Consider the following 57,183-nt stretch of genomic DNA (forward strand, 5'->3'; position numbering starts at 1 on the left):
CAGGTACGGGTCACTACCTCGCTCGTGTCGGGCGCGCCGTCTTCAGCCACAGAGAGATTGCTGATAGCCACGCCGGGCCGTCCGGCAGCGTCGTACAAGGCGAGGGTAATGCCGGCGTCGGCGCTGATAGTGCTTAGCACTTTGCCAACGAGGTCAGTCTGGTAGATGAAGTTCGCCAACCCCTTCTCATGAAGGCGCGGGTCAGCGCTGCGGACCAGGAAGCCTTGTGCGTTGAACACATGGCGGCTGATACGCTCGCTGGTGTCATTCGGGGAGTCCGGGTGACGGTGGTACGTGATGTCGCGCACCCTTAGGCCGCGACTGTCGAGCCCTGTGACCGTCGGGGTGTTCCTGAACAAAGACGTATTCATCTGTTATCCGCCGTCATGGCCATTCCCTGCACAGGTTTCAGTATTGTTGAGGAAGGTGCTTCATGCCATTACCGGCACGTGGGGAAACAGCCCGGAAACAGGTCGCGGACACCCTCACAGAAGCGAACGAATGCCCTGAAAAAATAACGAAAACTAATTTTAAGGTTACGGTAAATACCAAACTCACATAATTAGCTTAGAACCAAAAAGCCTTTCCCTCGCGCCGAACGCAGGCATATCGTTCTACCAGACCCGACCCCACTCCTGGCGGAGGCCGTCCCCAACGACCTCTGCAGGAGCCTGCGCATCCATGATTCCCCTGTTTCACAACGCCCCCGCCCCACTCCACCTGCGCGCCGATGTGCTGGTGATCGGTGGCGGCCTGGCCGGCACCTGGGCGGCGGTGGCCGCGGCGCGTAAAGGCGCGAAGGTGGTCCTTGCCGACAAGGGTTACTGCGGCACCAGCGGCGTGACCGCGACCGCCGGCCCCGGCCATTGGTGGGTGCCGCCGGAACAACGCGAAGCGGTGATCGAGAAACGCACCCTCAGCGCCGAAGCGCTGGGCGATCCGCGCTGGATGGCGCGGATTCTCGACACCACCTGGCAATCGCTGCCGCAACTGGACCGCCTGTACGGTTTCCCTCGCGACGAGCGTGGCAACAAGCAGTACCGCGCCCTGCGCGGGCCGGAATACATGCGGGCCATGCGCCAACTGACGCTGGAACACGGCGTCACCCTACTGGATCAGAGCCCGGCGCTGGAACTGCTGAAGAACGATTCCGGCGAACTGGCCGGCGCGCGTGGCTGGCAGCGCCAGGCCAAGCGCGAATGGCAGGTCAGCGCGTCGGCCGTGGTGCTGGCCACCGGTGGCTGCGGCTTTCTTTCCCGACTGCTGGGCAGCCACACCAACACCGGCGACGGTTACCTGATGGGCGTCGAGGCCGGGGCTGAGCTGTCGGGGATGGAGTTTTCCAACTACTACTGCATCGCCCCGGCCGGCAGCACCATGACCCGCTCGATGGTCTACACCTTCGGCCGCTACTTCGATGGCGCCGGCCGCGAGCTGGAGATCACCCAGGGCCCGGGCTTCAATGACGCCCTCGCCCGCGCGCTGTTACAAGGTCCGGTGTTCTGCCGGCTGGACCGCATTCCCGAGGACATCCGCGCGCGCCTGCCGTATGTGCAGCCGAACTTGATGCTGCCGTTCGACCGCCAGGGCATCGATCCGTACCGCGACAAATTCCCGGTCACGCTGCACGGCGAAGGCACCATCCGCGGTGTCGGCGGCCTGCGAATCGTCGATGACGACTGCCAGACCGGCGTGCCCGGCCTGTTCACCGCAGGCGACGCGGCCAGTCGCGAGGCGGTGACCGGGGCGATCTCCGGCGGTGGCGCAGTGAATTCGTCCTGGGCGTTGTCCAGCGGCCAGTGGGCCGGCGCCGGCGCGGCGCGGCATGCCCTGGCGCAGCCGGCGAAAGATACCGTAGTACGTAGCGTGGCACAGGTCGGACTATTGAAAAATGGCAATGCGGGTGACGATCACCGCAAGACCATCCGCGCCATCCAGGACGAACTGCACCCCTACGACAAAAACCTGTTCCGCCATGGCGCGCAGTTGCAGCGCTCCCTCGGCGTGCTGGAAAACCATTGGGACCGCCTGCGCGAACAGCGCAGCGTCGACAGTCCCGAGGCGCTGTTGCACTGGCGGCAAACCGCGGCGCTGCTGGCCAGCGCCCGCTGGTGCTACCAGAGCGCCCTGGCACGCAAGGAAAGCCGCGGCATGCACCAGCGCAGCGACGCACCTGCCCGCCTCGCCAGTTTTGATAGCCATCTGCGCAGCGCCGGGCTGGACACGCCCTGGGTGCGCCGCGATGCCCTGCCGACCCTTCACGCCAGCGAGGTGCCGGCATGATCGAGTTGATCTTCAGTGACCGCTGCAACGGCTGCAGCCAGTGCGTAACGGCCTGCCCCAGCAACGTGCTGGCCGTGGGCAGCGACGGCAAGCCACGGATTGCCGATCAGTCGGCCTGCCAGACCTGCTTCATGTGCGAACTGTACTGCCACAGCGACGCGCTCTACGTGCACCCCGATTGCGAGCAGTCGGTCAGCCTCGACCCGGCGCAGGTGCTCGCCAGCGGCCTGGTCGGCCAGTACCGACGGGACTCCGGCTGGGACGAGTTCGCCAGCGACCCGCGCTACGAAAACCAGCACTGGCGCATGGAGGGCATCTTCGTCCTGGCCCGTGAACTGGCCACCCACTGAACCCGTTTCCCCTGAGCAGGAGTCACCCATGAGTCTTTTCAGCACCGCACCGCTGGGCAACCTGACCCTGGCCAACCGCGTGGTCATGGCCCCGCTGGGCCGCGCCCGCTCCGACGAACAGACGCGCCAGCCGCTGCCGCGGGTCGCGACCTATTACCGCCAGCGCGCCAGTGCCGGGCTGATCATTTCCGAGGCCACCCATGTCTCCAGCGAAAGCGTCAGCCGGCCCGGTGGCTCGGCGATCCACGATGACGCCCAGGTCGAGGCCTGGAAACCGGTGACCGCCGCCGTGCACGCCGAAGGCGGGCGGATCTTCCAGCAACTGTTCCACCTCGGGCGCAAGGCCCATCCGCACCGCCTGCCGGGCAACCTGCTGCCGGTGGCGCCCTCGGCCATCGCCGCCATCGGTGAGATTTCGACGCCGAGCGGCCAGCAGCCCTTCCCGGTGCCGCGCGCCCTTGAAACCGAGGAAATCGCCCAGCGCGTCGAAGACTTCCGCATCGCCGCGCGCAATGCCGGGCGCGCCGGGTTCGACGGTGTGGAAATCCATGCCGCCAACGGCTATCTGATCGACCAGTTCCTGCGTGACGGCGCCAATCAGCGTGACGACCGCTACGGCGGCAGTGTGGAAAACCGTGCGCGCTTGCTGCTGGAAATCGTCGACGCCGCCATCGCCGAGCTGGGCGCCGAGCGGGTGGGCGTGCGCATTTCGCCGAACGTGGAATACGACGGCATCCGCGACAGCGACCCGCTGGCGTTGTACAGCCATGTCGGCCGCGAACTGCAACAGCGCGGTATCGCCTACCTGCACCTGATCGAACCGGACACCACGCCGCCAGAACGCCGCCTGGCGCCGACCCTGCGCGAGCTGTTCACAGGGCCGTTGATTCTCGCCGGCGACTTCGACCGCGACAGCGCGCGCCAGGCCGTCGAGCAGGGCCGCGCCGATTTCGTCGCCTTTGGCCGGCTGTTTATCGCCAACCCCGACCTGGTGGAACGCTTTCGCCGGGAGGCGCCGCTCAATGCCCCGGACGAAGCCAGCTTCTATGTCGGCGGCGACCAGGGCTACATCGATTACCCCTTTCTCGAACCCCGCCGCGAAGCTGTTGCCGGCTGAGCGAAACAGGAGCCTTTCATGAGCGAATCCGTCAATCACCTGCTGGCTGAGCTGCATGCCGAACGCCAGCGCACCTGGGCCCCGGAGGCCCTCAAGGTCAACGTCGACCAACGCCAGCGCCTGGTGGATGAGGCTGATCCCGAGCGCTTCGTCAGCGCCGGCGACATCATCGCGCCGTTCGAGCTGCTCAAGGTCGAAGGCGGTAGCCTCAGCCTGGAGCAACTGGTGAGCAAGGGCCCGGCGGTACTGGTGTTCTTCCGCTTCGCCGGCTGCCCGGCGTGCAACATCGCCATCCCCTATTACGAACGCAACCTGCAACCGGCGCTGAAACGCCGAGGCGTGCCACTGGTGGCGATCAGCCCCCAGGTGCCGGAGCGCCTGAAAGAAATCAAGGACAAGCACCACCTCACTCTGCAAGTCGCCAGCGACAAGGACAACGCCCTCGGCCAGCGCCTCGGCATTCTCTACAGCTTCGACGATGCCTCGCGCCAGGCGGCGCTGGCGAAAGGCCCGGGCATCGGCGCCATCACCGGCACCGGCACCTGGGAGTTGCCGCAGCCGACCGTGGTGGTGATCGGCCGCGACCAGCGTGTGCACTTCGCCCAGGTCAGCCCGGACTGGCTGGTGCGCAGCGAAGCACAACCGATCATCGACGCGGTGGACGCCGCGCTGGATGCCGACAGCCTGCTGGTACGGCACGCCTGGGCCTGAGCCCATCCCCTTCAACCCCCGACAGGACCTGAACCATGAGCACACGGCAGTTGCACCTCGGCGCCATCCTTACCGGCGTCGGCACCGACCCACAGGAATGGCTGGACCCACAGATCCCCGGCACCGCCAGCATCGACATCGACTGGTACAAACAACAGGCCCGCGCCGCCGAAGCGGCGAAGTTCGACCTGGTGTTCATTGTCGACAGCCCCTACATCACCCCGGACTCGGCGCCGCACTTCCTCAACCGCCTGGAGCCGCTGACCCTGCTCTCGGCGCTGGCCGGCGCCACCGACAAGATCGGCCTGGTGGCGACCCTGACCACCTCCTACACCGAGCCCTTCAACGTCGCCCGCCAGTTCGCCTCGCTGGACCAGATCAGTCATGGCCGCGCTGGCTGGAACGTGGTCACCACCGGCCTTGAAGGTGCCGCCGGCAACTTCGGCCGCGAGCACCATATCGACCACGGTGAGCGCTACCGCCGCGCCCACGAACATGTCGCGGTGGTCCAGGGACTGTGGGACTCCTACGAGGACGACGCCTTCCCCCGCGACCGCGCCAACAAGCGCTTCCTCGACCCGGCCAAGCAACACCGCCTCGACCACCGAGGCGAATTCTTCTCGGTTACCGGGCCGCTGAACATCTCCCGTTCCGCGCAGGGGCAGCCGGTGATTTTCCAGGCTGGCGTGTCCGAGTCCGGGCGCGGCCTGGCGGCACGGATCGCCGAAGGGATTTTTGCTGGTGTCGACAACTTCGAAGACGCCCGCGAGTACTACGCCGACATCAAGCGCCGCGCCGCCGAGGCCGGGCGTGATCCAAACCAGGTGCTGGTATTCCCCGGCATCTCGCCGATCATTGCCGACACCGACGAAGAGGCCCAGGCGCTGCTGCTGCAACGCACTGGCGAGCTGGACCTGAAAAAGGCCCTGGTGCAACTGGGCCGGCCGTTCAACTACCACGACTTCAGCCAGTACGACCTCGACGCCCCCTTCCCGGACCTCGGCGAACTGGGCAGCAACGGTTATCGCGGGCATGCCGAGAAGATCAAGCGCGTGGCGCGGGAACAGGGCCTGACCCTGCGTCAAACGGCGCTGCGCTTTGCCCGGCCATTTACCGGCTTTGCCGGTTCAGCACAGACGGTGGCGAACGAGATCGAGCGCTGGTTCACGGAAGGCGCGGTGGACGGCTTCAACGTGCACGTCGGCGCACCGGCGGCGTTTGCCCGGTTTACCGATGAGGTGGTGCCGATCCTGCGTGAACGCGGGTTGTTCCGCAGTGAATACCAGGGACGCACGCTGCGCGATCACCTGGCGCTGGATGTGCCGGTGAATCGGCACAGCGTGAAGGCTGCCGAGGTGGCTTGATTTCAGGCCAGCTTCGCTACACATCCCAAGCCACGCGCCGCAAGGCGCGCAGCTCTATCCCCCATCAGAAATGCGTCGTCACCGACATTCCATAGGTGCGCCGATCACCCCGCGCATCCCAGGCAATATCGAACGGCAGCGGCACACTGTCGGTCTTGTAGCGCTTGTCGGTGAGGTTGTTGACGTAGGCGCTGACGTCCAGGTCATTACGACCGCCGAAGTGGTACGTCAGGCTGGCGTTGCCCAGGGTGTAGCCGCCCTGCGAAACACTGTGGTCTTCCTGCGCAGTCGGCAGGAAAAAGATCCGGCTCTGGTAGCGCCAGCTATTGTCGAGGGTCAGTGCATCACCGCCTGATAGCGGAATGCGGTAGCTCGCCCCCACCGACAGGGTGCGCGACGGCGAACGGGCGATACGGTTACCGGAGTAATCCGGGCCGCCTTCCGAAGCGAAGTCCTTCAGTTCGGTGTGCAGCAGGCCCAGGGAGCCGCGCACTTGCAGGTTCTGGATCGGCAACGCCTGCAGCTCGAACTCGGCACCGCGGATCACCCCGCTACCGCTGTTGGTCAGCAACGACACCACTTCGCCGTTGCTCACCGTGACGTTGTTCACCTGGATATCGGCGTAGTCGTAGTAGAAGACGTTGGCGTTGGCGATCAGGCGCTCGTCGAACCACTCGCTCTTGATCCCCAGTTCGTAGGCATCGACGTTCTCCGGCGCCACCACCGAGGTTTCCGCCTGCACCGTCGCCCCGCCGTTGAAGCCACCAGAGCGGAAGCCCTTGGCGTAGCGGAAGTAGACGCGGGCGTTGTCGTTCAACTGGTATTCGGGGGTGAAGTCGTACGTCAGCTTGCTCCAGGTGCGTTTCTCGTCCTGCACAGCCACGGTGGCCAGGTCGCCGCTGTAGTTTTTCCACCAATGATCGCTGCTGCCGAAAGCAACAGAACCGGCGCCCGGCGCGGAGACGCGGTGCAGGTCGATGTCCTTGGTCTCGCGGGTCCAGCGCAGGCCCAGGGTCAGGCTCAGGTCGTCGGTGGCCTGCCAGGTGCTGCTGCCGAACAGCGCGTAGCTGGTGGTGGTCTGGTCGAGGTCGGTACGACCATAGCTGGCCACCCCGAACGGCGCGTTGTAGGCGGTCGGCAGGATGGCACTGCTGCTGGCGCTGTCGAGGCTCTCGTGGAACAGGTGGGTACCGACGATCCAGCTCACCGGCTGGTTCTTCGGCGAGGACAGGCGCAGTTCCTGCGACACCTGGCGCCAATGGTCGTCGGCGTAGGATCGGCCGAATTCGTAGATGCCCATGTTCGGGCCCTGGGCCTTTTCGTGGACGTCGTCCAGGGCGGTGATCGAGTCCAGCGTCAGTTCGCCCAGTTCCCATTGCAAATTCAATTGCACGCCGTTGTGCTCGACGCGGTCCTCGGCCTTGCCGGTGTATGCCGCTTCATCGTCCTTCAACGCCGGCGCCGGACCGAACAGCGTGGTGCCGCCCGGGCCTGCGCCCCAGGCGCGAGTCGGAATGCCCTGGCCTTTGTAATCACGGGCACGCACCTGCAGGGTGGCCTGCAAGGTGTCGCTCAAGCGCGCGAGGATCTGCGCACGCACCGCCTGGTCGTGGACATCGCCGTAGGTGTGGTCGTCCACCAGATTCTTCAGTTGGCCGTCCTTGCTCTGATCGACGAAGGCCACCCGCGCGGCCAGGCGGTCCTCCACCAGGGTGCCGCCGTAGGCGCCCTCGTAGAGCCGCGAATCGTAGTTGCCGGCGTCTACCTTGAAGTAGCCATTGCCCTCTTCGAAAGCCGGCTTGCGCGAAACGAAGTTGATCGCCCCGCCGGTGGTGTTCTTGCCCCACAGCGTGCCTTGCGGACCGCGCAGGATCTCCACCCGTTCCAGGTCATAGAGCGGACCGCCGGTGGCGATATGCGGGCTGATATAGGTGTCATCGACATAGATGCCCACCGGGTAGACCGTGGTCGACGCCATGTCGCCCGAGCCCATGCCGCGGATGTACCAGCGCGGCCGCTGGTTGCCGGCGAACTCCGGGGCGATGGCGTTGGGCACATCCTGCAGCGCCTTGCCGGCAGTGAAGCCGCCGCCGGTATTGCGGATGCTGTCGCCGGAGACCGCGGACACTGCGGAGGCCACATCCTGCAGCGACTCCTCGCGCTTCTGCGCGGTCACCGTGACCGTGGGCAACGCGTCCTGGTTCTTCACCGAAGCGTCTTCGCTTTCAGCGGCCAGCAACCCCTGGACAGGCAGCACAGCGGCAGCGATCAACAACGCCAGGCTATGGCGGCGGAACGGAACATTCATGTGGGCAGGTCTCTTTTTTCAAGTTTCTGCCCGTATGGCAAGGCCCGTGCCAAGCGCTGCAGGCCTGACGGGCCGCGGGTTTCGGCGAGGTCGATAAAGTTGACTGCTGCGTCAGAGACAACGCGCCAGCAGGATGGTGTTGCCTGGGGTGCAGGTTGCCATCATTCTCTTGAGTCCACACACGGCACGCCGTTAACCTGCGCGTTGCGCCTCGCGGCGAGAAAGCCCCCTCCACTCAGCAAGGACGTGCAAATGGGTCAGCTCAAAGAAGTACTTAACTCGTTTAACGGTGATGCATTTTCAGAGGAACGGGAGCAGGTAGAGACACTGTTTGAACTGGGCGCCGCGCGTGCCGCGCTGATGGAACTTGAACTGAACCAGCACCTGAACGCCCTGCTGGCGAACGATGGCGACAACCAGAGCATTCCTGTGTCGAGCATCATTGGCGCGTACTCGCACGTTCACGCAATGACCTACTACACAGACCCGAATCATATCGTCGCCACCTTCAGAAACGCCCTGGCCAAGGCCGTGACGGTTGGGCGCTTCAGGGCCATCGACAGCATCAGCGCCCTGCTTGCCGAGAGCCTGAAGTCGGCCTTGCAAGACCCCAACACCCACACCGAGGGCAAAGCGCTTTACGTGGTGCTGGCGGATGGGCAGTCGCTGGTGAGGCTGGACATCAAGATGTGGTGCGCCGATGTACCGTCCCACACCCTGCACAAGGCCGCGGAGAAAATCGTGGTCGTCTCCGCAGTCAAATCGACAATCGACGTTACCCGGCTGACGCTGAATACCTTTCTCCACGTCTATCAGCGCCAGTTGAGGGCCGGCTCCGTGGGAGGGAGTGATCTCATGAGAGAAATCGAAGACATTGCCGCGTTGTTCAGGGCATTGAAGCGGATCCATGAAGCGTAGTGGGTGATGCTGTCGCGCATCAGCGCCAACGCCATCATGTGCATCTGGCGCAGGACATCGATACCGCACTTGCGGTAGGCCAGCGCTATGGCAAACCGGTGCTGCTGAAGGTGGATGCGCTGCGGATGCATGAGCAAGGTTGTGTGTTTTTCCAGGCGGACAATGGTGTCTGGCTGATCGAGCAGGTGCCGATTGATTACCTGGAACTGCTGAAAAACTGAAGCTTCGCGATAGGGTTCACTGGCCCCATCGCGACGGTTCGGCGCCCCGACAAGCTCGCTCCCTGTATGTTCTGAGCCAAGCCTTGGCATTGCGGTCGGCTCAAGACTTGTGGGAGCTGGTCTTGCCAGCGATGAGGCCGGAACAGACCAGTGTCGACTGCAATGACCCCATCGCTGCATGGGTATCTACACATCTCGCAGGCAGCCCAAGAGGTCAGGTCACCTCGTACTGTGGGAGCGGATTCATCCCACAGGATCGCAGTTGGCTGGCGGTCTGCGATTGCCTGGGAGATGTGTAGATACCCATGCCCATCGCCGGCAAGCCGGCTCCCACAGGGAGGAGGCGTGCGTGCAGCCAATGGGCAATGTCGTCCCACAGTCGCTCCACCCGCTCTACCCCGAACGCCCGCAACCCGGAATGCACCAGCCCTTCCACCACGCGCACCTCGGCTTGCCCGCCCGCCTCCCGCAACGCCTCGCCATAGGCGACCCCGTGATCCCGCAGCGGGTCGATCCCGGCCACGCCGATAAAGGCCGGGGCCAGGGCGCTGAAGTCGCTGGCTTCGAGCGGCATGGCGCAGGGGTCGAGGCGCTGGTGGGCATCCGGAAGGTAGCCTGCCAGCGATTTGTTCAAGCCCACGGCGTTGAGCATCGGTGCCTGGGCGTGTTGGTGCATCGACGGCAGGTGGGCCCGCGCGGTCAGCACCGGATAGGCCAGCATCTGGCCCAGCGGCTGGGGCTGGGCATCGCGACGCAGTGCCAGGCACACGCTCGCCGCGAGGCTGCCGCCAGCACTGTCGCCGCCGACGACCAGACGCTCGCGACTCAATTCGGCATCGATCCGTCCGTGACGCAGCCCGTGCCACGCGGCCAGGCAATCGTCCAGCGGCGCCGGGTAGCAATGCTCCGGCGCCAGTCGGTAATCCACGGCGACGATGGCGATCTTCACTCGAGTTGCCAGGGCATAGGCGAACCAATCGTGGGTGTCGAGGCTACCCAGGTCCCAGCCGCCGCCATGCAGGTACAGCAGCGTCGGCCAGCCACCGTCGGGCGTCTCGCCCTGCGGTTTGTAGACCCGCAGGCGCAGGCCATCGAGCGAGTGATCGGCCACCCGCAACCCCGCCGGTTTTACCGGGGTGCAGGCCAGGCAGGCGCGCAGGAAAGCTTCGCGGCGGGCGTTGATGTCGTCGCTGACAGGAGCAAAGCGCTGCGCGGCTTCGACGTAAGCACGGATATCAGGATCAAGCGTTTTCATTGGGACTCCGGAGAAGCAGTTGCAAGCAGCAAGCGACAAGCCGCAAGTAAAAGCAGGCCGTGTCGCCGTCTTGCCGCTTGAAGCTTGCAACTTGAAGCTCGCCGCTAGAACAGCGGCAAGGTGTACGCCAGGATCACCCGGTTTTCATCGCGCCGGCCCGTGGCGTCGCCTTGCAACTGGACGTTGCGCCAGCGCAGGGCAAGGTTTTTCAGCGGGCCGTTTTGCACGACGTAGGTGATGTCGATGTTGCGTTCCCACTCGCTGCCGTCCTCGCCCGCCACCTTGAAGTTGTCGCCCTTGACGTAGCGGGCGAAGGCGCTCAGGCCGGGCACGCCGAGGGGCGCGAAGTCGAGGTCGTAGCGGGCCTGCCAGGAACGTTCCTGGGCACGGTCGAAGCGCAGCACCTGGACGGCGTTGGCCGCGGCCGGCAGATCAGTGTCGTGGATGAACGGCAAGGCGCTGTCGCCGGCGTTGTACTGGTAGCCAAGGCGGAAGGTCTGCGGGCCGAGGTTGGCGCTGAGCATGCCCGAGGTCATGCGGCTGTCGAGCTTGCCGGCCTTCTCGGCGCCGGACTCGCCGGTGTCGAGATAATTGAGGGTGCCGCCGAGGGTCCAGTCACCGAGCTTGCGGCTATGGGTGACGGTGGCCAGGTTCTGCTGGTAGACATCTTCCAGACGCCCGCCCCACAGGCCCGCCGACCACTGCGGGGTGATGCGCCAGGTGCCGCCGAGGTAGTCGAAGCGGTCGCTGAACACGCTGTAGTAGTTGCCCACCTGGATATCCCGAGCGCCGGCGAATTCCCGCTGGTTGACCTGGCGCATCTGCCCGGCGCTGAGGTCGAGGTTGTCGATCTCGCGGACATCGAGCATGGCGCCTTCGAAGAACTGCGGCAGCAGCCGCGCATCACCGGAGCTGACCAGCGGGATTTTCGGGAACAGGCCACCGACCTTCAGTTCGCTCTTCGAGTACTTGAGCTTGATGGCCGCGGTGGCTTCGGAAAACTGATCCACCGAACGCGGATCGGCGTTGCGCGGGCCACCGGCGCGGTCGTAGGCGCCGGGCAGCAGCGCGGAGCCGCTGCGCGATGGCGAAGAATCCAGCTTCAGGCCCAGACCGGCGTAGAAGTCCACGCCGACACCGATGGTGCCTTCGGTGTAGCCCGACTCGCCCTTGAGGATAAAGCCCTGGGCCCACTCCTCAAGCTTGGACTGGGCCGGCGCGGTGGAGTCGCGCAGGTCGTGGTTATAGTAGAAGTTGCGCAGGGTCAGGTTGGCCTTGGCGTCGTCGAAGAACGCCGCGTGGGCGCCCAGTGGCGCGAGGCCGAGCAGCAGTGTGAGGGGTTTTGCGGTGCGAGCGAAGCCCGCCCCTTTCGAGGAGTCTTTCATTGTTTTTGTTCTCGTTATGTGGTGTTGGATCAGGGTTGCGCGGCAGGCCTCAAGGGCCTTGCCAGGTAAACGTCAGGGTCGCCTCCAGCGACGCGCCTGGCGCCAGTTCGCGGGTGCCGGTTTCAGCCCAGGTGTCTTGAGGCTGATTGAAGCCGTCGGCCAGGTGCGACACCGGTTCCAGGCACAAGTACGCGGAACCGGCCGGGGCGAAGGCGACGAAGTGGCTGAGCACGGGCGAGGCTTCGACGCTCAACCGACCTTGCGGGTAGTCCAACTCAAGCTGGCCGTCCCAGCGCGACTGGTAGTGCGCCCGTGCGGCGCGGTCGTCGGCGGCGAGGGTCCAGGTCTGCGGCGCATCGTCGAACGCGCCGGTCGCCAGGTATTCCTCGTCGATCCGCCATTCACGACCCGTCCGCCACCGAGCTCGCATTCCCGCATGACGCTGGAAGTACGGGTGCAAACCGAGCCCGGCCGGCATCGGCGTGTCACCTTTATTGCTCAGGCGCAGGGTGACGATCAGGCGGTTGCCGTCCAGAACGAACGCCTGCTCGGCACGAAACGCCCAGGGCCAGTGGTCGCCCTGGTAGTCGCAGCGGATCAGCGCCTGCCCAGCATCGGCGCTCAGCACTTGCCACACTTGCGTATGGCTTACGCCATGCAGGGTGTGCGGTCGCGCCGCCGGATGCGCCGGCAGCGCATGCTCGACGCCGTTGAACGCCAGCCGCGCATTGCGCAGCCGGTTGGAGTACGGCATCAGCGGATAGGCACCCGCCCGTGGCCAGTCCAGCGGATCGAAGGCGTCGCTGGCGATCGGCAACAACAACTCCAGCCCTTCGGCACTCAGCCCGGCGATGCGCCCGCCCCACCCAGGCAGCAGGCGCAGGTTCCAGATCGAATTGCTCAGTACAACGGCTTGCATGGGACCTCCACTACCCGAAATCGGGCATGACGAACCCCTGCCGCCACTGGAAGCCAGTGGCGGAGGTTGACGATGGAATGAAGAGCCGCAATCAGTGGCGGCGGAAGCGCTCGATCACCTGCAGATCGATATCCACGCCCAGGCCTGGGCCCTGCGGGATCTGCAACTGGTGGCCGCTGCGCAGCGCCTCGACCGGGTACAGCCAATCCGCCGGCTCGACGAACAGGTACTCGATCTGCGGCACCCACGGCTGCACCGCCGCCAGGTGCAGGGTAGCGATCAGGCCGGGACCGAAGTACGGGCAGTGCGGCAGCACCACGGCGTCATGTTGGCGGGCCAGCTCGCCGATGCGCAGGGCTTCGGAAATCCCGCCGACCTTGGTCACGCTGGGCTGCACCGAGTCCACCGCGCCACGGGTGATGGCCTGTTCAAACTGCACCGCGGTGCACCAGTTCTCCCCCGCCGACAGCGGCACGCCCTGCCCGCGCAAACTGGCCAGGGTGGCGAAGTCTTCAGGCGGGAAGATCGGTTCTTCCAACCAGGCCAGTTTCATCTCGCGCAGCGCCGGCAACCACTCGCGGGTGTCGCTGACGCTCCAGCCGCAGTTGACGTCGGTGGCCATCGGCACCGCGTCGCCGATGGCACGGCGGCAGGCGGCGATTTCGTCGAGGGTCACTTCGTGCAACTTGATCTCGCGAAAGCCCATGTCCAAGGCTTTCTCGCAGATGGCCGGGGCCACCTCGTTGTCGGCGTAGCGCACCAGGCTGGCGTAGGCCGGTACCTGCTCGCGAATGGACTCGCCCAGCAGGCGGTGCAGCGGCACGCCTTGGCGGCGGGCGCTCAGGTCCCACAGACCGATGTCGACGCCGGAAATGGCGAACATCGTCACGCCGTAGCGCCCGAACAGGTGCAGACGCAGTTGCAGCTCGCGGTTGAACGCCGGGATATCGATAATCTCGCGGTTCAGCAGCAGCGGCGCGATCAGGCGGTCGATCAGTGCCTTGGTCGCGTCGGCGACAAAGTAGCCGAATGCCTCGCCCCAGCCGACATTGCCGTGTTCGTCTTCAAGACGGATCAGCACGTTTTCCAGGCTGTGCCAGGTGGTCGGGGTGATGCCCTGACCCTTGCCGCCATCATGGAAAGGAATCTCGACCACCTGGGTGTCGATGCGGACGATCTTCATACGCGCTCCAGCACACTGGCCAGGGGAACGCCGGCATAGGCACCGCCGACATGGTCACGGCCCGAACCCTCCGGGGCCATGGCTTCGTAAGGCAGGAAATCATCGGCCAGGTGCTCGCCGGCGTTGTCCTGCGGCGCGTAGCCGAGCTCGCGGGCGCGGCGGTTGTGGAACAGCGGGTTGGGGCTTTCCGAGACGCCATAGACGATCTCGTTGCGCACCGCCGGATGCTCCAGTCCGATCAGCAGCAACTGCGCCAGGTCGCGGGCGCTGGTCCACATCCGCAAGCGACGGGCGTCAGAAACGGTGGCGTCGGCATTGCCGATGCGCACGATAAAGGTCGCCAGGTCGCTGCGCAGGGAGAAGGTGGTGCAGGTCGCTTCGCCGAACACCTTGCTCAGGGCGTAATAGCTGTCCGGGGCGACCGGCATGTCGTCGAAGTACTCGGCCTGGTCACTGCGGTACTGACCGAGCACATGGTGGCTGCTGGCAAAGACGAAACGCTTGACGCCAAAGCGCTGCGCGGCTTCAAGCAGGTAAAGGGTGGCATGGTAGTTGGGCTCGACGGTGCTCTGGAAGGCAATGTCGGTGCCGTGGGCGCAGGCCAGGTGGACGATGCCATCGACGCCCTCGACCGCCTGCTGCACGAAGGCCGGGTCGGTCAGGTCGCCGACCAGCGCGCTTTCGCCGCTGACCAGCCCTTCGACGGGCTTGCGGTCCAGCAAGCGCAGTGCGTAGCGCTGGCGCAGGAAGGGCCGCAGCGCGGTCCCGACGATACCGGCGGCGCCGGTGACAAGTAGCGTAGGCATGACAGATTCCTGAAGATCATGTTGCCGCCGGCTCGCGAGCCGGCCATTTACAGGGTCTGGCGGTGATCCACCGCCGTCCCTGTCACCTTGGCCGGCCCGGGTTGGGGTCGGCCTTGCGCGGCGCACCGCGCTACGGGTTCCGGCCCGAAGGCCGGTGGTCAAGTATCAGGCCGCGGCGATAACCACGCCCTGCTTCGCCGGTTTCTGGCCGACAAAGAACGCCACGATCAACGCACCGAGAATGCCCAGCCCGCCCGCCAGGGCAAAACCGCTGCCGTAGGTGCCGGTGGCCTGGATGATGAAGCCGGTAACGGTCGGTGCAACGATACCGGAGAGGTTGGCCAGGCCGTGCATGAAGCCGCCGGCGGTGCCGACCTGATGATCGGGTACGGCGTCCTGGATCAGCGACCAGTAGGCCGGTGCGGTGAGCATCAGGAAGCCGATGGCGACAGTCATCACCGCCACGGTGGCGGTCACGCTCTGTACCTGGCCGGTGAGGCCGATGCACACCGCGGCGATCAGCAGGCAACTGACCAGCACCACCTTGCGCGAGAACAGTTGCTTGCCGGTGCGCTTGAACACCCAGTCGATCAGCAGGCCGCCGCAGATGAAGCCGACGGTGCCCACCAGCCACGGCAGCGCGGTGACGATGCTCATGGCTTTCAGGTCGATGCCCTTGGCGTCGATCAGGTAGCTGGGGAACCAGGTCATGAAGAAATACAGGATGTAGTTGTAGCAGAACAGCGAGACGCCAGTGACCAGCACCGAACGCTGCAGGATGATCTGCAACACCGGGGTGCGCGGCGCCTGCTCGGCAGTCATCACTGGGGCTTCGCGGCCTTCGTTGATGTCGGCCAGTTCTTGCGGCGATACCTGCGGGTGCTCTTGCGGGGTCGAGGTCGCCAGGCGGTACCAGGCGATCGCCCAGAGCACGCCGATGATCGCGATCACCACAAAGGCCACGCGCCAGCCCAGCCACAGCGCGAGGAAGCCGACGATCGGACCGGCCAGGGCGCCGCCCAGCGGGCCGCCTGCCTGGTTGATACCGATGGCGCGGGCGCGCTCCTTGATCGGGAACCAGCTGTTGACGGTCTTGTTGGCGGTGGTGGACACCGGGCCTTCGCCGACGCCGAACAGCGCACGGACGATCAGCAGCGACCAGAAGTTGAAGGCCAGCGCGGTGGAGCCGCACAGCACCGACCAGAAACTCATCGACCAGGTCAGCACGCGCTTGGGCCCGAAGCGGTCGGCCAGGTAACCGCCGACGAAGCAGAACAGCGCATAGCCGAAGAAGAAACTGCTGAAAATCATGCCTTTCTCGGAAGGCGTGAGGTGATATTCCTGGGTAATGAACGGCATGGCGATGGACAGCGCGGCCCGGTCGACATAGTTGATGATCATGGCGATGAACAGCATCGTCAGGATCGTCCAGCGGTAGTTCTTTTTCTTGTTCATGTACGTCTCCGTCCGGCGCCAGTGGCCACCGGATCTTGTTGTTATAGCGCCTGCCCCGAGGCAGCGAAACAGGCGCCTCTGAGGTCTAGACGCTGTAATCCACCGCCACCCACTCGAAGTACTGCTTCAAGTCCGCCACCAGGGCCTGGTGCGCGGGATGTGGCAGGTAACGCTCCACCGCGGCCGCGTCGTCGAAGCCCGCGTCGAGGATGTAGTCCCAGCAGATCGGGCGCTCCAGCTCGTTGGCGGCGACGTTCCAGTCACGGATGAAATCGATCTCCCCTTCCAGCGTGCGCATGCGCTCGACCAGACGGGTTTCCAGCTCCGGCTGCGGCGCGACGCCGGCCAGGCGGCGGAACAGCACGACATGTCGCATCATCGCCCTGCCCTCCGTCAGCCCAGCACCCAGGCCGGCGCATCCTGCAGCGCAACGGGGCGCAGGAAGCGCTCCAGCGCGGCATAGCCGACCGAGGTGGTTTGCGGGGTGGTCGACGACGGCCATGGACCGCCATGCTGCTGGGCATGGCAGACCGCAACACCGGTCGGCACGCCGCCGAACAGCACGCGCCCGGAAATCGCTTCGGCGGCCCGCAGCAGTTGGCGGTTGTCCTCGCTCGGCGCCTCCGCACCCCACAGGGTGGTGGTCAGGCTGCCGCCCACTGCCTGCAGCACCTCGATGATCTGCGCAGGCGACTGGGCACTGACCACCAGCGCGGCCGGGCCGAACATCTCTTCATGCAGGTGCGGATTGGCAATGAACGCGGCCGCCTCGGTCGCGAACAAGCGTGGCGCGGGACCGACGCCATCGGCCGCCGGTTCGAACACCGCGCGGGCATGGCTGGCGACCGTGGCGGCGGCAGCTTCGAAGCCCTGCTGCATGCCCGGCGTGAGCATACGGTGCGTGGCAATCGGCGCAATGGCCGCCGCCAGTTGGGCGACGAAGCGCTCGCTGAGTTCCGAAGCCAGCAGCACGATCAGGCCCGGGCTGGTGCAGAACTGACCGCAACCGAGGGTGATGGACGCCGCCAGGGTCTTGGCCAGGCCTTCGCTGTCTTTTTCCAGAGCAGCGGGCAACGCCACCAACGGGTTGATCGAGCCCAGCTCACCGTAGAACGGCACCGGACGCGGGCGATCATTGGCCGCCTGCCACAGGGCCTTGCCGCCCTGGTAGGAACCGGTGAACGCCACCGCGGCGATCCCCGGGTGCTGGACCAGATAGGTGCCGCCAGCGCGAGAGGTGTTGTCGATCAGGGTCAGCACGCCTTCCGGCAGACCCTGTTGGCGCACCACGGCGGCGGCCAGTTCGAATACCGCGCGGGACAGTTGCGGGTGGCCGGAGTGAGTCTTGACCACCACCGGGCAACCGGCGGCCAGCGCCGAGGCGGTATCGCCGCCCAGCACCGAGAAGGCGAACGGGAAGTTGCTCGCCGAGAACATGGCGACCGGGCCGAGGGCGCGTTGCACCCGCACCAGCGCCGGACGCCCGGCTGGCGGCGCGCCGGCAACGGCTTCGCTGACGACATGGCGGTACGGCACGCCAGCCTCGACTTCACTGGCGAAACCGCGCAACTGGAACGCCGTGCGCGCCACTTCGCCGTTCAGGCGCGCTTCGCCCAGGCCGCTTTCGCGGTCGGCGATGGCAACCAGTTCAGCCTGTTGGCGCTCCAGTGCATCGGCCAGCCCACGCAACAGGCCGGCGCGCACGGCGGCGCTGGATTCGGCCCAGAAACCGGCGGCGGCAACCGCCTTGGCAACGGTCTGGTCGATGATCGCCAGGGACGGGTCTTGATGATCGGTCATGGCAGGCTCCTTCAGCGTGCGTTCGGTTCGAGGTGATAGCCGCGGCCGGTGTAGTCGAAGGCCACCAGTTCGTTGATCGCCACCTCCTTGTCCGCCGGCGAGGCGTAGTAGGCGCGGATTTCCTTGATCAGGCCGGTGGTTTCGTCGAACACGTACCACTCGTCACCGCGCAGCGCGGTGCCTTGTTTGCTTTTCCAGTGGGTCCACTCGATCACCGCTTCAAAGCTGTCGTGGCTGACCAGGATCTTCTCGATGGTCCACTGCGAACCGAGGTTCTCCACGCACCAGACCCATTTGCGGGCGATGGTGTCGGCGCCGCGCCACGGCACTTCGGGCAGGCCGGCGGGGAAGTAATGCACGGCGTCGGGAGTGAAGCAGGACACCAGCTTGTCGTAGTCGGCCTCGTTGCAGGCATCGAAGTAGCGACGGATCAGTTGCGCGTGTTTGTGCTCGGCCACGGCTCAGCCCTCTTTCTTGTCGATGATCGACGGGATCGCCGGGCGGCCGCTGGCTACCCAGGCGTGGTAGTCGGAAACCGACGTCGGGCTCGGCGGGTAAACGCCCCACAGCGGTTCGCCGGACGCGATGCGCATCGCCAGGTAGTGCTCGATGTCGTCCTGCACGGTGCAGACTTCGGCCAGTTCCTCGGCCAGGTGCGCCGGGACCACAGTCAGGCCGTCGGCGTCGCCGACGATGATGTCGCCGGGGTACACAGCAACACCGGCGCAGCCAATCGGCACTTGCAGATCGGCGACGTGGTGGTAGGAGATACGGGTGGTGGCGGTGATCTCGCGGGCATAGGCCGGCAGGTTCATCGCGGCGATTTCGCTGCCGTCGCGCAGCGCGCCGTCGGTAACGATGGCCTTGGCACCACGGGCAAGCAGGCGGGTCACGAGGATATTGCCGGCGGAGGCTGCCGCCGGGTCGTTGCGGCTGTCGATCACCAGCACGTCGCCTGCCTGTACCTGCTCGACGCCGACCCATTGCAGGTTGTCGTCATTGGGCTTGGTGGTCATGGTCTGGTAGGTGTCGATGTCTTCGCGGGCCGGGATGAAGCGCATGGTGAAGGCGCGGCCGGCGAACGGCTTGGTATCGCGGCTCATGGCGCGCAGGCCGACCAGCGCCGGTTGACGGAATCCGCGCTTGAACAACTGGGTGGTCAGCGAACCGCTGCTGCAGGCGGCCAGCTTTGCCAGCGTCGCATCGCTGACTTCGACCTTCTTGCCCGAGGCACTTTCGTGGGCGTCGGAATAGGTGTGGATGACGGACATTCTTATAGGTTCTCCAGGCAGGATTTCATCCGATGGGCGGCCGACAGAAAATCCCACGATGTGGAACAAAGGCCGGCTTCAAGCCCCGCTGAGGTCGATTCTATGAGGGAAAAACTGCCCGCAAAGAGGCAGAATCGACCTCATGACAGTCGCGTTCCAACTGATGGGAATAACCGATGAAAACAGGTGAAGGCACCGCCGCCCTTGAAAAAGCCCTCGACGTGCTCCAGGCCATTGGCGCCATGCCGTCCGGCATCACCCAGGCGCGCCTGGCCGAACAGGTGCAACTGCCGCGCACCACGCTGTACCGGATTCTCGCGACCCTGGTGGAGCGCGGCATGATCCGCCGCGACCCGACGCGCAAGGTCTACCGGCTGGGCTTCAACTACCTGGAGATGGTCCGCAATGCCTACCTGGAACCGGACCTGGTGGCCGCCGCCAGCGCCGAATTGCGGGCCTTGCGCGACCTCACCGGCGAGACCTCCTACCTGGCGGTGCTGGACGGCAATCAGGTGCTGTCGCTGGAGCGCTGCGACGGCGCCCACACCCTGCGCTCAGCCGCCAGCCTCGGCCAGGGCAAGCCGGTGTATTGCACGGGGCAAGGCAAGGCGATCCTGTCCGCCCTCGCCCCGCTTGCCCGCGACGAAATTCTCAAAGGCTTGGTGCTGGAGCCGCTGACACCGCTGACCATCACCGACCGCCGTCGCCTGCTGGCCGAATTGCAGATCACCCGCACCCGCGGCTACGCCCTCGACGACGAGGAAATCCGCCTCGGCGTGCGCTGCGTAGCGGCGCCGATCATCGACAAGCAGGGCGTGGTGCGCGGCGCCCTCAGCGTTGCCGGACCTGCGTACCGTTTGACCCTGGAGCGCCTCACCCTGCTCGGCCCGGAACTGGCCGACGCCGCGCGGCGGGTGGGCGAGCAGTTGCGCCCGGAACCGGCGCAACGCCCGTCCGGGGCGCTGGGCGTGGTGCCGGCGCCCTGGGCGTTTCATGGCGCCTTTGCGCGCTGGCATGCGCCGAGCAAGACGCTGTATTGGGCCGACACCCTGGCCCCGGCGATCCATTGCTGGGACGGACACGCCAGCCGCCTGCTGACCCGCCTCGACATGCCGGTGCGGGCGATGGAATTGCACCGTGACGGTTTGCTGGTGGCCCAGGCCGGTGGCTGGTCATTGATCGACTGGCAGGGTCAGGAGCACCCGATGCAAGACCTGCTCGGCAGCCGCCTGCTGGCATTGGCCAGCCATCCCGGCGGTGGACTCTGGGCCTGCGCGCGGACGGCAGGCGGTTGCCAGATCGGCGAAATGAGCGCTGAAGGCGACCTGCGCCACGGCTGGAACCTGAGCGAGCAGATCAGCAGCTTCCGCTGGGACGCCAGCGGCAGCGCTGTATTTGCCATCGCCCCCGAGACTGGCGACATCCTGCGCCTGCAGCCGGGCAGCAACGCTGTGCGCCGCCTGGCCTCACTGCCCCGCGGCGGCGGCAGCCTCAGCGGCCTGGCGCTGGACGCGCAAGGCGGCGTCTGGACCACCCAGCGCGACGGCTGGAGCCTGGCGCGCTTCGACGCCGAGGGCAATCTGGACCGCATGATCGGCCTGCCGGTGCCCTGCCCGACCGACCTGTGTTTTGGCGGCGAGGACCTGCGTACGTTGTTCATTACCAGTGCCCGGCAGGAGTTGAAGCTGGAGGCGCTGGGCAGTGCACCGGATTCCGGGTGCGTGTTACAGGTGCAGACCGAGGTGAGTGGGCAGCCGGGGGTGGCGGTCAGTGGGGTGTTTTGAGTTCTGGCTGCCAGGTGCTTGCCAGCGCCCACAGGGGTAACCGGCGGAACCCGGAGCCCTGTGGGAGCCGGTCTTGCCAGCGATGCGCCGCACAGGCGGCGCTCGATCTCAGGAACGCAGACCTCCTCCCGCCCGGCTCCTCATAGCCTTGCCCCCTGAACATCAATTCCATAAAGCTATTAATAAATACGAATTCATTATTTCTGGTTCTAACCGGAAATCCGTAGTCTCCGCTCATGGCCCCACGCTTCAGACCAAGGAATTCTCCATGAGCCACGCCGCCAACATCGTCGACTTCACCCTCTACCGCAAACGCAAGCACGCGCAACAAACCGGTCGTCTGCTGTGGGCGATGTACGCGCAACAGGCCGGCTTCGCCGCGCAACCAGGGAGCGTCGCGGTATCCGCCTCGAAAGCCCCGCGCCAGGCGTGAGGCGATGAATACACCCAACCGTTTTCTGGTGACCTCGGACGAGCCGCCGCTAAGCCTGCCGGAAATTCCGGGCCAGGACGACGATGGTGTCGGCTTGCGGGTCGCACGCAATCTGCAGCGGCTGCGCAGCAAGCGTCAGTTGTCGCTGGATGCGCTGGCCAGGGCCAGTGGTGTGAGCCGTGCGATGCTGGCGCAGATCGAGTCCGGGCGCAGCGTTCCGTCCATCCGCGTGCTATGCAAGATTGCCCACGGGCTGAAAGTCTCGGTCGCAGCGTTTCTCGAACAGCGGGAATGCGAAGGCGTGACGCTGTTGCCGGCACGGGACAGCAAGCGCCTGGTCAGCGCCAGCGGTGCGTTCGTCAGCCGCGCGCTGTTTCCCTACGATGCCGCGCATCAGACCGAATTCTACGAGTTGCGGATCAGTCCGCTGGGAGAAGAGCACTCCGAGGGGCATGGGCCCGGGGTGCGGGAGAACCTGGTGGTGGCCCAGGGGGCGCTGGAAATCAGCGTCAACGAAGAGCGCTTTCTGCTCTCCACGGGGGATTCGATCGTTTTCTACGCCGACCAGCCCCACCGCTACCGCAATCCGGTAGACAGTGAGGCCGTGGCTTACCTGGTGGTGACCCACCCCGAACGCCGCGACTGAACCCCGCGGCGGTGCTGCATCAGCAGGTGCAGCACATCATCGGCATGCCGTTGCAGCTCATCATCATCGGCATGCTGCAGTCGTTCATCATCTTCATCATCAGCATGCAGCAGTTGTTCATCATTTCCATGCTCATGCCGGCCATCGGCATCATCTTGCAGGTCATGCAGTCGGCCATCAGGGTGCATTCCATCATGCACTTCATCATCGGCATGCCGTTCATTGGCATCATGCCCATCATCGGCATCATCATGCCCATGGCCGCCTGGGACATCCCCATCATCGACAGGTTGCCGCACTGCATCATCATCGGCATGCCGCAGTTCATCATCATCTGCATCATTTCCGCGCTGTTGCGGAACATCGCCATGTCCATGCCGGCAGCAGGCTTCATGGTGCACATCATGCCGTCTTCGACCATCTTGCAGGTCATGGTCGCCATCATCATCGGCATGCCCATCATTGGCATCATCGGCATGTTGGCGCTCATCGGCATCTGCATCTGCATTGCGTTCATCATGGTGAAATCCTCTTCAAATTCGACGATAGGGTGTGGAGTTGATGGCGCCGATTCTAAGCCGGCCCGGCGGCGAGGCAAGATGACAGCCTAGCAGCGCCGGGAGCTGCCAGAGCGGGCTAATAACCCGCAATCACATAGTTCAAAAACGCCATGACGCCGCTATCGAAGCAATAGCAGACACAGGCTCCCGTTTCGTGACGAAAGCGACGCGATGGATATCGCCAACGCTTCCATGCTCATAACCCAGATGCATATTTGATCTAAGCCCCGGCAAAAAATCTCCGAACGCAGCGCAGCTCCCGTACTACGCGCCTCTTCACCCCGCCACGGATCACGGCTAACCTTGGCGACCGGCCAGGACGGCATGTCGCGCCGACCGTTCACCCAGCTTTCGGAAACCACTGTCACGATGGAAATTTCTTCGACTCAACCCGCGCACAGCAGCAAGGACAGCGGCGGGCGCGTTCAGGTCATCGACCGCTCGATCGTGCTGCTACGCACCCTCGCCGGCCTCAAGCACGGCGCCAGCGCGCTGGACCTGGCCCGGCTGACCGGCATCGAACGCTCCACCATCCATCGTCTGCTCAAGACCCTGACGTACTGGAGCCTGATCGAATCCCGTGGTGCCACCTACCACATCGGCCCGGAAAGCCTGATCTACTCGGCCGCCTACCTGAACCGCCTGAACCTGCGCCGGCTCGCCCTGCCCTACGCCATCGAGCTGCAACGGGTGATTGGCGAAAGCCCGGCGATCGTCTCGCTGTCGGTGCCGGTGGGTGACCAGGTAGTGCTGATCGAACGGATGTGGACGCCGGCCACGCCGCTGAACGTGATCGTCGACCTGGCGGACCAGTTCCCCATCGAAGGCAGCCCCAGTGGCCGCGCGGTGCTGGCCACCTACAGTGAAGCGACCGCACGGGGTGTGCTGGGTGATGAACGTTATGCCAAGGCGCTGCCGGCGCTGGAACTGATCCGCAGCCAGCAGGATTTCGCCTTCGGCCATGGCGAGTTCAAGCCGGGGCTGTCGTCGGTGGCCTTCCCGATCCGCGTCGAAACCGGTCAGGCGCTGGGCGCCGTGGTGGTGGCGGGGCTGGGTATGGAAGAAGAAACCCACCCGGCCTCGCCACTGGCAGCCCATGTGCGGCGGGCGTGCGAGGGGATTGCGGCACAGTTGGGGAATCTCTAGAGCCTGTAGAGATTGGGGCGCGGCTCAGCCCCCTGAGGGAGCTTGCCGGCGATAGCGTCTGATCCGGCAACGGTGTTGTTCCGAGCGGCCTCATCGCCGGCAAGACCGGCTCCCACAGGATCCTGCGCCAGACAGCGAACTTGCGTTCCGCCAGTGCCTCCTGTGGGAGCGCCCTCAGTAAATCCCGCGATAAATCGCCTTCACCTCCTCCACCGTCATATCCCGCGGATTGCTGTCGATCAAACGCTTCAATCCACCCACCACATCCTCGGCCATCGCCGGGATCGAGGCTTCATCGATCCCCAGTTTCGACAACCTTGTCTCCAGCCCGCTATCGCGCACCAGATTCTCGATCGCCCGGACGAACGCCTCCGCCGCTTCCGCCTCGCCAGCAAACACTTCGCCCGGCAACAGGTGCTCCGCCAACTCGGCGTACAGCCGCTGCGCCGCACTCAGGTTGAAGCGGATCATCGGCGCCATCACCAACGCATTGGCATGCCCATGGGGAATGTGGAATCGCGCACCCAACGGATACGCCAGCCCATGGATCGCCGCGACAGACGCATTGACGAAGGCCATGCCGGCCATCAGCGAACCCTGCAACATCGCTTCCCGCGCCGCGACATCGCTGCCGTCGGCGAGAACCTTGCGCAGGTTGCCGCCGAGCAGGCGCAAAGCGGTGGTGGCCAGGCCGTCGGAGATGGGGTTCTTGCGGGTGCGACTGGTATAGGCCTCGATGGCGTGGACCATGGCATCCAGCCCCGTCGCCGCGGTGACCTGGGCCGGCAGGCCGAGGGTCAGTTGCGGGTCGAGCACGGCGACGTCGGGCATCAGTTGCGCCGAGTACACCGCCTGTTTGCGCTGCTGGGCATCGGTGATCACCGACACCCAGGTCACTTCCGAGCCGGTACCCGCCGTGGTCGGCATCAGCACCAGCGGCAGGCGCTGGCCGCGCGCCTTGTCGGTGCCGTAGAGGTCGGCCAATGGCTGCTCGCTGTTAATCAGCAACGCCACCAGCTTGGCCGCGTCCAGCGAGCTGCCGCCGCCAAGACCAAGCACGCCATCGGCCTCGAAGGCGCGGCCCTGGCTGACGGCCTGTTCGACCACCGCCGCGGGCGGGTCAGCCACCACCTGGTCGAACACCGCGACAGTGCAGCCTGCCGCTTCCAGGGCGGCGCGGGCCTGGTCGGCGAAGCCAAGCTTGACGATGCCGGGGTCGCATACCAGCAGCACGCGACGGGCCGAAAGGCCAGCGAAGACCTGGCCGATGCCCTGCAAGGCACCCGCCTCGCAGACGATACGCGGAACACTTCTGAATTCGTGGTTCATGGCGATTTCCTCACAGCACCGAGGCGTAGATAGCGCGGGCGTCTTCCCGGCTGACCGGGCGCGGGTTGTTGATCAGCAGACGCTCGACCTTCATGGCGTCGTCGCTGAGGCGGTCGAGGTCAGCCTCGGTCACGCCCACGTCCGCCAGGCGCTGGGCGAACGGCATGCGTTCCACCAGCGCGGTCATGAAGCCGATAAACGCCTCGCAGGCCTGCACCGGCGTGTCGAAACGCTGGCCGGGCAGCACGGTCGCCGCCAGTTCCGCGTACAGCGGCTCCGCGGCGCTGCGGTTGAAGTTCAGCACCGGCACCAGCACCAGCGCATTGCTCAAGCCATGGGGTACATGGAAGTGCCCGCCCAGCGGATAGGCCAGCGCATGCACCGCCGCCACCGGCGCGTTAGCGAACGCCATGCCGGCGAGCATCGAGCCCAGCAGCATGTCGGACCGCGCCTGCAGGTCGCCCGGCTCGGCCAGCACCCGGTCGAGGTTGCCACCCAACAGGCGCAGGGCCTGCAAGGCCAGGCCGTCGGACAGCACGTTTTTCTTGTGTTTGCTGGTGTAGGCCTCGATGGCGTGAACCATGGCGTCGACGCCGGTCATGGCGCTTACCGCTGCTGGCAGCCCAACAGTCAGGCGGGCATCGAGCAAGGCGATGTCCGGGTAGAGCAAGGCGCTGACCACGCCTTTCTTCTCGTGGCTGGGAGTGGTGACGATGGCCACGGCGGTGACTTCCGAGCCGGTGCCAGCGGTGGTCGGCACCTGGATCAGCGGCAGGCGCGGGCCTTTGGCCAGGTTGATGCCGTAGATATCGGTCAGTGCCTGGTCATGGCCGCAGAGCAGCGCCACCAGCTTGGCGGTGTCCAGCGAACTGCCGCCGCCCAGGCCAATCACCGCCTGGGCCCGGCAGTTGCGCCCCGCCGCTACCGCGTCGAGCACCGAGGCTTCGGGCGGGTCGGCCTGGACGTCGCTGTACAGGGTCACTTCAACCCCGGCGTCGCGCAGCGCCTGCATCGGCGCCTCCAGCAGGCCGGCGCGTTGCAGGCCAGGATCGCTGACCAGCAGCACGCGTTCAGCACCGAGTTCGCGGCACAGGGCGCCGAGGCGCAAGGCGCCATCGACTTCGCAGATCACCCGTGGCGTGGTTTCAAAGGTAAAGGTCGACATGGCTTTTTATCCTGCTCGCACGCTGCCGCGTTCGATGCGGTAAACGGCATCGACCAGGTCAGCGGAATGGGTGTCATCGGATTCGGAGATCAGCACGCACAGGCCTTCCTGTCCGAGCTGGGCGATCACTTCGCTGAGGCGCCGCGACAGCACCGGCGCCACGCCCTCGAACGGCTCGTCGAGGATCAGCAGGCGGTTGCCCGGCATCAGCGCCCGGGCCAGGGCCACCAGCTTCTGCTGGCCGCCGGACAACTGCATGGCGCGGCGGTCGCGGAACTGGGCGATTTCCGGGATCAGGCCGTAGACCCATTCCAGGCGCTCGGCGCTGCCCGGTAGCTTGTTGGCCCACACCGGCAGCAGGATGTTTTCTTCCACCGTCAGCGCCGGGATCAGCCGGCGGTCTTCCGGCAGGTAGCTGATACCCGCCGCCGCACGTTGGTGACCGGGTTGGGCGCAGAGGTCGTTGCCGGCGAAACGGATCGAGCCGGAGGTGGCGTCGAGCAGGCCCATGAGGGTGCGGATCAGGGTGGTCTTGCCGGCGCCGTTATGGCCGATCAGACCGACCATTTGCCCGGCACCGACGTCCAGCGAGACGTCGTGCAGGATCGGCACCGATTCGATGGCGACATTGAGGTTGCGAATTTCCAGGCTCATGCGGTTGCCCCCTTGTGTGCCCGCTGGCCGCCGGTGACCAGTTCCTGGACCCGGGCGTTGGCCAATACCGTTTGCGGCGGGCCGTCGGCCAACACTTCACCGCTGTAGAACGCGAGGATCCGCGACACGTAGCGGCGCACCACGTCCATGTCGTGCTCGACAAACAGCACGGTGACCTGATGCCGCGACACCACCTGCATCACGGTGTCCATCAACTGGGTCTTCTCTTCGGCGCTGACGCCGCTGGTGGGTTCGTCGAGCAGGAGCATCTGCGGATCGCCGATCAGTGCCATGGCGATGTCGATCAGCTTGCGCACACCTTGCGGCACTGCGGTGACCTTGCTGTCGCGCCAGGCGAGGATGCTGAACTCGCTGAGAATCGCCTCGGCGCGGGCGATCCGTGCGTCATTGCGCAGCGGTCGCAGCAGCGACGGGAATGGCGATTCGGCGGCGGCCAGGGCGATCAGCAGGTTGTCCAGCACGGTCAGTTCGGGGAACAACTGGGCGACCTGGAACGAGCGGGCCATACCGGCGCGGGTGATCGCCCGCGGCGTGCGGCCGATGATCGACTGGCCGTTGAAGAGGATTTCGCCCCGGCTCGGCTTGAGGTAGCCGGTGACCATGTTGATGAAGGTGGTCTTGCCGGCACCGTTGGAGCCGATCACGCCCACCACTTCGCCCTTGCTGATGCTGACGTTGACGTCCTTGGCGGCGGTGACCGCGCCAAATTCCTTGTACAGCCCACGGGTTTCGAGAATGCAGCTCATGCCTTGGCCTCCACTGCCTTGGCCCGGCGGGCCTGACCACTGAACAGGCTCCACAAGCCCTTGGGTAGGAACACGATGATCGCCAGCAAGGTGATGCCGAGGATCATCTGCCAGCTATGGGGCACCAGCTCGATGGCGTAGGTGCGCACCACGGCGAACAGCACCGCCGCAATGATCGGCGCCGCCACGTGGGCCGTGCCGCCGAGCAAGGCGATGAAGACGAACTCGCCGGAGGTGATCCAGTAGGCCATTTCCGGGTCGATGTGCCCGGCGGCCAGAGCCATGAAACCGCCACCCAGTGCCGATACGCCGGCGGCGGCAACGTAGTTCATGTACAGCACCCAGCGCGGCGACTGGCCGAGGTACTCGACCCGCACTTCGTTTTCGCGGATCGCCTCGCACATCGCCCCGGCACTGCTGCGGCCGTAGCGGTGCAGCAACACGGCGAGCACGGCGCTGACCGCAACGATGATGACGAACAGCGCCAGCGGCGCCTGGCCTGACGCCGGGCTCCAGCCAAACAGGGTCCAGGCCTTGACGTTGAAGCCGTCGGTGCTGCCCAGGGCCGGGCTTTTCACCAACATGCCGTAGAGGATCATCGAGAACGCCAGCGACAGCATGGCGAAGAAGATCTCGCGGTAGCGGGTCATCAGCAGGCCGAGGATCATCGCCAGCGCCACGGCGGCGGCGACGCCGATCAGCAGGAGGGTCGGCAAGTCGCTGATGTTCAGGAAATGCCCGCTCATGCCCACCGCGTAGCCGCCGATGCAGAAGTACAGGCCCTGACCGAAGGTCACCAGGCCGGCGCGCATTTGCATCACCACGCCTTGCACCACCATCGACTTGGCAAGCGCCATGGTCAGCAGGAACACCAGCCATTGCGGCGCGATCAGGCCGCTGAGGGCGAGCAGCACGGCGACGCCCAGCAGAATCAGTTCGGTTTTATCCAGGCGCATCAGATTTTCCTCGCAAGCACGCGGCCGAACAGACCCTGCGGACGCACCGCGAGGACCAGCGCCATCACGCCATAGATCACGAATAGTTCGAATTGCGGCGCGTAGTGCACCGCCGCCGCGCGGCTCAGGCCCACCAGCAAGGCGCCGAGGGCGGCCCCTTCGATGCTGCCCATGCCGCCAATCACCACCACGGCGAAGGCCAGTACGATGATTTCCACGCCGATGCCCGGCGCCACGGAAATCGCCGGGGCCGTCAGCGCACCCGCCAGAGTGCCAAGTACCGTGCCGAGCACGAACACCAGGGTGAACACCCGACGCACGTTGACGCCCATCGCCAGCGCCACTTCGCGGTCATGGATCACCGCGCGCAGCACCTTGCCCTGATGGGTGCGCTCCAGCCACAGCCACAGGCTCAGGCCAAGCACCAGGGAAACGCCCACCAGCATCAGGTCGTAGTTGGAGACTTTCAGCCCGGCCAGCACACTGCGGCCCATTTCCGCGTAAGGCTGGTAGGCGAAGTACGGGTTGACGCCCCAGATCATCTTCATGGCGTCTTCGAGGATCAGCAGCAAGGCGTAGGTGATGATCACCATCAGCACTTCATCGCGGCCGTACATGAAGCGCAGCAGGCCACGCTCGATCAGCAGGCCGACCACCAGCCCTGCGGCCAGTGCGCAGCCGAGCATCATCAGGTAGCCGATCCAGACCGGCCCGACCCCGTTGTTGAAATACCAGCCCACCAGCGAGGCGGCAGCATAGGCGCCGATCGCGTAGAAACTGCCATGGGCCATGTTCAGAATGCGCATGACACCGTAGATGACGGTGAGCCCCGCCGCGACCAGAAACAGCCACGAGGCATAGATGGCGCCGTCGATCAGCACCGCGTAAAGACTCAGCATAAGTGTGTCCCAGGCAAGAGTGGCGGCCAGGACCGGCCGCCACGATCAGTCAGGTGTGGGCAATGCGATCAGTTGCACTGCGCGCCAGGGAAACCGGCCTTGATCCAGTCATGGGCGGTGGTGCCATCCGGTGGCGTCACGCACTCGCCGGAGAAGGCGATGACGTTCTGCACGCTGCCTTTCTTGCTGGCCGCGTCGTAGTGGTATTCACCGTAGGCGATGCCCTGCATGGCCTGGTGACCACCGGCGCGCGCCATCTGCACGGTGCCGGAGACCGATTCAAACGTGGCGCCCTTGAACGCCTTGGCGATTTCCAGCGGCGCAGGGATCTTGCCAGCCTCGACCTTGGCGTTTTCGGCGGCGAATTTCAGGCCGAGAATGGCTTGGGCCATCTTGCTTGCCGGGTAGGTCGGCGCTGCCTTGTAGGCCGACTGATAAGCCTCGGTGAACCAGTTGTTCAGCGGGTTTTCCGGGGCGAAGGCGCCGAACGGACCACGGCCGCCGATGATCATGCCGTTGGGCGCCTGGTCCTTGTAGCGGGCCAGGGCCGATTCGCCGCAGGTCAGCACGGCGGTGGCGTCTTCCAGCAGGCCGCGGGAGTTGGCCTGGAGCACCAGGGCCTCCATGTCGCCGCCCCAGAAGCTGGAGTGGATGATTTCCGGACGCTTGACCGACAGCGCCGAGATTTCCGCGCCGTACTGGCCCTGGAACACCTTGGGCATCTGCGATTCGACCACCTGGCTCTTCGGCATGACCTGGGCCATGGACAAGGTGAAGTCGTTCCAGCTGTCCTGGCCCCAGGCGTAGTTCTGCTGGATGCCGCCGACGCGCACGGCGTCCGGACGGGTCTTGGCCAGGTAACGGGCGGCGCCGATGTTGTCGACGGCGGCGTCGAGGCTGGTGCGGAAGACGAATTGCGGGGTCTTGTCTTCGCTGAACAGTTGCGAGGTGCCGCAATCGTAGAACACGGTCATCGCGCCCAGCTCTTCAGCCACCGGCGCGATCGCCAGGCAGTCGCCGGACGAGATGTAGCCGACCACCGCATCGACCTTCTGCCGCTGCACCAGGTTGCGGAATTCTTCCACCTGTTTGGCGGCACCACCGGCCTCATCGATCATCACGATCTCGATCTCGGCGCCATTGATACCCAGCTTGTCGTAGGGCGCGGGCAGCTTGCCCTGGTTGAGACCTTCCACCAGCACCTTGGCGGCGTTGGCCGATGGCTCTCCGAACGGACCAGCAGCCGGGCCGGAGAGGAAGGTCACCACGCCGATGCGGAACTTGCCGTTCTCGGCGGCCACAGTAGCGCCAGTGAAGGCAGTGGCCATCCCCGCCGCGGCGATCGCCAGGGCCAGGGGCAGTGCTTTACGGTGTTGCGGGACGCTTTTCTTATAGTTGTTCATGGTCATTTCCATTGCGGGTTTACAGGTCTAAGGGGCATGCCCTTGGGGATTACGGGTGTGCTGGGCTTGCCGGCGCATGCGCACGGCAGGGTCGGGCAACAGGTCCTGGGCGGAGTACACCGACCACTCGCCGAGCATCAGCTGCGCTGGCGGGTAGTCGTCGTTGCGCACCGGCGTGCCGATGGCCTGGGTCTGCTGGATCTGATGGGTCAGCGGGTCGATGCGCGAGACGAAACCCGGCGGGTCTTCCGGCAAGGCGATTTCCAGCCCTTCGAGGGCATTGACCAGCGACTCGGTGTCGGTAGCGCCGCCGGCCTTCTCGCTGGCCTTGGCCAGCACCATCACGCCGGTGTAGGCGCCTTCGGCGGCATAGGTCGGGTAGCGCCCGGTCAGGGTGTGGAAACGCTCGACGAACGAACGGTTGCGCGGCGTTTGCGGCCAGTTGTTGTGGTGCCGCGCCGAGAGGATCAACCCCGGCGGCGCCTTGTCGCCGAGGGCGACGAGAAAGTCGTAGTTGCCGCCGGTGTCGAAGTTGGCCAGACGCGAGGTTTCGAACAGCCGTGTGCCGGCGGCCTGCTTGACGAAGGCGTGGAAATCGCCGCCCCACAGGGCCGAGACGATGATGTCGGGCTTGGCCTGCTCCAGCGCGGCGATATAGGCCGAATAGTCGGGCTCGTAGAGGCGCGGCCAGAGTTCGGTGACGTCCTCGAACGCCACGTCCAGTTGGCGCAGCGCTTCGTGCAGGTCGTCCCGCGAGACATGGCCGTATTCGTAGTCGGGACCGATGAACGCCAGTCGCTTCCAGCCGGTTTTCGCCTGCAGCGCCTTGAGGTAATGGGCTCCAGCGGCCATGGACGTCCAGGTGTCATTGGTGACGCGGAAGTAATAGCGGTGGCCGTTTTCCAGGGTCATGCGCGACGAGGCGTGGTCGGTGCCGATCATCAGCACCTTCTCTTCACGGGCCAGTTGGCTTACCGCGATCGCCACCCCGGACGACACCATGCCGCACAGCACCTGCACGCCGTCCTTGCGAATGAAGGCCCGGGCCAGGCTGGTGCCGTAAGAGGCCTTGGACTGGTCGTCGTCGATGATCACCCGCATCCGCGGCACCTGCTGCCCGGCTTCGCGCCGGGCCTGCAACTCGCCCAAGGCGACCTGAATCCCGGCGATGCTGTCCTGGCCGTAGATCGCCGCCCGTTCGGTCATCGGGTACAGGCAGCCGAGGGTGAGGTCGGCGTGCGCGGCGGCGGCGCCCAGCTCGACGCGACCGGCCTGGGCATTGCCGACAGGGGCAAGCAGCAGGCCGCCCAGGGCGATAACGGTGGGCAGGTGGGAAAACGGCAGTTGCATAGAATCCCTTTGGGGGCGTTCGTGGACGCCCTCTTGTCAGTTTGCAAAATGGGTTATCGCAAAGGCTGTGCCAGCCTGTGCGCGAACGTGCATAAGAAACCGCAAAAGCGCTCTGGAACAAGGCTTTTCGCGGTGTTGTGTGACGTATTCGATGCGCCGCGACGAGGTCTGCCGCGGCGCTGAAGGAGAGAGGTTGAGCGGCTTGCGCTCAGTGCGAGCGAGCGGTTGAGCGGTTAGCGCTCATCGCCCCGCTCAATGCCCAGGCGCTGCAAACGGCGCTTCAGCGCATGCCGGGAAATCCCCAGCAGGTCGGCGGCCAGGCCCTTGTGGCCGGCGCTGCGGCTAAGGGCATCGTTGACCAGTTCACGCTCGGCGCGCTCGAGCTGGTCGTCCAGCGCCGACAGCGAGGTGGGCGCGGGCCCGCTCGATTGCAGGTGCGCGGGAAGCTGGGCGGCGCTGATCGCCTGGCCCGGCAGCAGGATGGTCAGGCGCTCGATCAGGTTCTTCAGTTCGCGCACATTGCCCGGCCAGCGATGCCGCACCAGCGCGGCGGCGGCATCGGCCTGGAGGTCGATGGGCGCAGCCTTTTCCTCGCGGGCCTGGCGCGCAGCGAAGTGCCGGGCCAACAACAGCAGGTCGTCGCCACGCTCGCGCAGCGCCGGGATGTCGATGGTGATGACGTTGAGGCGGTAGAACAGGTCTTCGCGGAAACGGCCCTGGCGCACATCGTCGGCGAGGTCGCGGTTGGTCGCTGCCACCACCCGCACATCGGCGCTGCTGGCCTGACTGGCACCGACAGCGCGATAGCTGCCGTTCTCCAGGAAGTGCAGCAGCTTGGCTTGCAAGGCCAGCGGCAGCTCGCCGATCTCGTCGAGAAACAGCGTGCCGTTGTTGGCCTGGGTCACCAGACCGACGCGCTTCTGATGGGCGCCGGTGTATGAGCCTTTCTCCGAACCGAACAGTTCGGCTTCGATCAGTTGCTCCGGCAGCGCCGCGCAGTTGACCTCGATGAACGGGTGCGCGGCCCTCGCGCTGTTGGCGTGCAGCGCCTGGGCCACCAGGGTCTTGCCGGTGCCGGACTCGCCCAGCAGCAGGATTCGCGTGGCCGAGCTGTTGGCGATCCGCTGCACCGCCGCTTGCAGGCCGCGCATCGCCGGGCTCTGCCCGAGCAAGGCGCCCTGCTCCGCGACCGCCATCTCGTCGCTGGCCGGCACCGCGAGGGTGTTGTGGATAGTCGCCAGCAGATCGTCCAGCTCGAACGGCTTGGTCAGGTAATCGGTGGCGCCGCCCTTCACCGCCTGCACCGCGGCGCGGGTGTCGCCATGGGCGGAAATCATGATTACCGGCAGGTCCGGCCGGCATTTGCGCAGGCCTTCGAGGGTGGCGATGCCGTCCATCCCCGGCAGGCCCAGGTCGAGCAGGACGATATCGACGCCAACCGTGCTGTCGGCCAGCAGCGCCAGCGCCGCCTCGCCGCTGTAGACCGCGCGGGGTTGCATGCCTTCGCCGCGCAGGGCGTAGCTCAGGGAGCGCACCAGCGCTTCTTCGTCATCGACGATCAGTACATGTATTTCGGACATCGGTCGCTCACTTCAGATAAGTCGCTGCGGGCGTGGGGAAATCCAGGGTCACCACAGTGCCCTCGCCCGGGGTACTCGCGAGCTCCATTCGCGATGCGTTGGCTTCCAGCAGTTGTTGGCAGATGCTCAGGCCCAGCCCGGTGCCACGGGCTTTCAGGGTGAAAAACGGTTGGCGCACCTGCTGCAGCGCGGCCTCGGGAATGCCGCAGCCCTGATCGGCCACGGTCACGCAGACCCGCTCGCCCCAGGCCTGGCCGGCGATGGCCACGCCCTGCCCCGGCGCGCTGGCTTCCACAGCGTTGAGGCAGAGGTTGAGCAGGATCTGCTGCGCCTGGTCCGGGTCGACCCACAAGCGCAGGCCGGTTTTGCAGGTAACGGAAAACCTGATGCCCTTGGCGTCGGCCTCGGGCGCGATCAGCCGCGCCGTGCGCTCGAACAGCGCCGCCAGGTCCACCACTTGCGGATTGGCCGGGTGTGGCCGGCCGTATTCGAGCAGGTCGCTGGTGACGTGGGACAGCCGATCGATTTCCTGGCACAGGTCGCTCAGCAGCAGGCGCCGTTCGGCTTCCTGTTCGCGGCGCAGCAAGGCCTGCACGGTGGTCTTCATGGTCGCCAGCGGGTTGCGTACCTCATGGGCCACGCCGGTGGCGAAGGTGCCGAGCACCGCGAGGTTTTCCGAGCGCACGGTGCGCTGCATGACATCGGCCAGGCGCCCGGCCATGACATTGAAGGCCCGCGTCACCCGGCCGATTTCGTCGTTGTGGGTCTGTTCCGGCAGGCGATAACCGAGGTCGCCCGAGGACAGTTGGTGCGCCCCGTCCACCAGCGTGCCGACCCGCGCCCGCAACTGCCGCGACAGGGTGAAGAACACGATCAGGATGAAACCGATAAACCCGACCGCCGCCAGGTACAGCCACCAGCGGGCGTCGTCCAGCGGCTTGAGCACGGCGTCGGGCTGGACACTGAAAACCACCTGCCAGCCGGGCAGGATCACCGGACCTTCGCGCCAGTCGGCGGGAGCGTCGACCTGGCGCCCGGTGGCATCGATAAAGGCCCCGCCGGGCACCCGCAGCAGCGGCGTGACCACCCCGCCCAGACCGGAACTGACCAACAGCTCGGTGACCGACGCCAGGCGCAGGTGCAAGCCGATGCGCACGCGGTGATCGGTACGGCCATTGCGGATGGTCTTGCGGATCAGCAGCCAGCCCGAGCGCCCGGCCTGGGGCGTGACCGGGCCGATCACCTCGATATCACCGACCATCTGCCGCGACAGGCCGTCGAGCGACCAGTCCTCTCGGCCCCAGTACGGCGCGCCCGAGGCGGCCTGTCCGGGCATGACCTTGAGCAGGCGTTCGTTCTCGTCGAAAAACAGCACGCCGTAGAGAAACGGCAACTCGCCTTCGAGCTTGAGCAGCGCGTCGACGTCGCCGGCCGGGTGCGCCTGGTCGGCGATGAAATCCGGCATGTTGGGGTGATTGGACAGGGCCGAGAGCTGGTAGAAACGGTCGTCGAGAAACGACGACAGCCGGTTTGCCGTGGACAGCGCCTGGGCATCGAGGCGTTCGCCGGTCAGGCGGTTGAGCAGGTCCTTGGCGAGCTGTTCATAGAGCACGGCCAGGGCGATCAGCGCGACGCTCATCACCACGATGGACAACAAGGTATAGCGCGCCACCAGGCTGCGGCGCGGGCGAGCAAGCCGTCGCCAGAAGGCGCTGGCGGGGAATTCGATATCCATGGGATTTGTAATTGTTTTTCATGTGATGGCGGGGAGGATAAGGAGCGCAGGTCGGGGTTGTCCATTGATTCAGAGACCAGCGCCCGCCCCGCTGAACTGTTGATGCGCTGCTCCAGCAGCAACAGCGCACTGCTTGCCTGGCAACAATCACCTGCTGTCTCGCACCTGAAAACCCTGCCCCGCCGGCCTTTGCGGCACATGGCGCGAAACCTGCTCTGACCCGTCGATTGGACAGTCAAAAGGCCCGCTCATGAGTTACGACAACGCCCCCTTCTCCCGTCGCCGCTTTATCGGCAACAGCCTCGCCCTTGGCGGCCTGGCCCTCGGTGGCAGCCTGCTTGCCGGTTGCGGCGACGACAGCCAGCCCGCCGCCACAGGCCTGATCAGCAACGGCCCGCGCCAGGGCGGACGCCTGCGCCTGGGCATTCTCGACGGCAGCAAAAGCGGCAACCTCGACGCCCACAAGCCGACCGGCAGCGGCATCGTTCGCGGCTTCGCGCTGTACAGCAAGCTCTGGGAATGGGACGAAAACATGCTGCCGCGCCTGGCCCTGGCCGAGGAAGCCGAGGTCAGCCCGGACGGCAAGGTCTGGACCCTGCGGTTGCACAAGGACCTGGAATTCCATCACGGCAAGACCATCGATGCCGACGATCTGATCTTCTCGATCCGCCGCCTCACCGACCCGCAACTCGCCTCGCCCTACGCCGCGCTGCTGCACTGGATCGACCGCGACCACCTGGAAAAACTCGACAACCGTACGATCCGCGTTCGCTTCAAGGAGGGCGCCGGCTTCGTGCCGCTTCCGGAAACCTGGGTCAATTTCGGCGGCATCGTGCCGGTGGATTACCACCCGATCAGCAACCCGGTCGGCGCCGGCCCGTACAAGCTGAAGAGTTTCAACCCCGGCCAGCGCTCGCTGTTCACCCGCTTCGAGAACTACTACAAGCCGGGCCGGCCCTATGCCGACGAGCTGGAAATCATCGAGTTCAAGGACCAGACCACCCGCCTGGCCGCCTTGCAGGCCGGGCAGATCGACATGGCCAACGCCCTGGCCAACGAGCACCTGAAAGTGATCGAAAGCGACCCGCGCCTGCAGTTGATCAGCTCGGTCACCGGCAACTGGCTGAGCCTGGACATGAACACCCAGAAGGCGCCATTCAACGACCCGCGAGTGCGCCAGGCCTTCCGCCTGCTGGCCGACCGCGACGAGTTGGTCAAGCGCGTGCTCAATGGTCAGGGCCGTGTGGCCAACGATCTTTACGCACCTAACGATCCGACTTTCGACCACAGTATTCCGCCGCGCAAACAGGATCTGGAGCAGGCCCGGACGCTACTGCGCGAGGCTGGCCAGGAACAACTCAAGCTGGACCTGGTGGCCGAACAGAACAGCGTGGCCCTCGCGTCCGCGCTGGTCTACGCCGAACAGGCGCGCCGCGCCGGGGTCGAGATCAACGTGCGCCAGGTCGATAGCGCCACGTTCAATGGCCCACAACACACCGAGTGGACCTTCAGCACCGGCGGCAGTATCGGCGCGCCGTTCCTGACCTGCGCCCTGCATGCGGATGCACCGGTGTCGGTGGCGAACAAGACCCACTTCGACGACCCGCGCTTCTCCGAACTGTTCCTCAAAGCGCTGGCCGAGCCCGACCTGGAAAAACGCAAACCGTTGGTGCATGAAGCGCAGCGCATCCAGTACGACCGCGGCGGCCTGCTGGTGTGGGGCTATGCCAACCTGCTGGACGGTTTCTCACAGCGGGTGGGTGGCGCGGCGGCGGAGAAAACCCTGTTTCCAACATGGCGATTCGATCAGTTGTGGTTGAAGGAGAAGGCGTGAAGAAGGTCCAGGCCAGTACCTGAAACGCGCCGTTTTAGCCTCCCGGCCCACGGTGTTGGCGCCTGCCTGCTCGGGCGCCCAACCCCGGTGATGAGGACCGAAGCAACGACTGAAATCCTCGCCAAAAATGCAATACTTAAATATCCATCATGATTTTTATTCTGAAAAATAATAATAAAAATAGATCAAAACAGTATTTATCCCCCGTTCGCCCCCCTTGTTACAGTCCCTCTCAGACCCGACCCCTCGCACGGTGGAGGCTCCCGATTCCATCACCTGCGAGTACGCCCGATGAGCCACAGCATCACCACCCTGCCCAACCACAACCACCGCCTGCAACTCAGCGCCCCGCCCGTCCACGCCGACCCGCTCGCCGAACGCCTGCACCGCAAACAACGCCTCGCCGCCTCGTACCGGCTGTTCGCCGAACTGGGTTTCGAAGTGGGCCTGGCCGGGCATTTCACCGCCCGTGACCCGATCGAGACCGACCATTACTGGATCAACCCGCTGGGCGTACCCTTCTCGCAGATCCGTACCAGCGACCTGCTGCGAGTCAACGGCGAAGGCCAGGTGGTGGAAGGCGACGGCCTGCTCAATACCAGCGCCCTGGAACTGCACTACGAGTTGCAACGGGCCCGCCCGGAGGTGGTCGGTATCGCCCATCTGCACGGTTTCCATGGCCGGGTCTGGTCGTCGCTGGGGCAGTTGTTCCAGCCGATCACCGCTGAGTCCTCGGCCTTTGTCGGCGAGCAGGTGCTGTTCGACCGACACGCCCTGCGCACGGCCGAAGGCGGCTTGTTGCAGGACCGCGATCTGGTCGCGCAAGCCTTTGTCGAAACCTTCGCCGACAACAACCTGCTGGTCTGGCAGAACCATGGCCTGTGGGTGACCGGCCAGACCGTGGAGAGCGCCGCGTGGCGCTTCATCCTCGCCGACGATACGGCCCGCGCCCATCTGCTGGCGTATTCGGCCGGCCAGCCACGTATCCCCGAACTGGGCGAGGACAGCTTCAACCCGGCGCAGCGCGAACTGTTCGGCTGGCTGAATTTCCTGCCGCTGTGGGACCGAATCGTCCAGCAGCAACCTGACCTGCTGGACTGAGGAGTCCGTCATGGCGATCCGCATCAGCCGCCGCTCCTTCCTTCAGCACAGTGCCGTCGCCGGCCTGGCCGCCGGGCTCGCTCCCGTCCTGGCCAATGCCAGCGAAGCGCTGCGGGTCTGGCGCTACAAAGGCCAGGCCGCGAGTTTTCTCGCCGACGCCGGCCAGGCCGCGACGCCCTATCCACTGGAGTGGGTGGACGTACCCGGCGGCAGCATGGTGCTGGAAGCCTTCGCCAGCAGCAGCCTGGATTACGCCTTCATGAGCCCGGTGCTGCCGCTGTTCGCCAGCGCCGCCGGCAATCCGTTGGTGTTGATCGCCAGTTATCAGGGCGAGCAGAACCGCAGCAGCCTGATCGTCAAGCGCGACAGCGGCATCGCCTCGATCGCCGACCTCAAGGGCAAGCGCGTGAGTTTTGTCCGCGCCACCGACACCCATTACCTGATTCTCAACCTGCTGCGCGACAACCACCTGACCCTCGCCGATATCCAGGCCCGGCCCATGCCGGCGCGGGACGCGCTGGTGGCGTTCCAGAACGGCCATGTCGACGCCATCGTCGCCGGCGGCATCGGCGCGCTCCAGGCGCAGACCGGCATGGACGGGGTGATTCTCACGCAGGCCAGCCAGTACCACTGCGGCAACTACCTGATCGCCACCACCGAGCGGGTCCTGCAACAACCCGGCAAGCAGGCCGTCATCAGCGACTTCCTGCGCCGGGAACAAGCCACCTGGGACTGGGTCGAGCACAACCCCCAGGCCTGGGCCGAGCGCAACGAAAAACTCACCGGGATTTCCCGCGAGCTGTACCTGCAACAGTTCAACCAGCGCCAGCGCCCCAGCCGGCTGCTGCCTGTGAGCCAGGCCGACATCCTCGCCCAGCAGCGTATCGCCGACCTGTTCCATGACAGCGGGCTGATCCGTCAGTCGCTGGACGTACGCGGCTTCTGGGACGAACGCTTCAACCCCCTGCTCAGCGGCTAGGGATCTGCCGGAGCACAACGCACCGGCGCGCGCCGGACGACCAACAGGCACGCCAGCCACGCAAGCAATGGACCTTGCGCGAGCCCGGCCGCGCCCGTGATGCGTGAAAAACCTATGAGAGCCCGTTCGATCGCACATCCAGGGCCTGATCTGCCAATCGAACCCAAGGAACAATCATGAAGTCTGTGTTCACCCACTTGTCCATGGCGCCGGCGTTGCTCGCCGGCTATCTGCTCACCCCGCTGGCCGTCGCCGCCGACAAAGACACCGCCCTCGACACGGTGATCGTCACCGGCTCACGCGGCAGCGAAGTGCGCACCGTCACCAGCAGCCCGGCGCCGATCGACGTGATCGACAGCGCGCAACTGGAAAAGACCGGCGAATCCAGCCTGCGCGGCGCCCTGCAGAAAACCCTGCCGTCGTTCTCGCAGCGGCCTTCCGGCACCTCCAACGACAGCATCGCCCGGCCCTACAGCCTGCGCGGCCTGAACGGTTCCAACGTGCTGGTGCTGGTCAACGGCAAGCGCCGCCACAACAGCGCGGTGATCAACCTCGACTCCACCGCCGCCTACGGCACCAACCCGGTGGACCTGGACCTGATCCCGATCAGCGCCATCGACCACGTCGAAGTGCTGCGCGACGGTGCCTCGGCGCAATACGGCTCCGACGCCATCGCCGGGGTGATCAACATCATCCTCAAGCAGAAGGACAACGGCGGCTCGGTCAGCACCCAGTACGGCGAATACTACGAGAACGGCGACGGCGGCAACCTGCGCCAGACCCTCAACCAGGGCCTGCCTCTGGGCAGCGACGGCGGCTTCTTCAACTACGCGCTGGACGCCAAGTCGGTGCAGACCGCCACGCGCTCGCGCGAAGCCACCGGCAACCTGTACTTCGCCGGAGACCCGCGCAACGCCACCGCCGACCGCGAAGTGCAGAAAAACGGCCTGCCGAAGATCAAGGCCATCAACCTGTCGTACAACGCCGAACTGCCAGTCAACGACGACCTGACCCTGTACTCGTTCTCCACCTTCAGCAAGCGTGACGCCCGCGGCGGCCAGAACTACCGCCGGCCCAACTCCACCAACATCATTCCCGAGATTTACCCGGACGGCACCGCGCCCTTCTACACCCTCGAAGAAACCGACTACCAGGCCGCCGCCGGCGGCAAGGGCGAGATCGCCGGCTGGCACTGGGACCTCAGCTCCACCTTCGGTCGCGACAAGGGCCAGGCCGGCGCCGACGAAACCCTCAACGCCTCCCTTGGCCCGACCAGCCCGACCCGCTTCGACACCTACACCAACTACTTCGACCAGTGGACCAACAACCTCGACCTGACCCGCGCTTTCGACGTCGGCCTGAGCAAGCCGCTGCAAGTGTCCTGGGGCCTGGAACACCGGCACGAGCGCTACAAGACCGAGTCCGACGACCCGCTTTCGTACATCAACGGCGGCTACATCTATCCCAGCGGTCCGCTGGCCGGGCAGCCCGGCTCGGTGGGCGCCCAGGGCGCGATCACCCTCACCCCCGAGGACGCCGGCCAGCTCAGCCGCAACAGCTACGCCAGCTATGTCGACTTCGGCGTGAACCCCACGGAAAAACTCTGGCTGGGGGTCGCTGCGCGCTTCGAGAAATACGACGACAGCAGCGGCAACACCCGCAGCGGCAAGTTCTCCGCGCGCTATGACTTCACCCCGACCTTCGCCCTGCGCGGCACCATCAGCAACGGCTTCCGCGCACCGTCACTGTCGCAGTCGGTGTACGCCCAGACCGCCAACCAGTACACCACCGTCAACGGCATCGCGCAGTTCGTCGAAGCCAAGACCGTACGGGTCGACTCACCGCTGGCCAAGGCCCTCGGCGCCGAAGACCTGAGCCCGGAGAAATCGCGCAACTTCAGCCTCGGCCTGACCTGGCAACCGCTGCCCCAGGCCAGCGTGACCCTCGATGCCTACCAGATCGAGATCCGCGACCGCATCGCCCTCACCGGCTTCCTCTACGGCAACGGCGTCGACCAGCAACTGATCGCCAACGGCTTCAAGCCCGGCTACCGCATCAAGTACTTCACCAACGCCGCTGACACCACCACCCGTGGCGTCGACCTGGTGGCCGACTACCGTGTCGATTACGGCCAGTTCGGCAAGGTCAAGTACGGCGTGGGCGTCAACTACAACAAGACCGAGATCGATGGCATCAAGGAAACCCCGGGCTCGCTCAGGGCTGCAGGCAACAACCTGGAACTGTTCGACCGCGTCGCCCAGGGCTACCTCACCGTGGCCAACCCCAAGACCAAGGTCATCCTCAGCGCCAACTGGCAGATCGACCGCTTCACCGTCAACGCGGGCCTGACCCGCTACGACAAGGTCACCGCCCTCGACGCCAACCCCGACTACGACGTGACCTACGGCGCCAAGTGGCTGACCGACCTGGAAGTGGCTTACGCCCTGACCGACAACTTCGATATCGCCGTGGGCGCCAACAACCTGTTCGACGTGCGCGCCGACAACAACGCGTTCCCGGCAGGCGACGTCAACGGTTTCGCCAAATTCGGCTCGATCTCGCCGTTCGATCCCTACGGCGGCTTCTGGTACACGCGCATCGCCTACAACTTCTGAGCCCACGCAAGCGGCGCGCGCGCAGTGGCGCGGGCGCCCGGAGGAACACCCCATGAGTCAAGCACCCTTCGTCCTCGGCGCCTTTATCCCCGGCACCCTCAGCGGCAGCGCCTGGCGCCTGCCGGAAGCGCCGCTGGACACCTTCAAGAGCCTGGAGCATTACCAATACATCGCCCGCAAGCTGGAAGCCGGGCGCTTTCACTCGCTGTTCTTCAACGACACCCTCGACGTGAAGATCGACCTGGCCTTGCAGCGCGGCCCCAACAGCGTGCGCTGGGACCCGCTGATCCTGGCCCCGGCGCTGGCCGCCAGCACCCGCCATATCGGCCTGATCGCCACCGCCAGCACCACCTACAACGAGCCCTATAACGTGGCGCGCAAATACGCCGCGCTGGACCACCTCAGCGGCGGTCGCGCCGGCTGGAACCTGGTCACCTCGCTGGGCGGCGGCGAGAACTTCAACCGCCAGGACCACGTCGATCACGAAGACCGCTACGCCCGCGCCGAAGAGTTCTACGACGTGGTCAGCGGCCTGTGGGATAGCTGGGCCGACGACGCCTTCATCCAGGACAAGGCCAGCGGCACCTGGCTGGACATCGACAAGCTGCATGTCCTCGACTATCAGGGCGAACACTTCCAGGTGCGCGGTCCGCTCAACGTCTCGCGCTCGCCGCAAGGCCACCCGGTGGTGGCCCAGGCCGGCGCATCGACCTCCGGCAAGCGCCTGGCCGCGCGGGTTGGCGAACTGATCTTCACCGCCCAGCACACCATCGAGCAGGGCCAGGCCTTCTACCAGGAAACCAAGCTCGCCGCCGCTGGCTTCGGGCGCGGCGCCAACGAGCTGAAAATTCTCCCCGGCGTCTCGCCGGTGGTGGGCAAGACCCTTGCCGAAGCCCAGGCCAAATACGACCGCCAGCAAGAACTGTTGGAGCCCAAGGCGTTTCTCAGCTCCATCTCGAAATTCGTCAGCCTCGGCTACGACCTCTCCGAACTGCCGTTCGACGAAGTGGTGCCGCTGCCCCCGGAATCCTTCACTACCAACACCCACCAGAGCCGGCAGAAGCTGGTGTTCGACCTGATCCGCCGCGAGCGGCCGACCGTTCGCCAGTTGTTCAACCAGCTCACCTCCGGCGGCCATCGCATCCTGATCGGCACCCCGCAAAGCATCGCCGACGACCTGCAGGCCTGGTACGAGGCCGGCGCCGCCGATGGCTTCAACATCATGTTCAGCGGCCTGCACTCGGCCATCGACGACTTCGTCGACGGCGTGGTCCCGGAGCTGCAACGACGCGGTCTGTTCCAGCGCGAATACGCCGGCACCACGCTGCGGGAAAACCTCGGCTTGCCGTACCGCACCAACCGCTTTTTCTAAGGAACGCCCATGACTCGACCTTTGGCTTCACTAAGCCTGGCGATCGCCCTGGCTCTCGCCGGCTGCGATAACCCATCCGGGCAGCAGGCCAACTCCGGCGCCCCCGCGCAGCCCAAGGTGGGCGGCGTGTTGCGGGTGGCCTTCGACGGCGACCCGAACTGCATCGACCCGCAACAGGCGGGCAACAACACCGCGCTCAATGTCGGCCGGCAACTGGTGGACTCGCTGACCGACCAGGACCCGCAAACCGCCGAGATCGTGCCGTGGCTGGCGGAGCGCTGGGAGGTCAGCGACGACTCGCGGCAATTCACCTTCCACCTGCGCGAGGGCGCGACCTTCGCCGATGGCAGCGTGCTCGACGCGGCGGCAGTCAAGGCCAACGTCGAGGCTATCGTCGCCCTCGGCGCCCAGGCGCAACTGGCCGGGACTTACCTGGCCGGGCTGGAATTGGTCGAGGTGACCGGACCGCTCAGCGTGCGGATCAGCTTCAAGCAGGCCAACGCGCAGTTCCTTCAGGCCAGCTCGACCATGAGCCTGGGGCTGCTGTCGCCCGCCACCCTCAAGCGCAGCGCCGAGGAACGCTGCCAGGGCGCGCTGGTCGGCTCCGGGCCGTTCACGGTGAAGAGTTTCGAGCACAACAAACGGGTGCGCATCGAGGCCCGCGCCGACTACGCCTGGCCGTCGTCCCTCGCCGAACACAAGGGCCGCGCCTGGCTGGACGCCATCGAGTTCCACATCCTGCCGGAATCCGGCGTGCGCCTGGGCAGCCTGGTTTCAGGGCAGATCGACGTGAACACCAGCGTGCCGGTGCAGGACGAAGCCGTGCTGGACAACCAGGGCATTCCCTCCATCGCCCGGCCCAATCCCGGCATCGTCTTCAGCCTGACGCCCAACGAATCGCGCCCGCCGCTGGACGACGTGAACGTGCGCCGGGCGCTGAACAAGGCCATCGACCGCAGCCAGTTCAAGGGCGTGATTTCCCGCTACCAGAAACCGGCCAGTTCGGTGCTGGCCAGCAGCACGCCGTACTTCCAGGACCTCAGCGCCCAGCTTGCCTATGACCCGGAAGGCGCCGGCCAACTGCTCGACGCCGCCGGCTGGAGCAAGGGCGCCGACGGCTGGCGCCAGCGTGACGGCAAACGCCTGAGTTTCGCCCTCGACTATTGGCAGGCAACCACTCCGGTGCTGGAACTGGCGCAGCAGCAACTGCGTCAGGTCGGCGTCGAGCTGCGCCTGAACAAGTCCACCATCGGTCAGGTCAGCCTGTTGCAGACCTCGCTCAACTACGAGCTGTGGTTCTTCAACCTGACCCGCGCCGACCCGGACGTGCTGCGCACCGTGTTCCTCTCCAGCGGGCGCAACGTCAACGTCCGCGGCCCGGCGCCGCTGGACCAGACGCTGCAGGCGTCGGCGGCCAGCCTCGATCCGCAGAAGCGCGGCGCGCTGATCCAGGAGGCCAGCGCCGAGCTGCTCGACCAGGGTCATGTGATTCCGCTGGTGGAAGCGGCCACGGTGACCGCGTTCCGCGACGTCGTTCATGGCCTGCATTACGAGGCCTCGACCCGCCTGCAGTTCTACGACACCTGGCTGGCACAACCGGGGAGCCACTGACCGATGACCCTCCAGACCAACCGACGCGCGCTGCTCTGGCGCGTGGCCCAGGCCGCGCTGGTGCTGTGGGCGGCGTTCACCCTGTCGTTCGCCATCCTCTACGCGCTGCCGGGTGATCCGGTGGCGATCCTCCTGGCCCAGAGCGGAGAGCCGGGCGTGGTGGACCCGGCCAAGGTTGCCGAGCTGCGTGCCCGCTATCACCTCGACGGCAGTCTCTGGCAGCAGTACGGCGGCGCGCTGTGGCGGTTGCTGCACCTGGACCTCGGCACCTCGCTGCAAACCGGCAAGCCCGTGACGCTGACACTCGCCGCAGCACTACCGGCAACCCTGTCGCTGGCGTTCGCCGCGCTGCTGTTGGCGGTGCCGCTGGGCATCGGCCTGGCACTGGCGGCGCATCAGGTGAGGCGGCGACCGTTGCAGACCGCGCTGCACAATGCGCCGGCGGTGGTTGTCTCGCTGCCGACCTTCTGGGTCGGCCTGGTGCTGCTGCAACTGTTCTCCTTCAAGCTGCACTGGCTGCCAGCGATGGGCGACCACGGCCTCGCCAGCCTGGTGTTGCCCGCGCTGACCCTCGCCCTGCCCTGCGCGGCGATGATCGCCCAGGTGCTCGGCCGCTCGATCGCCAGCGTCAGCCAGCAACCTTTCGTCCAGGCCCTGCGCAGCAAAGGCGTCGGGCCCTGGCGCCTGCTCTGCGGGCACATCCTGCATAACGCGTCGATCCCCATGCTGAGCCTGGCCGGCACCTTGCTCGGCAACCTGCTGGCCGGCGCGGTGGTTACCGAAACGGTGTTCTCCCGCGACGGCGTCGGCCGTCTGGCCCAGGCCGCCGTCGCCAGCCAGGACATTGCCGTGGTCCAGGGCGTGGTGCTGCTCGCCGCGACCTTGTATGTGCTGACTAACCTCGCTACCGACCTGCTGTACCCGCTGCTCGACCCGCGCATCCGCCAAGGGAGCCGTTCATGATCCTGCAACCCGCCTTCGCCGCCAGCCGCCCGCTGCGCTGGCCCGGACTGTCAGTGGCGCTGAGCCTGGCGCTGTTTTTCGTGGTCCTCGGCTGGGCCTTCTGGCCCGGCCTGTTCACCAGCGCCGACCCGCTGCTGGCCGACCCGACCCAGACCCTGCAAGCACCGTCCGCCCGCCACTGGTTCGGCACCGACCACCTCGGTCGCGACCTCTACGCCCGCTGCGTGCATGGCGCGGCGCTGTCGTTGCAGGCCACCAGCATCGCCGTCCTGATCGCGCTGGTCGCCGGTAGCTTGCTGGGTGGTATCGCCGGCTGGTTCGGCGGCGTGGCCGACCGCGTGCTGGCGGTCATCGTCGAAGTGCTGATGGCGATTCCGGCATTGCTGCTGGCGATGGCCATCGTCACCGCACTGGGCTTCGGCACCCTGGAAATCGCCCTGGCGGTGGGGCTGTCGTCCGTGGCGATCTTCGCCCGCCTGGCCCGTGGCGAAGTGCTGCGCTGGCGCAGCCGCACCTTTGTCGAGGCGGCGCAGGTGGCCGGTGTCGGATCCTGGACCAACCTGCGTCGGCATGTGCTGCCTCACGCTGCCGGGCCGCTGCTGGCCCTGGCCGCACTGGAATTCGCCAGCGCGGTGCTGGCGGTGTCGGCGCTGAGCTTCCTCGGTTTCGGCGCACCGCCGCCGCAACCGGAATGGGGCCTGCTGATCGCCGAAGGGCGCAACTACATGGTGGTGGCCTGGTGGTACACCACCCTGCCGGGGCTGGTGGTGGCCACCGTGGTGCTCGCCACCCAGCAACTGGCCCGCGGCCTGCAACGTCTTCAGGGAGAAGTCTCATGAGCGCACCACGGGTTCGTATTCACCAGTTCGGCGTGGAATACCCCGGCAGTCCGCAAGCCGCCGTGGCAGACCTGGACCTGGAAATCGCCGCCGGCGAAATCGTCTGCCTGGTGGGCGAGTCCGGCTCGGGCAAATCCACCACGGCCGCCGCCCTGGCCGGCTTGCTGCCGCCCGGTGTGCGGCAGACCGGCCAGTTATGGCTGCAAGGCCAAGCCCTCGATCAGCTCGACGAACGCGACTGGCGCGAGCGGCGCGGCCGTCTGGTCGGCTTCGTACCGCAAGACCCGGGCACTTCGCTGGACCCGGTCAAGACCATCGGCGCCCAGCTTGTCGAAGCCATGACCGTACACGGCGTGGCCAAGACCGAAGCACGTCTGCGCGGTGTGGCGCTGCTGCATCAGGTCGGCCTGAAAGACCCCGAGCAATTGCTCAAGCGCTACCCCCATCAATTGTCTGGCGGCATGTGCCAGCGGGTGCTGATCGCCATCGCCCTGGCCAACGACCCGCCACTGCTGATCGCCGACGAACCCACCAGCGCCCTCGACGTCAGCGTGCAGCGGCAGATTCTCGACCGCCTGCAACAATTGGTGCGCGAGCGCGGCAGCAGCCTGCTGCTGATCACCCATGACCTGGCGGTGGCGCTGGACCGCGCCGACCGCATCCTGGTGATGCGCCATGGCCGCTTGCTGGAAAGCGGCACGCCGAGCCAGTTGTGGCATGCGCCGGAACACCCCTATACCCGCCAGTTGCTCCAGGCTTCGCCCTTGGCGCGGCTGCAACAACGACGGTCAGCACCGGCCATGGCACAAGGCGAAGCGCTGTTGCAGGTCAGCAGCCTGCAACGGCGCTTCAACCGTCATGGACCGGCGGCGGTGGAAGACGTGAGTTTCAGTTTGCAACGGGGCACCACCACCAGCCTGGTGGGCGAGTCGGGCTCGGGCAAATCCACCACGGCGCGAATCATCCTCGCCCTGGAACAGGCCAGCGCCGGCAGCGTGCGCTTCGACGGCGAGGAAATCCTCGGCGCCGGGCGCAAGCAACTCCACGGCTATCGACGGCGGGTGCAACTGGTCTACCAGAACCCCTGGGCCGCCCTCGACCCACGGCACGATTTGCTCGACATCATCGGCGAGCCCTTGCGCGCGTTCGCCATCGGTCAGCGCCGCAATGACCGCGAGCGCGTGCTGGGACTGCTGGAACGGGTCGGTCTGCCGGGCAACCTGCTGCACCGCCGTCCCGGTCAGCTTTCGGGCGGACAGCGCCAGCGCGTCGCCATCGCCCGCGCCCTTGCTGCGGAGCCTGAATTGCTGGTGCTGGATGAACCGCTGTCGGCGCTGGATGCGCCGGTACAGGCGCAAGTGCTGGACCTCTTGCAAAACCTGCAACGTGACCTGGGTCTGACCTACCTGTTCATCTCCCACGACCTCGCCACCGTGCGCGGGATCAGCGATCAGGTGCTGGTGATGAGCCAGGGCCGGCTGGTGGATCACGGGCCGACCGAGCAAGTGTTCGAACGGCCGGCGAGCGATTACACGCGGCGGTTGCTGGAGGATATGCCGGGGCAGTTGTTGCCGTTGCGGGGGCGGGAGTTGCAGGTGGCGGGGTTGTGAGGTTCGGGCTCTCTGTCAAAAGACCGAGTAATGGCTACCAGGTGCATGCCTGAAGTTTTTCGGCGCTCTCAAGATCGAGCGCCGCCCGCGCGGCGCATCGCGAGCAAGCTCGCTCCTACATTTGTTGCACCGTACCTATCCCTGTCAAGCCATGGTTGACCGCCTTGTTTGCATGACGCGGTATCGAGTAGACCCCAACAGCCTCCCCACGATTCATCGCCAAACGCCAAGGGCTGGCAACCCAACTCTCACAGGCCATGGCGCGTTGCAACAAATGTAGGAGCGAGCTTGTCGGGGCGCCGAACCGTCGCGATGCGCCGCGCGGGCGGCGCTCGATCTGGAGAACGCTGAAGATCTCTCGACTAGCACCCGGTCGCCACTAGCCAATTCCCTGACTGGCACTTCATGCTCTCAAGACAGCCCCGAGATGCATAGCTACCTAAGCTTAGGCCCGAAAAGTCTTTCACAACCCCAACCCCCGCCGCCTATCGTCCCCGTCTGCCCTTCGCCGCAAAGGATTGCCTGATGTCCTCCGCCGTACCCTCGCCCAACCCCTGGCTGGCCCTCACCGGGGTGGCCATCGCCAGTTTTCTCGGTTGCATCGACTTCACCATCGTCAACACCGCTCTGCCCGCCCTGAGCCAGGAACTGGGCATCGGCCTGCAGCAATCGCAATGGCTGATCACCGCCTTTGTCATGGCCCTGTCCACCTTCATGGTCAGCGCCGGGCGGCTGGCCGATCTGTTCGGGCGCCGTCGCCTGATGCTCGCCGCGATGCTGCTGTTCGGCCTCGCCTCGCTGGCCGCCGGGCTCAGCCACAGCCTCGCAACGCTGGTGTTCTGGCGGGTGGTGCAAGGGCTGTCCTGCGCGGTGCTGTACACCGCGTCCAGTGCAATTGTCAGCAACGCTTTCGACGAAGCGCGGCGCGGTCGTGCCATCGGTCTGCTGTTCAGCGCCAACGGCCTCGGCCTGGCGATCGGGCCGGTGGCCGGCGGTTTGCTGGTGGCGACTCTGGGCTGGCGTTGGGTGTTTCTGCTGAATGTGCCGCTGATCGCTATCGGCCTGCTGCTGTGCTGGCGCCATGTGCGCGAATCCGCCGCCGAGGGCGATGGCCAGCGCCTCGACCTGCCCGGCCTGGCGCTGCTCAGCCTGAGCCTGCCGCTGTGGGTCTTGCTGCTGGTGCAGGGCGGCAATTGGGGCTGGTCGTCGCCGTCGGTGCTGGCGCTGTTCGCCCTGGCGCTGTTGTTCTCGGGGCTGCTGGTATGGACCGAGCGCCGTGTGCCAGCGCCACTGCTGCGCTTCGATTTTCTGGCCAGACCGGCCTTTACCGGTGCCTGCCTGGCAACAGGCGGGCTGGCCTTTTTCTACTGCCCGGCGTTCTTGCTGATGCCGTTGTACCTCGCCGAGGTACGCGGCCTCGATGCCGCCAGCGTCGGCCTGTTGCTGCTGCCCACCACTGCGGTGCTGGCGCTGTTGTCGCCCTGGGCCGGACGCTGGGCGGATCGCCACGGCACGCGGCCGGTGTTGCTGGCCGGTTTCGTGTTGCTGGCGGCATCGGCGCTGCTGCAAACGCGCTTCGCCAGTGACAGTGCCTGGCCGCTGGTAATCGCCGCCTTCGCCCTGATGGGCGCGGGCTGGGCGTGCGTTCTCGGGCCGTCCACCGTGGCGGCGATGGCCTCGGTGCCGGCGCAGGATGCCGGGGTGGCGATGGGCATGTCGTGGACCTTCCACAACCTCGCCGGCGCCTTGGGCCTGGCGATTACGGCGGTGTTGTTCCAGCACAGCGGCAGCGCTTTTGTTTCCGGCTACCAGAACACCATGGTGCTGCTGGCCGCAGCCAGCGGCCTGGTGTTGCTGGGGTTGGTCGTGCTGGTGAACCGGGCAAGGCCGCTAGCCAGCGTTGATTCGGTTTAAGCGATCCGGGCCGCTGTGGCGGCCCTCAGACTCACCTCGGCAAAGGCCATTTCCATGAGCAGACTCAAAGACAAATACACCCTGATCACCGGCGGCACGGGCGGCATCGGCCTGGAAACCGCGCGGCAGTTTCTCGCCCAGGGCGCCAGGGTGGCGATCACCGGACGCAGTGCCGAGGCCCTGCGTCTGGCCGGCGACGCCCTCGGCGACGAGGTGTTGCTGATCGAAAGCGACGCCGGCGATATCGCCGGGCAACGCCGCGTCGCCGACACCCTCGCACAGCACTGGCCGCGTCTGGACGTGCTGTTCATCAACGCCGGCGACGTCACCCATCGCCCGCTGCAAGACTGGGACGAAGCCACCTGGGACCGCCTGCAGGACACCAACCTCAAGGGCCCGTTCTTCCTGATCCAGGCGCTGCTGGCGCTGCTGCACGACCCGTCTTCGGTGATCCTCTGCGGCTCGGTCAGCGCCCGAATCGGCCTGGCGCAAAGCAGCGCCTACGCCGCCAGCAAGGCCGGACTGCTGTCACTGGCGCGAACCCTGTCGGGGGAATTGATCGGCCGTGGTATCCGGGTCAACGGCCTGAGCCCCGGCCCTACCGACACCGCCGCGTTGGGCAAGCTCGGCCTGCCACCGGAAGAAGAGCAGGCCCTGCGCGACAGCATCCGCCAACTGGTGCCGCTGGGGCGCCTGGGCAAGCCATGGGAGCTGGCCCAGGCGGCGGTGTTCCTGGCGTCGGATGAGTCGTCGTTCGTGGTCGGGACGGAACTGTTGGTGGACGGCGGCGTGGGCAATATCTGAGCGCACGCCGCAAGCGGCTATCAGCTCAACGCCTGCAACTGCTCCAGTTCTTCCTGCGTCAGGCTCACGCCTTCACGCGCTGATTTCTCCCGCTCATGGAAGCGGCGCTCGCCTGGCAGGCGGGTGACGCCCACCGCTTCCATCTGCCGCACCAGTTCGCGGCTGCGCTCGGCGAAACGTTCGCCTTGGGCCAGGCGCGGGTCGATGACGATCAGCAGTTGCCCGGTCCAGGGGGTCTTGGCGCCGGGATGCTGGGACCAGTCGAATTCGAAGGAGAAATTGCCGCCGGTCAGTGCTGCCGCCAGCAACTCCACCATCATCGACAGCGCCGAGCCCTTGTGCCCGCCGAACGGCAGCAGCGCGCCACCGTCGAGGATCGCCGCAGGGTCGCGAGTCGGCTGGCCGAGACGATCGACGCCCATGCCTTCGGGCAACAGCTCACCTTTGCGCGCAGCAATCTGCACATCGCCGTGGGCGATGGCGCTGGTGGCCATGTCGAAGACGATCGGCGTCCCGCCCGCGCACGGTGCGGCAAAAGCAATCGGGTTGGTACCGAACAACGGCCGCTCGGCGCCCTGCGGCACCACGCAAGTCATGCTGTTGACCACGCTCAGCGCCACCAGACCTTCATCGGCGAAGGGCTCGACATCCGGCCACAAGGCAGCGAAGTGGTGCGAGTTATGGATCGCCAACACCGCGATGCCGGCACTGCGCGCCTTGCTCACCAGCAAGTCGCGAGCGGCGGCCAGCGCCGGCTGGGCGAAGCCGCCGCCGGCATCGACGCTGATGTAACCACTGGCCACATCCTCGACTTTCGGTACGGCCTGGCCATTGACCCAGCCGCTGGCCAGGGTCGAGACATACCCGGGAATACGGAACACACCATGGCTGTGGGCGCCATCGCGCTGGGCGCTGGCGCAGTTGAACGCCAGCGCGCGGGCCACCGCCTCGCTGGTGCCGTGGCGCACGAAAATGCGCTGCAGCAGGGTTTCAAGTTGGTTGAAGGGAATCTGTGTGGCAGGTGCGGACATTCTGTAGCTCCGATGATTGGAATTGGACTGGGCAACAGGGATGACGGTGTTCGGACTTTCCTCTTTTTGACAGTTAGCTGTCAAATATTGACTTGATGACAGAAAACATTCATTTTCTCTTCCACCGCAACCGTCATCGAGCATCGCCCGTGAGCCAACCCATCAAGCAACGCCTGGAAAGCAGCCTGCCCAATGCGTCCGCCTCGGGTCGCAAGATCGCCACCTACATGCTCGCCCACCTCACCGACCTGCCGTTCGAAACCTCCGCCAGCCTCGCGGAGAAAATCGGCGTCAGCGAGTCCAGCGTCGGGCGCTTCTGCCGTTCGCTGGGCTACGAGCACCTCAAGGCACTCAAGCAGGACTTGAAGGACGATCTCGGTGACGGCCCCTGGCTGGTGGGCGATCGGCTGCAAGAATTCCGCCAACACTCCAGCGATGACCGCGAAGACCGCAGCCGCAGCCTGGAACTGGAAGTCGCCGCGCTGGTGCGGGTTTACGAATACAGCCGCACCGCCGAGTGGGACCGTGTCGCCACGCGCCTGGCGCAGCGCCCGCGGGTGTTCGTCGCGGGCTTTCAGACCGAGCGCGGCATCGCCCACTGCATGGCCCACCTGCTGCAATACCTGCGCGACGGCGTGCAGGTGGTGGACGGCAGCGCCGGGCATTTCGGCGAGGTGCTGCTGGGCGATCCGGCGCAGTGCGCGCTGGTGGTGTTCGAGGCGCGACGTTATTCCCGCCATGCCTTGCTGTTGTGTCACAAGGCACGCGAGGCGGGCATCCCGGTAACACTGGTTACCGACACCTTCTGTGATTGGGCCGATGCGAATGCCGACGAGGTGTTCCGCATTCCCACCCAGTTCAACCTGTTCTGGGAGTCCACCGCGACGATGCTGTCGTGGGCTCACCTGATGGTCAACGAGGTCTGCAAGAAACTCGGACCTGATGTTGAAAAACGCTTGGACGCAACTGCCGCTCTACACAACGAGTTCGTTGGCTACACGTCAACGGCAAAACAATAGCAAGAGAGTGCAACTACAGACCGAGGTGTCACATGAAACCTGTTCTTCGCTTCGCAGGGGCCTGCGCATTGTTGCTGGCCGGCATCACGTCGGCCCAGGCCGAGACCCTGAAGATCGCCACGGAAGGCGCCTACCCGCCCTTCAACTACGTTGATTCGAACAACAACCTGCACGGCTTCGACGTCGATATCGCCAAGGCGTTGTGCGAGCAGATGAAAGTCGAATGCACCGTGGTCGCCCAGGACTGGGAAGGCATCATCCCGGCCCTGATCGCGCGCAAATACGACGCCGTGGTCGCGTCGATGATCAACACCGAGGAACGGCGCAAGAAGATCGCCTTCACCAACCACTACTACCGCACCCCGCTGTCGGTCGCTGTACCGAAAGACAGCGAAATCACTGACGCCCAGACCAAATTCAAGGGCTACACCGTCGGCGCCCAGGCCTCTTCGACCCAGGCCATCTATGCCGAAGACGTGTACGGCAAGGCCGGTGCCGATGTGAAGCTGTACCCGACCCTCGACGAGGCCAACGCCGACCTCGCCGCCGGCCGCCTCGACGGTGTGATCGCCGATAAATTCCCGCTGCTGGAATGGCTGGGCAAGGCCGGCAAGGACTGCTGCAAGACCCTCGGCGATGTCGACGGCACCCGCGCCGACGCATCGATTGCCGTGCGCAAGGAAGACGAAGCTCTGCGCGAGCGGCTGAACAAGGCGCTGGATGCCATCGTGGCGGACGGGACGTATCAGAAGATCGCGGGCAAGTACTTCGACTTCGATATCTACCAGTGACCGTTTAGGGCTGCTTACGGCCTTATCGCGAGCAAGCTCGCTCCTACACCTTTCTCCCCCCTCCCTGTAGGAGCGAGCTTGCTCGCGATAGCCCGGCTCTCAAAACTGCTCCCGAGGCTTCGCCCATGCTCGAACATTTGTCACTCCTCTCCTTCGCCAGCGGCGGCTGGGGTCAGGCGTTGCTCGCCGGTGCCCTGGTGACCCTGGCGCTGGCCCTCGCCTGCCTGCCCATCGGCCTGCCGCTGGGGCTGGGCATCGCCCTCGCCGCGCGCTCGAAAAAACGCCTGCCACGGGCTTTCGCCACGGTGTTTTCCACGGTGTTCCGCGGCCTGCCGGAGTTGCTCACGCTGCTGATCATCTACTACGGCTGCCAGATCGCCGCGCAGAAAATGCTCGCCGCCATGGGCTATGAAGGCGAGGTGATGATCAACACCTTCCTCGCCGCCATGGTCGCCTTCAGCCTGGTGTTCGCCGCGTTCTCCAGCGAAATCTGGCTGGCCGCGTTCAAGACCGTGCCCAAGGGCCAATACGAAGCCTGCGCCGCCCTCGGTCTGGGCAAGCGCACCGCGTTCGGCAAGGTGGTATTCCCGCAACTGCTGCGCATCGCCCTGCCCGGCCTGTCGAACAACTGGCTGTCGCTGCTCAAGGACACCTCGCTGGTCTCGACCATTTCCCTGGTCGACCTGATGCGCCAGACCAACCTGGCCGTCAGCGTGACCAAGGAACCGATGCTGTTCTACGGCGTCGCCTGCCTCTGCTACCTGCTGTTCTCGGCGCTGTCGGGCCGGGTCTTCCACTTCATCGAGAACCACTTCAGCCGCCACCTGCGGAGCGCCCGTCCATGAGCTTCGACGAACTGCTGGCCCTGTTCCTCAATCCCGAGTTGCTGGAGCGCTACGGTCCGCGCTTTATCGACGGCCTGCTGGTGACCGCCAAGCTGGTGGCGATCTCCTTCACCCTCGGCGCGCTGCTGGGCATGCTGCTGGCCCTGGCGCGGATGTCGAAAAGCCTCACGCTGCAACGCCTGAGCGCCACCTACGTGTACTTCTTCCGCGGCTCGCCGCTGCTGGCGCAACTGTTCCTGCTGTATTACGGCCTGGGTTCGTTCAAGAGCTTCTGGCAGGACGTCGGCCTCTGGTGGTTCTTCCGCGATGCCTGGTTCTGCACCCTGCTGGCCTTCACCCTGAACACCGCCGCCTACCAGGCGGAGATCTTTCGCGGCAGTCTGCTGGCCGTGGCGCCCGGGCAATACGAGGCAGCCAGCGCACTGAGCCTGAAACGCTCGACCACCTTCTTCAAGGTGATCCTGCCGCAGTCGCTGGTGGTGGCGATCGGGCCGCTGGGCAACGAACTGATCCTGATGATCAAGGCCAGCGCCATTGCCTCGCTGGTGACCATCTACGACCTGATGGGCGTGACCAAGCTGGCCTTCTCGCGCAGCTTCGACTTCCAGATCTACCTCTGGGCCGCCGTGCTCTACCTGCTGATCGTCGAGATCGTGCGACGCAGCCTCAAACATATCGAAGCCCGCCTGGGCCGCCACCTGCGCTGAACCCTTGCCGTAGAGGATCTTGTCATGCACTGCCAAACCATCGTTCTGGGCGCCGGAATCGTCGGCGTCAGCACCGCCCTGCACCTGCAGGCGCGCGGCCGCAAGGTCGTGCTGATCGACCGCGATGAACCCGGTAGCGGCACCAGCCACGGCAACGCCGGGCTGATCGAGCGCTCCAGCGTGATCCCCTATTCCTTCCCGCGCGCGCTGCCGAGGCTGGTGCGCTACGGCTTCAACCAGCAATCCGACGTGCGCTTCAGTTGGCGCTACCTGCCCAAGGCCGCGCCCTGGCTGCTGAGCTACTGGCGCAACTCGGCGCCCGCGCCGCTGGCCGTGGCGACCCAGGCGATGCTGCCGCTGGTGGAGCGTTGCGTCGAAGAACACGACGCGCTGATCGAGGCGGCCGGCGTGCAGTCGCTGGTCAAGGCCAACGGCTGGATCGAGGTCTACCGCAACGACGCCGCGTTCGAGGCGGCCAAGGTCGACGCCGAAGCGCTGAAGTCCTATGGACTGGTCTTCGAGATTCTCGACCGCAGGCAACTGCACGAACGCGAAGCCGACCTGACCCAGGGCGCGGTGGGCGGCATTCATTGGCGCGACCCGAAGACCGTCAGCAACCCAAGCGCCCTGGTGCGGGCCTACGCGGCGCTGTTCGTGCAGCGCGGCGGCCAGTTCATCCACGGTGATGCGCGCAGCCTGCGCCAGATCGCCGGCGAATGGCAGGTGGACAGCCGCCGTGGTCCGATCACCGCGCCGGAAGTGGTGATCGCCCTCGGCCCGCAGGCCGCCGAACTGTTCAAGCCGCTGGGCTACCGGATTCCGCTGGAAATCAAGCGCGGCTACCACGCGCACTACAAAGCCCGCGCCGGCGCACAACTGACCCATTCGATCTGCGATGCCCAGGCCGGCTTCGTGCTGGCGCCGATGGAACAAGGCATCCGCCTGACCACCGGCATCGAGTTCGCTGCCAGTGGCGACGCCGCCAACGAGATCCAGCTACAGCGCTGCGAGGCCGTGGCCCGTGGACTGTTCCCGCTCGGTGAGCGCATCGAAGAAACCCCGTGGCTGGGCCGCCGCCCGTGCCTGCCGGACATGCGCCCGGTGATCGGCCCGGCGGGCCGCCACGCGGGTCTTTGGTTCAACTTCGGTCATGCCCACCACGGCCTGACGCTGGGCCCGGTCAGCGGTCGCCTGCTGGCCGAAATGATGACCGGCGAACAGCCTTTTACCGACCCCGCGCCCTACAGCGCCGAGCGTTTCAACTGAGTTCCGCCCACCCGCCGGAGAACAACAATAATGAGCGCCTCACTCAGCCTTGCCGCAGCCCCGCAAGCGACCACCGACTCGCGCAACGTCGCGGTGCATATCAGCGGCCTGGAGAAATACTACGGTCCC

The 57,183-nt window shown here is 65.8% G+C and carries 51 protein-coding genes and 1 pseudogene (2 of these 52 running past the window's edge); 28 read left to right on the forward strand and 24 right to left on the reverse strand.

The annotated features are described in order from the left end of the window. On the reverse strand, window positions 1–371 hold the beginning of the coding sequence (locus DM374_RS17890) for an RHS repeat domain-containing protein (RefSeq protein WP_110971073.1). It extends 2,470 nt beyond the left edge of the window; only the first 371 of its 2,841 coding nucleotides appear in the window; the start codon lies at window positions 369–371; its stop codon lies beyond the left edge, outside the window. A 310-nt stretch (window positions 372–681) separates the two neighbouring features. Between DM374_RS17890 and DM374_RS17895 the strand changes: the two genes are divergently transcribed. Genes DM374_RS17895 through DM374_RS17915 form a run of 5 tightly spaced genes read left to right on the forward strand, consistent with a single transcriptional unit; the run spans window position 682 to window position 5,825 of the window. Further along, on the forward strand, window positions 682–2,283 hold the full coding sequence (locus DM374_RS17895; protein ID WP_110971074.1) for an FAD-dependent oxidoreductase: 1,602 nt from the start codon (window positions 682–684) through the stop codon (window positions 2,281–2,283). Further along, a complete protein-coding gene (locus DM374_RS17900) occupies window positions 2,280–2,633 on the forward strand; it encodes a 4Fe-4S dicluster domain-containing protein (protein WP_110971075.1) in 354 nt (117 codons plus the stop codon). The genes DM374_RS17895 and DM374_RS17900 overlap by 4 nt, the downstream gene beginning before the upstream one ends. Before the next feature lie 28 nt (window positions 2,634–2,661). Next, window positions 2,662–3,750 (forward strand): alkene reductase, encoded by a 1,089-nt coding sequence (locus DM374_RS17905; RefSeq protein ID WP_110971076.1) that lies wholly within the window; start codon window positions 2,662–2,664, stop codon window positions 3,748–3,750. Between the two features lie 18 nt (window positions 3,751–3,768). Then, window positions 3,769–4,461: a peroxiredoxin-like family protein gene (locus DM374_RS17910; RefSeq protein ID WP_110971077.1), complete on the forward strand. Its 693-nt coding sequence runs from the start codon at window positions 3,769–3,771 to the stop codon at window positions 4,459–4,461. A gap of 35 nt (window positions 4,462–4,496) precedes the next feature. Further along, a complete protein-coding gene (locus DM374_RS17915; protein ID WP_110971078.1) occupies window positions 4,497–5,825 on the forward strand; it encodes an LLM class flavin-dependent oxidoreductase in 1,329 nt (442 codons plus the stop codon). Window positions 5,826–5,889: 64 nt separating this feature from the next. Here DM374_RS17915 and DM374_RS17920 read toward each other — a convergent pair whose 3' ends face one another. After that, window positions 5,890–8,133: a TonB-dependent receptor gene (locus tag DM374_RS17920; RefSeq protein ID WP_110971079.1), complete on the reverse strand. Its 2,244-nt coding sequence runs from the start codon at window positions 8,131–8,133 to the stop codon at window positions 5,890–5,892. Window positions 8,134–8,385: 252 nt separating this feature from the next. Here DM374_RS17920 and DM374_RS17925 point away from each other — a divergent pair, with 252 nt between their 5' ends. Both DM374_RS17925 and DM374_RS17930 read left to right on the forward strand, forming a co-directional pair. Next, window positions 8,386–9,051: a hypothetical protein gene (locus DM374_RS17925; RefSeq protein ID WP_110971080.1), complete on the forward strand. Its 666-nt coding sequence runs from the start codon at window positions 8,386–8,388 to the stop codon at window positions 9,049–9,051. Window positions 9,052–9,080: 29 nt separating this feature from the next. Then, window positions 9,081–9,272: pseudogene (locus DM374_RS17930) on the forward strand (RNA 2'-phosphotransferase); the annotation flags it as partial. 214 nt (window positions 9,273–9,486) lie between these two features. On the opposite strand, the gene DM374_RS17935 reads toward DM374_RS17930, so the two are convergent. The 10 genes from DM374_RS17935 to DM374_RS17980 form a co-directional block, all read right to left on the reverse strand. Next, window positions 9,487–10,527, reverse strand: a complete 1,041-nt coding sequence (locus DM374_RS17935) for an alpha/beta hydrolase (RefSeq protein WP_110971082.1) — start codon at window positions 10,525–10,527, stop codon at window positions 9,487–9,489. Between the two features lie 104 nt (window positions 10,528–10,631). Continuing rightward, entirely contained in the window at window positions 10,632–11,912 is a 1,281-nt protein-coding gene (locus DM374_RS17940; RefSeq protein ID WP_110971083.1) for an OprD family porin, read from the reverse strand. Between the two features lie 49 nt (window positions 11,913–11,961). After that, window positions 11,962–12,831: an aldose 1-epimerase gene (locus DM374_RS17945; protein WP_110971084.1), complete on the reverse strand. Its 870-nt coding sequence runs from the start codon at window positions 12,829–12,831 to the stop codon at window positions 11,962–11,964. Between the two features lie 91 nt (window positions 12,832–12,922). Further along, window positions 12,923–14,014, reverse strand: coding sequence for a mandelate racemase/muconate lactonizing enzyme family protein (locus DM374_RS17950; RefSeq protein ID WP_110971085.1), 1,092 nt, complete (start codon window positions 14,012–14,014; stop codon window positions 12,923–12,925). Beyond that, window positions 14,011–14,820 carry an NAD-dependent epimerase/dehydratase family protein gene (locus tag DM374_RS17955; protein ID WP_110971086.1) on the reverse strand — a complete coding sequence of 270 codons (810 nt, stop codon included), beginning with the start codon at window positions 14,818–14,820 and terminating at the stop codon, window positions 14,011–14,013. Before DM374_RS17955 ends, DM374_RS17950 begins: the two co-directional genes overlap by 4 nt. 165 nt (window positions 14,821–14,985) lie before the next feature. Beyond that, window positions 14,986–16,275 carry an MFS transporter gene (locus DM374_RS17960; RefSeq protein ID WP_110971087.1) on the reverse strand — a complete coding sequence of 430 codons (1,290 nt, stop codon included), beginning with the start codon at window positions 16,273–16,275 and terminating at the stop codon, window positions 14,986–14,988. 85 nt (window positions 16,276–16,360) lie between these two features. Further along, window positions 16,361–16,654, reverse strand: coding sequence for a Dabb family protein (locus DM374_RS17965; protein WP_110971088.1), 294 nt, complete (start codon window positions 16,652–16,654; stop codon window positions 16,361–16,363). A 14-nt stretch (window positions 16,655–16,668) separates the two neighbouring features. Continuing rightward, window positions 16,669–18,075 (reverse strand): aldehyde dehydrogenase (NADP(+)), encoded by a 1,407-nt coding sequence (locus DM374_RS17970; RefSeq protein ID WP_110971089.1) that lies wholly within the window; start codon window positions 18,073–18,075, stop codon window positions 16,669–16,671. Between the two features lie 11 nt (window positions 18,076–18,086). After that, window positions 18,087–18,533 (reverse strand): nuclear transport factor 2 family protein, encoded by a 447-nt coding sequence (locus tag DM374_RS17975; protein ID WP_110971090.1) that lies wholly within the window; start codon window positions 18,531–18,533, stop codon window positions 18,087–18,089. Window positions 18,534–18,536: 3 nt separating this feature from the next. Continuing rightward, complete coding sequence (locus tag DM374_RS17980) at window positions 18,537–19,346, reverse strand: RraA family protein (RefSeq protein ID WP_095155170.1); 810 nt, start codon at window positions 19,344–19,346, stop codon at window positions 18,537–18,539. Between the two features lie 176 nt (window positions 19,347–19,522). On the opposite strand from DM374_RS17980, the gene DM374_RS17985 reads away from it, so the two are divergent. The 3 genes from DM374_RS17985 to DM374_RS17990 all read left to right on the forward strand — a co-directional run bounded on the left by DM374_RS17985 (window position 19,523) and on the right by DM374_RS17990 (window position 22,209). After that, entirely contained in the window at window positions 19,523–21,130 is a 1,608-nt protein-coding gene (locus DM374_RS17985) for an IclR family transcriptional regulator domain-containing protein (RefSeq protein WP_110971091.1), read from the forward strand. 268 nt (window positions 21,131–21,398) lie between these two features. Then, a complete protein-coding gene (locus DM374_RS33500) occupies window positions 21,399–21,563 on the forward strand; it encodes a hypothetical protein (RefSeq protein WP_175650037.1) in 165 nt (54 codons plus the stop codon). A gap of 4 nt (window positions 21,564–21,567) precedes the next feature. Continuing rightward, window positions 21,568–22,209, forward strand: a complete 642-nt coding sequence (locus tag DM374_RS17990) for a helix-turn-helix domain-containing protein (RefSeq protein WP_110971092.1) — start codon at window positions 21,568–21,570, stop codon at window positions 22,207–22,209. 19 nt (window positions 22,210–22,228) lie between these two features. On the opposite strand, the gene DM374_RS17995 is transcribed toward DM374_RS17990, so the two are convergent. After that, window positions 22,229–22,729, reverse strand: a complete 501-nt coding sequence (locus DM374_RS17995; RefSeq protein WP_110971093.1) for a hypothetical protein — start codon at window positions 22,727–22,729, stop codon at window positions 22,229–22,231. Window positions 22,730–23,072: 343 nt separating this feature from the next. Between DM374_RS17995 and DM374_RS18000 the strand changes: the two genes are divergently transcribed. Beyond that, a complete protein-coding gene (locus DM374_RS18000) occupies window positions 23,073–23,915 on the forward strand; it encodes an IclR family transcriptional regulator (protein ID WP_225422529.1) in 843 nt (280 codons plus the stop codon). A gap of 174 nt (window positions 23,916–24,089) precedes the next feature. Here DM374_RS18000 and DM374_RS18005 read toward each other — a convergent pair whose 3' ends face one another. The 10 genes from DM374_RS18005 to DM374_RS18050 form a co-directional block, all read right to left on the reverse strand. After that, entirely contained in the window at window positions 24,090–25,244 is a 1,155-nt protein-coding gene (locus tag DM374_RS18005; RefSeq protein ID WP_110971094.1) for an iron-containing alcohol dehydrogenase, read from the reverse strand. 10 nt (window positions 25,245–25,254) lie between these two features. Then, window positions 25,255–26,409: an iron-containing alcohol dehydrogenase gene (locus tag DM374_RS18010; RefSeq protein ID WP_110971095.1), complete on the reverse strand. Its 1,155-nt coding sequence runs from the start codon at window positions 26,407–26,409 to the stop codon at window positions 25,255–25,257. Window positions 26,410–26,415: 6 nt separating this feature from the next. Then, window positions 26,416–27,063, reverse strand: coding sequence for a branched-chain amino acid ABC transporter ATP-binding protein (locus DM374_RS18015; protein ID WP_110971096.1), 648 nt, complete (start codon window positions 27,061–27,063; stop codon window positions 26,416–26,418). After that, a complete protein-coding gene (locus DM374_RS18020; RefSeq protein WP_110971097.1) occupies window positions 27,060–27,830 on the reverse strand; it encodes an ABC transporter ATP-binding protein in 771 nt (256 codons plus the stop codon). The genes DM374_RS18015 and DM374_RS18020 overlap by 4 nt, the downstream gene beginning before the upstream one ends. After that, window positions 27,827–28,786 (reverse strand): branched-chain amino acid ABC transporter permease, encoded by a 960-nt coding sequence (locus tag DM374_RS18025; RefSeq protein ID WP_110971098.1) that lies wholly within the window; start codon window positions 28,784–28,786, stop codon window positions 27,827–27,829. Before DM374_RS18025 ends, DM374_RS18020 begins: the two co-directional genes overlap by 4 nt. After that, window positions 28,786–29,685 (reverse strand): branched-chain amino acid ABC transporter permease, encoded by a 900-nt coding sequence (locus DM374_RS18030; RefSeq protein ID WP_110971099.1) that lies wholly within the window; start codon window positions 29,683–29,685, stop codon window positions 28,786–28,788. The genes DM374_RS18025 and DM374_RS18030 overlap by 1 nt, the downstream gene beginning before the upstream one ends. Window positions 29,686–29,753: 68 nt before the next feature. Next, window positions 29,754–31,088, reverse strand: coding sequence for an ABC transporter substrate-binding protein (locus DM374_RS18035; RefSeq protein ID WP_110971100.1), 1,335 nt, complete (start codon window positions 31,086–31,088; stop codon window positions 29,754–29,756). A 27-nt stretch (window positions 31,089–31,115) separates the two neighbouring features. Then, complete coding sequence (locus DM374_RS18040) at window positions 31,116–32,438, reverse strand: ABC transporter substrate-binding protein (protein WP_110971101.1); 1,323 nt, start codon at window positions 32,436–32,438, stop codon at window positions 31,116–31,118. Window positions 32,439–32,671: 233 nt separating this feature from the next. Further along, window positions 32,672–34,018, reverse strand: a complete 1,347-nt coding sequence (locus DM374_RS18045) for a sigma-54-dependent transcriptional regulator (RefSeq protein ID WP_110971102.1) — start codon at window positions 34,016–34,018, stop codon at window positions 32,672–32,674. 7 nt (window positions 34,019–34,025) lie between these two features. Next, a complete protein-coding gene (locus DM374_RS18050) occupies window positions 34,026–35,753 on the reverse strand; it encodes a HAMP domain-containing sensor histidine kinase (protein WP_110971103.1) in 1,728 nt (575 codons plus the stop codon). Between the two features lie 250 nt (window positions 35,754–36,003). Between DM374_RS18050 and DM374_RS18055 the strand changes: the two genes are divergently transcribed. The 11 genes from DM374_RS18055 to DM374_RS18105 all read left to right on the forward strand — a co-directional run bounded on the left by DM374_RS18055 (window position 36,004) and on the right by DM374_RS18105 (window position 51,395). Next, window positions 36,004–37,587, forward strand: a complete 1,584-nt coding sequence (locus tag DM374_RS18055; RefSeq protein WP_110971104.1) for an ABC transporter substrate-binding protein — start codon at window positions 36,004–36,006, stop codon at window positions 37,585–37,587. A 291-nt stretch (window positions 37,588–37,878) separates the two neighbouring features. Beyond that, window positions 37,879–38,688 (forward strand): class II aldolase/adducin family protein, encoded by an 810-nt coding sequence (locus DM374_RS18060; RefSeq protein WP_110971105.1) that lies wholly within the window; start codon window positions 37,879–37,881, stop codon window positions 38,686–38,688. Between the two features lie 10 nt (window positions 38,689–38,698). Beyond that, the gene (locus DM374_RS18065) at window positions 38,699–39,667 is read left to right on the forward strand and encodes an ABC transporter substrate-binding protein (protein ID WP_110971106.1); all 969 of its coding nucleotides are present in this window, start codon (window positions 38,699–38,701) and stop codon (window positions 39,665–39,667) included. A gap of 176 nt (window positions 39,668–39,843) precedes the next feature. Then, a complete protein-coding gene (locus tag DM374_RS18070; protein ID WP_110971107.1) occupies window positions 39,844–42,282 on the forward strand; it encodes a TonB-dependent receptor plug domain-containing protein in 2,439 nt (812 codons plus the stop codon). Window positions 42,283–42,334: 52 nt separating this feature from the next. Continuing rightward, a complete protein-coding gene (locus DM374_RS18075; RefSeq protein ID WP_110971108.1) occupies window positions 42,335–43,654 on the forward strand; it encodes an LLM class flavin-dependent oxidoreductase in 1,320 nt (439 codons plus the stop codon). Between the two features lie 9 nt (window positions 43,655–43,663). Continuing rightward, a complete protein-coding gene (locus tag DM374_RS18080) occupies window positions 43,664–45,265 on the forward strand; it encodes an ABC transporter substrate-binding protein (protein WP_110971109.1) in 1,602 nt (533 codons plus the stop codon). A gap of 3 nt (window positions 45,266–45,268) precedes the next feature. Continuing rightward, window positions 45,269–46,228 carry an ABC transporter permease gene (locus tag DM374_RS18085; RefSeq protein ID WP_110971110.1) on the forward strand — a complete coding sequence of 320 codons (960 nt, stop codon included), beginning with the start codon at window positions 45,269–45,271 and terminating at the stop codon, window positions 46,226–46,228. Next, window positions 46,225–47,067 carry an ABC transporter permease gene (locus DM374_RS18090; RefSeq protein ID WP_110971111.1) on the forward strand — a complete coding sequence of 281 codons (843 nt, stop codon included), beginning with the start codon at window positions 46,225–46,227 and terminating at the stop codon, window positions 47,065–47,067. The genes DM374_RS18085 and DM374_RS18090 overlap by 4 nt, the downstream gene beginning before the upstream one ends. Beyond that, window positions 47,064–48,677: a dipeptide ABC transporter ATP-binding protein gene (locus DM374_RS18095; RefSeq protein WP_110971112.1), complete on the forward strand. Its 1,614-nt coding sequence runs from the start codon at window positions 47,064–47,066 to the stop codon at window positions 48,675–48,677. Before DM374_RS18090 ends, DM374_RS18095 begins: the two co-directional genes overlap by 4 nt. 525 nt (window positions 48,678–49,202) lie before the next feature. After that, entirely contained in the window at window positions 49,203–50,591 is a 1,389-nt protein-coding gene (locus DM374_RS18100) for an MFS transporter (RefSeq protein WP_110971113.1), read from the forward strand. A gap of 54 nt (window positions 50,592–50,645) precedes the next feature. Continuing rightward, entirely contained in the window at window positions 50,646–51,395 is a 750-nt protein-coding gene (locus tag DM374_RS18105; protein WP_110971114.1) for an SDR family oxidoreductase, read from the forward strand. 20 nt (window positions 51,396–51,415) lie between these two features. Here the strand turns inward: DM374_RS18105 and DM374_RS18110 are convergent, their stop codons facing one another. Then, a complete protein-coding gene (locus DM374_RS18110; protein ID WP_110971115.1) occupies window positions 51,416–52,426 on the reverse strand; it encodes an Ldh family oxidoreductase in 1,011 nt (336 codons plus the stop codon). Window positions 52,427–52,575: 149 nt separating this feature from the next. Here DM374_RS18110 and DM374_RS18115 point away from each other — a divergent pair, with 149 nt between their 5' ends. From DM374_RS18115 to DM374_RS18140, 6 genes are all read left to right on the forward strand, one after another. Further along, a complete protein-coding gene (locus DM374_RS18115) occupies window positions 52,576–53,445 on the forward strand; it encodes a MurR/RpiR family transcriptional regulator (RefSeq protein WP_110971116.1) in 870 nt (289 codons plus the stop codon). Between the two features lie 32 nt (window positions 53,446–53,477). After that, window positions 53,478–54,236 carry a transporter substrate-binding domain-containing protein gene (locus DM374_RS18120; protein ID WP_110971117.1) on the forward strand — a complete coding sequence of 253 codons (759 nt, stop codon included), beginning with the start codon at window positions 53,478–53,480 and terminating at the stop codon, window positions 54,234–54,236. Between the two features lie 125 nt (window positions 54,237–54,361). Beyond that, complete coding sequence (locus tag DM374_RS18125; protein WP_110971118.1) at window positions 54,362–55,081, forward strand: ABC transporter permease; 720 nt, start codon at window positions 54,362–54,364, stop codon at window positions 55,079–55,081. Continuing rightward, window positions 55,078–55,788 carry an ABC transporter permease gene (locus tag DM374_RS18130; protein ID WP_110971119.1) on the forward strand — a complete coding sequence of 237 codons (711 nt, stop codon included), beginning with the start codon at window positions 55,078–55,080 and terminating at the stop codon, window positions 55,786–55,788. Before DM374_RS18125 ends, DM374_RS18130 begins: the two co-directional genes overlap by 4 nt. A 24-nt stretch (window positions 55,789–55,812) precedes the next feature. Beyond that, the gene (locus DM374_RS18135; protein ID WP_110971120.1) at window positions 55,813–57,054 is read left to right on the forward strand and encodes an NAD(P)/FAD-dependent oxidoreductase; all 1,242 of its coding nucleotides are present in this window, start codon (window positions 55,813–55,815) and stop codon (window positions 57,052–57,054) included. A 30-nt stretch (window positions 57,055–57,084) separates the two neighbouring features. Beyond that, on the forward strand, window positions 57,085–57,183 hold the beginning of the coding sequence (locus DM374_RS18140; protein WP_110971121.1) for an amino acid ABC transporter ATP-binding protein. The gene runs 687 nt beyond the window's last position; the window shows 99 of its 786 coding nt (coding positions 1–99); the start codon lies at window positions 57,085–57,087; its stop codon lies beyond the right edge, outside the window.

The organism is Pseudomonas huaxiensis (assembly GCF_003231275.1).
GTDB lineage: Bacteria > Pseudomonadota > Gammaproteobacteria > Pseudomonadales > Pseudomonadaceae > Aquipseudomonas > Aquipseudomonas huaxiensis.

Coding starts and splice junctions, on each gene's coding strand:
- DM374_RS17940 (WP_110971083.1), bottom strand. CDS start 11,912: ATGAAAGACTCCTCGAAAGGGGCGGGCTTCGCTCGCACCGCAAAACCC.
- DM374_RS18070 (WP_110971107.1), top strand. CDS start 39,844: ATGAAGTCTGTGTTCACCCACTTGTCCATGGCGCCGGCGTTGCTCGCC.
- DM374_RS17895 (WP_110971074.1), top strand. CDS start 682: ATGATTCCCCTGTTTCACAACGCCCCCGCCCCACTCCACCTGCGCGCC.
- DM374_RS18010 (WP_110971095.1), bottom strand. CDS start 26,409: ATGTCGACCTTTACCTTTGAAACCACGCCACGGGTGATCTGCGAAGTC.
- DM374_RS17905 (WP_110971076.1), top strand. CDS start 2,662: ATGAGTCTTTTCAGCACCGCACCGCTGGGCAACCTGACCCTGGCCAAC.
- DM374_RS17990 (WP_110971092.1), top strand. CDS start 21,568: ATGAATACACCCAACCGTTTTCTGGTGACCTCGGACGAGCCGCCGCTA.
- DM374_RS18120 (WP_110971117.1), top strand. CDS start 53,478: ATGAAACCTGTTCTTCGCTTCGCAGGGGCCTGCGCATTGTTGCTGGCC.
- DM374_RS17920 (WP_110971079.1), bottom strand. CDS start 8,133: ATGAATGTTCCGTTCCGCCGCCATAGCCTGGCGTTGTTGATCGCTGCC.
- DM374_RS18130 (WP_110971119.1), top strand. CDS start 55,078: ATGAGCTTCGACGAACTGCTGGCCCTGTTCCTCAATCCCGAGTTGCTG.
- DM374_RS17995 (WP_110971093.1), bottom strand. CDS start 22,729: ATGATGAACGCAATGCAGATGCAGATGCCGATGAGCGCCAACATGCCG.
- DM374_RS17900 (WP_110971075.1), top strand. CDS start 2,280: ATGATCGAGTTGATCTTCAGTGACCGCTGCAACGGCTGCAGCCAGTGC.
- DM374_RS17955 (WP_110971086.1), bottom strand. CDS start 14,820: ATGCCTACGCTACTTGTCACCGGCGCCGCCGGTATCGTCGGGACCGCG.
- DM374_RS18015 (WP_110971096.1), bottom strand. CDS start 27,063: ATGAGCCTGGAAATTCGCAACCTCAATGTCGCCATCGAATCGGTGCCG.
- DM374_RS17980 (WP_095155170.1), bottom strand. CDS start 19,346: ATGTCCGTCATCCACACCTATTCCGACGCCCACGAAAGTGCCTCGGGC.
- DM374_RS18025 (WP_110971098.1), bottom strand. CDS start 28,786: ATGCGCCTGGATAAAACCGAACTGATTCTGCTGGGCGTCGCCGTGCTG.
- DM374_RS18060 (WP_110971105.1), top strand. CDS start 37,879: ATGAGCCACAGCATCACCACCCTGCCCAACCACAACCACCGCCTGCAA.
- DM374_RS18135 (WP_110971120.1), top strand. CDS start 55,813: ATGCACTGCCAAACCATCGTTCTGGGCGCCGGAATCGTCGGCGTCAGC.
- DM374_RS18005 (WP_110971094.1), bottom strand. CDS start 25,244: ATGAACCACGAATTCAGAAGTGTTCCGCGTATCGTCTGCGAGGCGGGT.
- DM374_RS33500 (WP_175650037.1), top strand. CDS start 21,399: ATGAGCCACGCCGCCAACATCGTCGACTTCACCCTCTACCGCAAACGC.
- DM374_RS17970 (WP_110971089.1), bottom strand. CDS start 18,075: ATGACCGATCATCAAGACCCGTCCCTGGCGATCATCGACCAGACCGTT.
- DM374_RS18075 (WP_110971108.1), top strand. CDS start 42,335: ATGAGTCAAGCACCCTTCGTCCTCGGCGCCTTTATCCCCGGCACCCTC.
- DM374_RS17910 (WP_110971077.1), top strand. CDS start 3,769: ATGAGCGAATCCGTCAATCACCTGCTGGCTGAGCTGCATGCCGAACGC.
- DM374_RS18100 (WP_110971113.1), top strand. CDS start 49,203: ATGTCCTCCGCCGTACCCTCGCCCAACCCCTGGCTGGCCCTCACCGGG.
- DM374_RS17945 (WP_110971084.1), bottom strand. CDS start 12,831: ATGCAAGCCGTTGTACTGAGCAATTCGATCTGGAACCTGCGCCTGCTG.
- DM374_RS18080 (WP_110971109.1), top strand. CDS start 43,664: ATGACTCGACCTTTGGCTTCACTAAGCCTGGCGATCGCCCTGGCTCTC.
- DM374_RS18045 (WP_110971102.1), bottom strand. CDS start 34,018: ATGTCCGAAATACATGTACTGATCGTCGATGACGAAGAAGCGCTGGTG.
- DM374_RS18020 (WP_110971097.1), bottom strand. CDS start 27,830: ATGAGCTGCATTCTCGAAACCCGTGGGCTGTACAAGGAATTTGGCGCG.
- DM374_RS18040 (WP_110971101.1), bottom strand. CDS start 32,438: ATGCAACTGCCGTTTTCCCACCTGCCCACCGTTATCGCCCTGGGCGGC.
- DM374_RS18110 (WP_110971115.1), bottom strand. CDS start 52,426: ATGTCCGCACCTGCCACACAGATTCCCTTCAACCAACTTGAAACCCTG.
- DM374_RS18085 (WP_110971110.1), top strand. CDS start 45,269: ATGACCCTCCAGACCAACCGACGCGCGCTGCTCTGGCGCGTGGCCCAG.
- DM374_RS17950 (WP_110971085.1), bottom strand. CDS start 14,014: ATGAAGATCGTCCGCATCGACACCCAGGTGGTCGAGATTCCTTTCCAT.
- DM374_RS17960 (WP_110971087.1), bottom strand. CDS start 16,275: ATGAACAAGAAAAAGAACTACCGCTGGACGATCCTGACGATGCTGTTC.
- DM374_RS18050 (WP_110971103.1), bottom strand. CDS start 35,753: ATGGATATCGAATTCCCCGCCAGCGCCTTCTGGCGACGGCTTGCTCGC.
- DM374_RS18035 (WP_110971100.1), bottom strand. CDS start 31,088: ATGAACAACTATAAGAAAAGCGTCCCGCAACACCGTAAAGCACTGCCC.
- DM374_RS17915 (WP_110971078.1), top strand. CDS start 4,497: ATGAGCACACGGCAGTTGCACCTCGGCGCCATCCTTACCGGCGTCGGC.
- DM374_RS18105 (WP_110971114.1), top strand. CDS start 50,646: ATGAGCAGACTCAAAGACAAATACACCCTGATCACCGGCGGCACGGGC.
- DM374_RS18090 (WP_110971111.1), top strand. CDS start 46,225: ATGATCCTGCAACCCGCCTTCGCCGCCAGCCGCCCGCTGCGCTGGCCC.
- DM374_RS18095 (WP_110971112.1), top strand. CDS start 47,064: ATGAGCGCACCACGGGTTCGTATTCACCAGTTCGGCGTGGAATACCCC.
- DM374_RS18125 (WP_110971118.1), top strand. CDS start 54,362: ATGCTCGAACATTTGTCACTCCTCTCCTTCGCCAGCGGCGGCTGGGGT.
- DM374_RS17935 (WP_110971082.1), bottom strand. CDS start 10,527: ATGAAAACGCTTGATCCTGATATCCGTGCTTACGTCGAAGCCGCGCAG.
- DM374_RS18065 (WP_110971106.1), top strand. CDS start 38,699: ATGGCGATCCGCATCAGCCGCCGCTCCTTCCTTCAGCACAGTGCCGTC.
- DM374_RS18055 (WP_110971104.1), top strand. CDS start 36,004: ATGAGTTACGACAACGCCCCCTTCTCCCGTCGCCGCTTTATCGGCAAC.
- DM374_RS18030 (WP_110971099.1), bottom strand. CDS start 29,685: ATGCTGAGTCTTTACGCGGTGCTGATCGACGGCGCCATCTATGCCTCG.
- DM374_RS17965 (WP_110971088.1), bottom strand. CDS start 16,654: ATGATGCGACATGTCGTGCTGTTCCGCCGCCTGGCCGGCGTCGCGCCG.
- DM374_RS17985 (WP_110971091.1), top strand. CDS start 19,523: ATGAAAACAGGTGAAGGCACCGCCGCCCTTGAAAAAGCCCTCGACGTG.
- DM374_RS17925 (WP_110971080.1), top strand. CDS start 8,386: ATGGGTCAGCTCAAAGAAGTACTTAACTCGTTTAACGGTGATGCATTT.